The 57671-nt window shown below is 43.6% G+C and carries 59 protein-coding genes (2 of these 59 only partly in view); 20 read left to right on the top strand and 39 right to left on the bottom strand.

The genetic code is table 11. The features are described 5' to 3' along the window. Positions 1 to 838: the 3' portion of a glucose-6-phosphate isomerase gene (locus tag DP120_RS10780; protein ID WP_112223678.1), read on the top strand. 443 nt of this gene lie to the left of the window's left edge; only the last 838 of its 1281 coding nucleotides appear in the window; the start codon falls outside the window, past its left edge; the stop codon is at positions 836 to 838. Between the two features lie 478 nt (positions 839 to 1316). Here the strand turns inward: DP120_RS10780 and DP120_RS10775 are convergent, their stop codons facing one another. From DP120_RS10775 to DP120_RS10740, 8 genes are all read right to left on the bottom strand, one after another. After that, complete coding sequence (locus tag DP120_RS10775) at positions 1317 to 2933, bottom strand: alpha-glucosidase (RefSeq protein WP_112223677.1); 1617 nt, start codon at positions 2931 to 2933, stop codon at positions 1317 to 1319. A gap of 12 nt (positions 2934 to 2945) precedes the next feature. Then, complete coding sequence (locus DP120_RS10770) at positions 2946 to 3965, bottom strand: LacI family DNA-binding transcriptional regulator (RefSeq protein WP_112223676.1); 1020 nt, start codon at positions 3963 to 3965, stop codon at positions 2946 to 2948. A gap of 13 nt (positions 3966 to 3978) precedes the next feature. Next, positions 3979 to 4794 (bottom strand): carbohydrate ABC transporter permease, encoded by an 816-nt coding sequence (locus DP120_RS10765; RefSeq protein ID WP_112223675.1) that lies wholly within the window; start codon positions 4792 to 4794, stop codon positions 3979 to 3981. After that, positions 4794 to 5654 (bottom strand): carbohydrate ABC transporter permease, encoded by an 861-nt coding sequence (locus DP120_RS10760; protein WP_112223674.1) that lies wholly within the window; start codon positions 5652 to 5654, stop codon positions 4794 to 4796. Before DP120_RS10760 ends, DP120_RS10765 begins: the two co-directional genes overlap by 1 nt. Positions 5655 to 5752: 98 nt before the next feature. After that, a complete protein-coding gene (locus DP120_RS10755) occupies positions 5753 to 7054 on the bottom strand; it encodes an ABC transporter substrate-binding protein (RefSeq protein WP_112223673.1) in 1302 nt (433 codons plus the stop codon). 146 nt (positions 7055 to 7200) lie between these two features. Then, complete coding sequence (locus tag DP120_RS10750) at positions 7201 to 8274, bottom strand: ABC transporter ATP-binding protein (RefSeq protein ID WP_112223672.1); 1074 nt, start codon at positions 8272 to 8274, stop codon at positions 7201 to 7203. A 4-nt stretch (positions 8275 to 8278) separates the two neighbouring features. Beyond that, on the bottom strand, positions 8279 to 9154 hold the full coding sequence (locus DP120_RS10745; RefSeq protein WP_112223671.1) for an ROK family protein: 876 nt from the start codon (positions 9152 to 9154) through the stop codon (positions 8279 to 8281). A 58-nt stretch (positions 9155 to 9212) separates the two neighbouring features. Continuing rightward, positions 9213 to 10808, bottom strand: a complete 1596-nt coding sequence (locus DP120_RS10740) for a glycoside hydrolase family 13 protein (protein ID WP_112223670.1) — start codon at positions 10806 to 10808, stop codon at positions 9213 to 9215. Positions 10809 to 10986: 178 nt separating this feature from the next. On the opposite strand from DP120_RS10740, the gene DP120_RS10735 reads away from it, so the two are divergent. Then, positions 10987 to 11571, top strand: a complete 585-nt coding sequence (locus DP120_RS10735) for a biotin transporter BioY (RefSeq protein WP_112223669.1) — start codon at positions 10987 to 10989, stop codon at positions 11569 to 11571. Positions 11572 to 11650: 79 nt separating this feature from the next. Here DP120_RS10735 and DP120_RS10730 read toward each other — a convergent pair whose 3' ends face one another. Then, positions 11651 to 12112 (bottom strand): HEAT repeat domain-containing protein, encoded by a 462-nt coding sequence (locus DP120_RS10730; protein ID WP_112223668.1) that lies wholly within the window; start codon positions 12110 to 12112, stop codon positions 11651 to 11653. Between the two features lie 195 nt (positions 12113 to 12307). On the opposite strand from DP120_RS10730, the gene DP120_RS10725 reads away from it, so the two are divergent. Then, entirely contained in the window at positions 12308 to 13042 is a 735-nt protein-coding gene (locus tag DP120_RS10725; RefSeq protein ID WP_112223667.1) for a YqcI/YcgG family protein, read from the top strand. 53 nt (positions 13043 to 13095) lie between these two features. On the opposite strand, the gene DP120_RS10720 is transcribed toward DP120_RS10725, so the two are convergent. After that, positions 13096 to 14337, bottom strand: coding sequence for a cysteine desulfurase-like protein (locus DP120_RS10720; protein WP_233785940.1), 1242 nt, complete (start codon positions 14335 to 14337; stop codon positions 13096 to 13098). Between the two features lie 169 nt (positions 14338 to 14506). Here DP120_RS10720 and DP120_RS10715 point away from each other — a divergent pair, with 169 nt between their 5' ends. The 5 genes from DP120_RS10715 to DP120_RS10695 all read left to right on the top strand — a co-directional run bounded on the left by DP120_RS10715 (position 14507) and on the right by DP120_RS10695 (position 17312). Continuing rightward, complete coding sequence (locus tag DP120_RS10715) at positions 14507 to 15064, top strand: TVP38/TMEM64 family protein (RefSeq protein ID WP_112223665.1); 558 nt, start codon at positions 14507 to 14509, stop codon at positions 15062 to 15064. 81 nt (positions 15065 to 15145) lie between these two features. Further along, entirely contained in the window at positions 15146 to 15919 is a 774-nt protein-coding gene (locus tag DP120_RS10710; RefSeq protein WP_112223664.1) for an alpha/beta fold hydrolase, read from the top strand. Between the two features lie 206 nt (positions 15920 to 16125). Next, positions 16126 to 16632 carry an integrase gene (locus DP120_RS10705; protein WP_133257392.1) on the top strand — a complete coding sequence of 169 codons (507 nt, stop codon included), beginning with the start codon at positions 16126 to 16128 and terminating at the stop codon, positions 16630 to 16632. Positions 16633 to 16767: 135 nt separating this feature from the next. Continuing rightward, on the top strand, positions 16768 to 16971 hold the full coding sequence (locus tag DP120_RS10700; RefSeq protein ID WP_112223662.1) for a spore coat protein: 204 nt from the start codon (positions 16768 to 16770) through the stop codon (positions 16969 to 16971). 23 nt (positions 16972 to 16994) lie between these two features. Then, positions 16995 to 17312 (top strand): spore coat protein, encoded by a 318-nt coding sequence (locus DP120_RS10695; RefSeq protein WP_233785942.1) that lies wholly within the window; start codon positions 16995 to 16997, stop codon positions 17310 to 17312. Positions 17313 to 17381: 69 nt separating this feature from the next. Here DP120_RS10695 and DP120_RS10690 read toward each other — a convergent pair whose 3' ends face one another. Then, positions 17382 to 18158, bottom strand: coding sequence for a 3-hydroxybutyrate dehydrogenase (locus DP120_RS10690; protein WP_112223661.1), 777 nt, complete (start codon positions 18156 to 18158; stop codon positions 17382 to 17384). 46 nt (positions 18159 to 18204) lie between these two features. After that, the gene (locus tag DP120_RS10685; protein ID WP_112223660.1) at positions 18205 to 19530 is read right to left on the bottom strand and encodes a GntP family permease; all 1326 of its coding nucleotides are present in this window, start codon (positions 19528 to 19530) and stop codon (positions 18205 to 18207) included. Positions 19531 to 19742: 212 nt separating this feature from the next. Here DP120_RS10685 and DP120_RS10680 point away from each other — a divergent pair, with 212 nt between their 5' ends. Further along, complete coding sequence (locus DP120_RS10680) at positions 19743 to 20624, top strand: LysR family transcriptional regulator (protein ID WP_112223659.1); 882 nt, start codon at positions 19743 to 19745, stop codon at positions 20622 to 20624. 71 nt (positions 20625 to 20695) lie between these two features. On the opposite strand, the gene DP120_RS10675 is transcribed toward DP120_RS10680, so the two are convergent. The 12 genes from DP120_RS10675 to DP120_RS10625 all read right to left on the bottom strand — a co-directional run bounded on the left by DP120_RS10675 (position 20696) and on the right by DP120_RS10625 (position 32909). Further along, positions 20696 to 21628, bottom strand: a complete 933-nt coding sequence (locus tag DP120_RS10675; protein ID WP_112223658.1) for an aldo/keto reductase — start codon at positions 21626 to 21628, stop codon at positions 20696 to 20698. A gap of 26 nt (positions 21629 to 21654) precedes the next feature. Continuing rightward, positions 21655 to 22743: a threonine aldolase family protein gene (locus DP120_RS10670; RefSeq protein ID WP_112223657.1), complete on the bottom strand. Its 1089-nt coding sequence runs from the start codon at positions 22741 to 22743 to the stop codon at positions 21655 to 21657. 122 nt (positions 22744 to 22865) lie between these two features. Beyond that, the gene (locus tag DP120_RS10665; protein ID WP_165843780.1) at positions 22866 to 24968 is read right to left on the bottom strand and encodes a sensor domain-containing protein; all 2103 of its coding nucleotides are present in this window, start codon (positions 24966 to 24968) and stop codon (positions 22866 to 22868) included. Between the two features lie 328 nt (positions 24969 to 25296). Further along, on the bottom strand, positions 25297 to 25446 hold the full coding sequence (locus tag DP120_RS18490) for a sortase family protein (protein ID WP_165843779.1): 150 nt from the start codon (positions 25444 to 25446) through the stop codon (positions 25297 to 25299). Positions 25447 to 25581: 135 nt separating this feature from the next. Next, entirely contained in the window at positions 25582 to 26058 is a 477-nt protein-coding gene (locus DP120_RS10655) for a glutathione peroxidase (protein WP_112223655.1), read from the bottom strand. Between the two features lie 29 nt (positions 26059 to 26087). Then, the gene (locus DP120_RS10650; protein ID WP_240612006.1) at positions 26088 to 26453 is read right to left on the bottom strand and encodes a MarR family winged helix-turn-helix transcriptional regulator; all 366 of its coding nucleotides are present in this window, start codon (positions 26451 to 26453) and stop codon (positions 26088 to 26090) included. Positions 26454 to 26727: 274 nt separating this feature from the next. Next, positions 26728 to 27147: an organic hydroperoxide resistance protein gene (locus DP120_RS10645; RefSeq protein ID WP_112223653.1), complete on the bottom strand. Its 420-nt coding sequence runs from the start codon at positions 27145 to 27147 to the stop codon at positions 26728 to 26730. 176 nt (positions 27148 to 27323) lie between these two features. Beyond that, positions 27324 to 27980: a reverse transcriptase-like protein gene (locus tag DP120_RS10640; protein WP_112223652.1), complete on the bottom strand. Its 657-nt coding sequence runs from the start codon at positions 27978 to 27980 to the stop codon at positions 27324 to 27326. A gap of 120 nt (positions 27981 to 28100) precedes the next feature. Then, on the bottom strand, positions 28101 to 28262 hold the full coding sequence (locus DP120_RS18485; RefSeq protein ID WP_165843778.1) for a hypothetical protein: 162 nt from the start codon (positions 28260 to 28262) through the stop codon (positions 28101 to 28103). Between the two features lie 5 nt (positions 28263 to 28267). Beyond that, a complete protein-coding gene (locus tag DP120_RS10635) occupies positions 28268 to 29497 on the bottom strand; it encodes a helix-turn-helix domain-containing protein (RefSeq protein ID WP_112223651.1) in 1230 nt (409 codons plus the stop codon). Between the two features lie 89 nt (positions 29498 to 29586). Next, positions 29587 to 30849: a S8 family peptidase gene (locus tag DP120_RS10630; protein WP_112223650.1), complete on the bottom strand. Its 1263-nt coding sequence runs from the start codon at positions 30847 to 30849 to the stop codon at positions 29587 to 29589. A gap of 623 nt (positions 30850 to 31472) precedes the next feature. Next, positions 31473 to 32909 carry an amidase gene (locus DP120_RS10625; protein ID WP_112223649.1) on the bottom strand — a complete coding sequence of 479 codons (1437 nt, stop codon included), beginning with the start codon at positions 32907 to 32909 and terminating at the stop codon, positions 31473 to 31475. 293 nt (positions 32910 to 33202) lie between these two features. On the opposite strand from DP120_RS10625, the gene cysK reads away from it, so the two are divergent. Next, positions 33203 to 34120: a cysteine synthase A gene (gene cysK, locus DP120_RS10620; RefSeq protein ID WP_112223648.1), complete on the top strand. Its 918-nt coding sequence runs from the start codon at positions 33203 to 33205 to the stop codon at positions 34118 to 34120. A 138-nt stretch (positions 34121 to 34258) separates the two neighbouring features. On the opposite strand, the gene DP120_RS10615 is transcribed toward cysK, so the two are convergent. Then, entirely contained in the window at positions 34259 to 34540 is a 282-nt protein-coding gene (locus DP120_RS10615; protein ID WP_112223647.1) for a hypothetical protein, read from the bottom strand. Positions 34541 to 34960: 420 nt separating this feature from the next. Here DP120_RS10615 and DP120_RS10610 point away from each other — a divergent pair, with 420 nt between their 5' ends. Together DP120_RS10610 and DP120_RS10605 are read left to right on the top strand one after the other, a co-directional pair. Then, entirely contained in the window at positions 34961 to 36121 is a 1161-nt protein-coding gene (locus DP120_RS10610) for a CapA family protein (protein ID WP_240612005.1), read from the top strand. A 47-nt stretch (positions 36122 to 36168) separates the two neighbouring features. Continuing rightward, positions 36169 to 36798 carry a GyrI-like domain-containing protein gene (locus DP120_RS10605; RefSeq protein ID WP_112223645.1) on the top strand — a complete coding sequence of 210 codons (630 nt, stop codon included), beginning with the start codon at positions 36169 to 36171 and terminating at the stop codon, positions 36796 to 36798. A 379-nt stretch (positions 36799 to 37177) separates the two neighbouring features. Here the strand turns inward: DP120_RS10605 and DP120_RS10600 are convergent, their stop codons facing one another. After that, positions 37178 to 38044 carry a YitT family protein gene (locus DP120_RS10600; protein ID WP_112223644.1) on the bottom strand — a complete coding sequence of 289 codons (867 nt, stop codon included), beginning with the start codon at positions 38042 to 38044 and terminating at the stop codon, positions 37178 to 37180. Positions 38045 to 38452: 408 nt separating this feature from the next. On the opposite strand from DP120_RS10600, the gene DP120_RS10595 reads away from it, so the two are divergent. Next, entirely contained in the window at positions 38453 to 39670 is a 1218-nt protein-coding gene (locus DP120_RS10595; protein ID WP_112223643.1) for an EAL domain-containing protein, read from the top strand. 323 nt (positions 39671 to 39993) lie between these two features. Here DP120_RS10595 and DP120_RS10590 read toward each other — a convergent pair whose 3' ends face one another. From DP120_RS10590 to DP120_RS10580, 3 genes are all read right to left on the bottom strand, one after another. Continuing rightward, positions 39994 to 40884, bottom strand: coding sequence for a PPK2 family polyphosphate kinase (locus DP120_RS10590; RefSeq protein WP_112223642.1), 891 nt, complete (start codon positions 40882 to 40884; stop codon positions 39994 to 39996). A gap of 58 nt (positions 40885 to 40942) precedes the next feature. After that, positions 40943 to 41692, bottom strand: coding sequence for a phosphatase PAP2 family protein (locus DP120_RS10585; protein WP_112223641.1), 750 nt, complete (start codon positions 41690 to 41692; stop codon positions 40943 to 40945). 120 nt (positions 41693 to 41812) lie between these two features. After that, positions 41813 to 43009 carry a M14 family zinc carboxypeptidase gene (locus tag DP120_RS10580; protein WP_420812434.1) on the bottom strand — a complete coding sequence of 399 codons (1197 nt, stop codon included), beginning with the start codon at positions 43007 to 43009 and terminating at the stop codon, positions 41813 to 41815. 356 nt (positions 43010 to 43365) lie between these two features. On the opposite strand from DP120_RS10580, the gene DP120_RS10575 reads away from it, so the two are divergent. Further along, positions 43366 to 44211 (top strand): GNAT family N-acetyltransferase, encoded by an 846-nt coding sequence (locus DP120_RS10575; protein WP_233786253.1) that lies wholly within the window; start codon positions 43366 to 43368, stop codon positions 44209 to 44211. Positions 44212 to 44246: 35 nt separating this feature from the next. On the opposite strand, the gene DP120_RS10570 is transcribed toward DP120_RS10575, so the two are convergent. From DP120_RS10570 to DP120_RS10550, 5 genes are all read right to left on the bottom strand, one after another. Then, a complete protein-coding gene (locus DP120_RS10570; RefSeq protein WP_112223639.1) occupies positions 44247 to 45305 on the bottom strand; it encodes a Gfo/Idh/MocA family protein in 1059 nt (352 codons plus the stop codon). Between the two features lie 10 nt (positions 45306 to 45315). Beyond that, positions 45316 to 46290, bottom strand: a complete 975-nt coding sequence (locus tag DP120_RS10565; protein WP_233785944.1) for an ABC transporter permease — start codon at positions 46288 to 46290, stop codon at positions 45316 to 45318. Beyond that, the gene (locus tag DP120_RS10560) at positions 46283 to 47797 is read right to left on the bottom strand and encodes a sugar ABC transporter ATP-binding protein (protein WP_112223637.1); all 1515 of its coding nucleotides are present in this window, start codon (positions 47795 to 47797) and stop codon (positions 46283 to 46285) included. Before DP120_RS10560 ends, DP120_RS10565 begins: the two co-directional genes overlap by 8 nt. A 78-nt stretch (positions 47798 to 47875) precedes the next feature. Next, complete coding sequence (locus DP120_RS10555) at positions 47876 to 48847, bottom strand: substrate-binding domain-containing protein (protein ID WP_112223636.1); 972 nt, start codon at positions 48845 to 48847, stop codon at positions 47876 to 47878. Positions 48848 to 48962: 115 nt separating this feature from the next. After that, on the bottom strand, positions 48963 to 49952 hold the full coding sequence (locus DP120_RS10550; RefSeq protein WP_112223635.1) for a LacI family DNA-binding transcriptional regulator: 990 nt from the start codon (positions 49950 to 49952) through the stop codon (positions 48963 to 48965). Positions 49953 to 50148: 196 nt separating this feature from the next. On the opposite strand from DP120_RS10550, the gene DP120_RS10545 reads away from it, so the two are divergent. Continuing rightward, on the top strand, positions 50149 to 51117 hold the full coding sequence (locus DP120_RS10545; protein WP_112223634.1) for a sugar phosphate isomerase/epimerase family protein: 969 nt from the start codon (positions 50149 to 50151) through the stop codon (positions 51115 to 51117). 118 nt (positions 51118 to 51235) lie between these two features. On the opposite strand, the gene DP120_RS10540 is transcribed toward DP120_RS10545, so the two are convergent. The 5 genes from DP120_RS10540 to DP120_RS10520 all read right to left on the bottom strand — a co-directional run bounded on the left by DP120_RS10540 (position 51236) and on the right by DP120_RS10520 (position 53968). Beyond that, on the bottom strand, positions 51236 to 52036 hold the full coding sequence (locus tag DP120_RS10540) for an SDR family NAD(P)-dependent oxidoreductase (protein ID WP_112223633.1): 801 nt from the start codon (positions 52034 to 52036) through the stop codon (positions 51236 to 51238). Between the two features lie 229 nt (positions 52037 to 52265). Beyond that, complete coding sequence (locus DP120_RS10535; RefSeq protein ID WP_112223632.1) at positions 52266 to 52640, bottom strand: VOC family protein; 375 nt, start codon at positions 52638 to 52640, stop codon at positions 52266 to 52268. A gap of 32 nt (positions 52641 to 52672) precedes the next feature. Beyond that, complete coding sequence (locus DP120_RS10530) at positions 52673 to 53164, bottom strand: hypothetical protein (protein ID WP_112223631.1); 492 nt, start codon at positions 53162 to 53164, stop codon at positions 52673 to 52675. A gap of 108 nt (positions 53165 to 53272) precedes the next feature. Next, entirely contained in the window at positions 53273 to 53464 is a 192-nt protein-coding gene (locus DP120_RS10525) for a hypothetical protein (protein WP_112223630.1), read from the bottom strand. 24 nt (positions 53465 to 53488) lie between these two features. After that, a complete protein-coding gene (locus DP120_RS10520) occupies positions 53489 to 53968 on the bottom strand; it encodes an NUDIX hydrolase (RefSeq protein WP_112223629.1) in 480 nt (159 codons plus the stop codon). A gap of 223 nt (positions 53969 to 54191) precedes the next feature. On the opposite strand from DP120_RS10520, the gene DP120_RS10515 reads away from it, so the two are divergent. The 5 genes from DP120_RS10515 to msrB form a co-directional block, all read left to right on the top strand. Next, positions 54192 to 54929 carry a hypothetical protein gene (locus DP120_RS10515; protein WP_112223628.1) on the top strand — a complete coding sequence of 246 codons (738 nt, stop codon included), beginning with the start codon at positions 54192 to 54194 and terminating at the stop codon, positions 54927 to 54929. 74 nt (positions 54930 to 55003) lie between these two features. Next, positions 55004 to 55252: a hypothetical protein gene (locus DP120_RS10510; RefSeq protein WP_112223627.1), complete on the top strand. Its 249-nt coding sequence runs from the start codon at positions 55004 to 55006 to the stop codon at positions 55250 to 55252. 40 nt (positions 55253 to 55292) lie between these two features. Then, entirely contained in the window at positions 55293 to 55805 is a 513-nt protein-coding gene (locus DP120_RS10505; protein WP_165843777.1) for an NUDIX hydrolase, read from the top strand. Positions 55806 to 56020: 215 nt separating this feature from the next. Then, positions 56021 to 56545 carry a TlpA family protein disulfide reductase gene (locus tag DP120_RS10500; protein ID WP_112223625.1) on the top strand — a complete coding sequence of 175 codons (525 nt, stop codon included), beginning with the start codon at positions 56021 to 56023 and terminating at the stop codon, positions 56543 to 56545. Between the two features lie 16 nt (positions 56546 to 56561). Beyond that, positions 56562 to 57671, top strand: partial view of a peptide-methionine (R)-S-oxide reductase MsrB gene (gene msrB, locus DP120_RS10495; RefSeq protein ID WP_420812436.1) — the 5' portion only. It continues 42 nt past the right edge of the window; 1110 of the gene's 1152 nt are visible here — the first part of the coding sequence; it begins with the start codon at positions 56562 to 56564; its stop codon lies off the right edge, out of view.

Raw genomic sequence — 57671 nt, 5'->3', positions numbered from 1 at the left:
GAAAAAATATATGGAAGACCGTTACGGCGATGCAGCTGCTGAAAGAATCATCGTAACGACTGATGCCGAGAAAGGCGCACTGGTGAACCTGGCGATTGAAAATGGCTACGAACGCTTTGTTGTACCTGAAGATGTCGGCGGACGTTACTCGGTATTCACTGCTGTCGGCCTATTGCCGATTGCCGCTGCCGGATTTTCGGTGTCGCAGCTGATGGCCGGAGCAAAAGATGCCGAAGAGGCTTATCAGGCATTCGATCCTGAAACCAACACAGCAATCCGCTATGCCGCTGCCCGCCATTATCTGTATACAGAAGGCTATACAACTGAAGTGATGGCAACGTTTGAACCAAAATTGGCTTATGTCCAGGAATGGTGGAAGCAATTATTCGGCGAAAGTGAAGGGAAAGAAGGCAAAGGCATTTTCCCTGCTTCTGTATCATTCACTACTGACCTCCATTCAATGGGTCAGTACATCCAGGACGGCATCCGCAATCTTTTTGAAAGTTTCCTGCTGATTAAGGAAAGCAACGAAGATCTGACTGTATTCGAAGCGGAAAATGATGGAGACGAATTGAATTACCTCGCCGGCATCAGCCTGCAGGAATTTAACCATGTCGCCTATAAAGGAACTTCCTCCGCGCATTTGGACGGCGGTGTTCCGCAAATGAGCCTGACAATCGAGAAGATGGACGAATTCCATCTGGGCCATCTGTTTTATTTCTATATGATTTCCTGCGCATACAGCGCGTACTTGCTGGATATCAACCCATTCGACCAGCCGGGTGTTGAGGATTATAAAAACAACATCTTTAAATTATTGGAGAAGCCGGGGTATTAATTTCAGAAAAAAAGGCGGTTGAGTAAGTATCTGCTTCTTTAATCATTCCGCTCTAGGCGGAAGCTTTCCGCGGGGAGCGGCCTAAGCCTCCTCAGTCGCTCCGCTCCCTGCGGGGTCTCAGGACTCGCTCTGGTTCCCGCAGGAGTCACCGCCTACTGCTCCATTCTAAGTATGTTTAGAACTACGGTGCCTACTTCTATAGTTAGAACAATCATAAAAGGATATCCCTTATAGAAAGCAATCCGAGATATGGAGCAAAACAGCGAAGACTCCCAGGGGATCAGAATCACAGTTGGCTTTCCAACTGTGATTCGAGCGAAGTGCTGAGATCCACTCGGGCGAAGGGGACCGAGTCCGAGTTAGCTCAGTGCAAGCCCCCAGGAAAGCGAAGCTGTTTTGCGCAATATCGTTTTTAACTTTTTCTTTCTCGACAATCCAAAAAGGGCAGACCTATTCGGGTCCGCCCTTTTCTGTTCGCTTATTTAATTTGGTAAACTCTCGCTTCGTACGGGCGAATTTCTGCCGGATCAACGGATTCGTAATTCGACAGCAGCAGACCGCTGTTTTCAGGTTCATTCCAACGGTACCGGTTCGGCCCCAGATTTGAAACAACCAATACCTTCGAGTCTTCGTCTTCGCGCGTGTAGGCGTAAACGTCTTCGAAACCAAGTTCCTTCAATTCATATTTACCGTAAACGAGCACATTCATCTGTTTGCGAAGTGCGATCATTTGCTTGTAGAAGGAAAGCACAGAATGGGGATTGTGTTTTTGCGCTTCAACATTCAGCCACTCGTAGTTCGGATTTGTATAGATCCAAGGTTGGTTCGTGGAGAATCCAGCGTTTGGACTGCTGTCCCATTGCATCGGAGTCCGTGAGTGATCACGGCTTGTCGCTTTGATCAGCGTCATAACCGCATCGTGTTCCATGCCTTCCGCCAGATTATAGAAATACAGATTATGCGTCTGGACATCATCGTATTGTTCGATTTTTTCGAACGGCGCATTCGTCATACCGATTTCTTGCCCCTGATAGATGAAAGGAGTACCTTGCATAAAGAAATACATACACGCCATCGATGTGGCGCTTTCACGCCAGTAGATGCTGTCATTGCCCCAAGTTGAAACTGCACGTGGTCTGTCATGATTTTCAATGAATAAGGCGTTCCAGCCAATCCCTTCGACGCCATTTTGCCAGCGGGTTAAAACTTTTTTCAATTCCGGCACATTGACGCCTTTTCGCACTTCGTCATCCCAAAGGCCTAAATCTTCAAATTGAAAGACCATATTGAATTTGCCGTTTTCCTCACTGATCCATTCTTCGATGTCTTCAGCGGATACGCCATTCGCTTCGCCAACCGTCATGATATCGTATTTGGCGAAAGTTTCATCACGAAGTTCCGCGAGAAGCGGCTGGATGCCATCGACATTCATCATTTTTTCCCAGGCTGGCAGATAAGGCTTGCCTTCTTCTAGCGGCAAGTCAGTAAAATCTTTTTTGATGTGGCTGATGGCGTCCACCCGGAACCCATCGATGCCTTTGTCGAGCCACCAATTGACCATATCATATAAGGCTTTGCGTACTTCCGGGTTTTCCCAGTTCAAATCCGGCTGTTTCTTCGAGAAAATGTGCAAATAATATTGTCCTGTCTTTTCATCGTATTCCCATGCTGGTCCCCCGAAAATGCTTTTCCAGTTTGTCGGTTTATCACGCCATACATACCAGTCACGCTTCGGATTATCGAGTGACGAGCGGGATTCCTTGAACCAGGGGTGTTCATCACTGGTGTGGTTGATGACCAGATCGATAATCAGTTTCATTCCGCGTGCATGGATTTCTTCCAGAAGACGGTCAAAATCTTCCATCGTTCCAAGTTCATCCATAATATCCTGGTAATCACTGATATCGTAGCCGTTGTCATCGTTCGGCGATTTGTACATCGGACAGATCCAGATGACATCAATACCTAATTCTTTCAGATAATCGAGTTTGGCTGTAACTCCGTTAATATCTCCAATGCCGTCGCCGTTTGAATCCATAAAGCTTCTCGGATAAACTTCATATGCAACTGCTTCTTTCCACCATTTTTTGTTCATGTTCATTTCCTTTCAAAGACTTCGGCAAGAACCGCGTTCTATCAGCCGTGAAGGAACCGTAACTTCTCTCACCGGCGCCTCCCTGTCTTTAATTTTTTCAAGTACAAGTTCCGCTGCATGAAGACCAAGTTCATAAATTGAAATATCCACGGTGCTTAGCGGCGGTTTCAGATGTTCCGAAAGCGAGTGGTTATTGAAACTCAATACTGAAACATCGCCAGGAACATCGATTTTCATGTCCTGCAGATAACTGATCAGTTCATAGGCGATTAAATCGTCATGAGTAACGATTGCAGTCGGTGGCTGGTCCAGCTGCATTAATCTTCTGACTGACTGCTCTTCCAGTCCGGTGCTGATCGACTGATTGACGATCAATTCGGGGTCGTAGCTGATCGCCTCTTTTTCTATTGCTTTTCTATACCCCTTCAGACGGTCCAATGACACCACATATTCCAATCCGCCGCCTACGTAAGCAATCCGCTGATGGCCTAGGCCGATCAAGTAATTGACGACTTCATACGAATTGCCGACATTATCATTATCGACATAGGAAATCGATTCGGTATGGACATCCGGGCGGCCAACGACTGAAAATGGAATATTGCTATTGTATAGGTATTCCATGATTTTGTCGCCGATTCTGGAGTATAAAAGTATAATGCCATCGACCCTTTTTCCCTGGGTCATGGAAATGACTTCTTCATAGATTTCTTCGGTAGTCGCACCAGTCGACAAATACAGTCCGTACTGGCTTTCATGAGCGCGGCTCGAGATGCCGCGGAGCACTTCAGGAAAGAACGGATTCTGAAAAGCAAGGGTCGCCGAATCTGCCATGATGATGCCGATTGTCTGGGTTTTTTGGATAACCAGATTGCGCGCCTGGAAGTTCGGATAATACCCGAGATGTTTCATCGTTTCACGGACTTTCCGTTTTGTATCTTCACTGATTCGCGGATTATCTGCGATTACACGGGACACAGTTGCAGGTGATACCGCCGCCGCTTTCGCAACATCTTTGATCGTAACTGCCACTTTAATCTCCCCTTTACTTTATGGCACCATCCGATACGCCTTTGATGATCGACCGCTGTGCGAAGAAATAAAAGATGATGACCGGCAAAATTGCGAGGGTTAGCCCTGCAAGTGCCAGATGCCATTGTTTCGTATATTCCCCGAAGAAGAAAAACATCTTCAACGGAATAGTTTCGCTTCCGGTTTTATTAATAACCAAGGATGGCAGAAGATAATCGTTCCAAATCCAGATGATGTTCAAAATAGCGACCGTTACGGTTATCGGCTTCAGCATCGGGAAAATGATGTGCCAGAAAACCTGCCAGCGGTTGGCACCGTCAATACGCGCCGCTTCGTCCAATGATTTCGGAATATTGTTCAATGCACCGTGATACAGGAAAATCGACAGGCTGGCACCAAATCCGATGTACATGAAAATCAGGCCGCCGCGATTCAGCATTTCAAATTGGCCGAATACTGTAACAAGCGGAATCATGACCGATTGAAATGGAATCAGCATTGCCGCTACAAACACGAAGAACAGGATAGTGCTAATCCGGCTTTTCGCACGGGACAGCGCGTATGCCGCCATCGCTGAAGAGATAATAATCAGCAGGACACTTGAGACGGTGATGAGCAATGAATTGAATAGGGTCTGCAGAAAATCGAGTTCATGAAAAGCCGTGATGTAATTGTCAAAACTCCATTGCTCCGGAGGACTTGTCACATCCGTGAATATCTCTTTTTTCGTTTTGAACGAGTTGACGAACATCAGGTAAAAGGGCAATAGCCATAAAATGCCGAGAAGGATCCCGAGAATCTCCAATTTCCAATTCTTCTTTTTTCTCATTACATTTCAACCTCCCGGCGTTTATTCCAATAAACCTGAAATAACGCGACAATTGCAACAATCACAAAGAAAATGATCGCTTTTGCCTGCGCATATGCGAATGTATTCTGCACAAACGCTGTATTGAATATTTCCATGGCCACCATCTCAGTCGAATTATAGGGTCCGCCTCCTGTCAAAGACAGGTTTTGGTCATATAGTTTGAATGTATTCGACAAAGTCAGGAACATGCTGACAGTAAATGCCGGCGCAACCAATGGAAAGACGATATAGCGGAAACGCTGGAATGATGATGCTCCGTCAATTTCAGAAGCTTCGAGCAGTTCTTTTGGCAATCCCTGTAAATAAGCTATGTAAATTACCATGATATAACCGGCCATTTGCCAGCTCATTAAAATGACTAGCCCCCAGAAACCTGTTTCTGTCGTGGACAGCCACACCTGCAAGCTTTCCATGCCAACCATTTCTCCGACACTCGCAAATACTTTGATAAAGATAAATTGCCAGATGAATCCCAGGATCAAACCGCCGATCAGGTTCGGCATGAAGAAAGTCGTCCGGAGAAGATTACTGGATTTAATGCGCGATGTCACGATCAGCGCCAATGACAAACCAATAAAATTAATGAGGATTACTGAAACTACAGAGAATTTTGTCGTAAACCATAAAGAATCAAGGAATCTTTCATCTTTCAAAAGATTGATATAATTTTGGAAGCCGACATATTCACCTGTTGTGATACCGTTCCAGCTTGTAAAGGAATAGTAAACGCCAAGCAGCATCGGTACGACCACCACAAGGGTCAAAGCAATTAAGACCGGGGCCAGGAACAACCAGTAAGCAAAATCTTTCGTACGCATAATCTAAGCCCTTCCTTTCTGCAATAGAAGCGGAAAGACAAAACAAAGCAGCACAGAGGCTGCTTTGTTCTTGTCTCCAGCTTATTTATTTCACTGTTTTATTGTCTGCTTGATTCCCAAGCGGCTTTAGCCGAATCGACAACTTCTTCCCAAGTCGCTTCTTCGCTCAAGTATTTCTGGATATTCGAACCAAGTTCATCTTCGCCCCATCCAGTCGGATATCCCATGAATACCCATCCGATTGTTTCGCCAGCTTCTGAAGCATCATAAACCGCTTTTGATAAAGGATCTGAAATTTTCGAAGTGTCATAGCCTTCGTAGGCAGGGATGAATTTAAAATCTTCCACTACAGCTGTTTTACCAGCTTCTGAAGTGTAGAGCCAATCCATGAATTCTTTTGAAGCTTCAACCACTTCTTCATCAAGATTTTTGTTTACTGCCCAGTACATCGGCACTCCTACAGGAAGGCCGCCTTCTTCGTAGCCTTCAACCGGTATCGGCAGCATGCCGATGCCATTATCGGCAAATTCAGGATCGATTCCAGCGATTGAACCGTAAGCCCAGTTCCCTTGCTGGATCATAGCTACGCGTTCCAATGAAAACAATTCTTCAACCTGCTGCGAGTAATCAAGGCTGACTGTCGGCTGTTTCGAATATTCGTTTTGAAGATCAAGGATTTTCTTGAATGCATCTGAATACGTGAAGTCAATAGTTTTCGAATCGTATGCATCCAGAACATTATGGTCAAATTCCGGAGCGATGAACGTATTCGATAAATGCAATCCGGTTACCCATTTTTCTTTACCCGGCAAAGCGAATACCGACTCGATTTCAAGTTCTTCTTTTTTCGAATCCAACGTTTTCACGGCTTCTTCCAGGCTTGCGAAGTCTGTGATCGATGCTGGATCGATTCCAGCTTCTTCAAATAGGCGAATGTTGTAGATGAATCCGTAACCTTCCTGGTTATAAGGCAAACCCAGAACTTCCGAATCGACCGTAACGCCTTCCAGTGTTCCGTCAAGCGCGGCTTCTGCAGCAGCTGTGTCTGACAAAGGAGCCAGGCTGTCTTTCCAGTCAGCTACATCTTGTGGACCGCCGATATTGAAGATTGCCGGCTCGTTGCCTGAAGCGAATTTAGAACGTAATGCCGCGCCATAATCTTCTCCGCCGCCTACTGTTGTGATTTCAATATTTACATCCGGGTTTTCTTTTTCATACATTGCCACGACATTTTCAAATTGTTCCTTGAATTCCACTTTGAATTGGAAAATATCCACTGTTACTTTATCGCCTTCAGCGGCAGAACCTTCTTCATCTCCGCCGTTGCCGCAAGCAGCCAGCAAACTCGTTGTAACCAGTAATGACGCGAGCAATTCTTTTTTGAACTTAAACTCTTTCATGTTTATAATCCCCCTTTGAGTTTCGTGCAATCGTTTGCACAATGACGAAAATAAAAACGGAAACTTTTTTAAGAAAGCGTTTCCAACTTCCAATTATTTGTATCGTATCACAGTGAAAACGTTTGCACAATAACTATAAAAAAATTTTATTTTATTCTTTTTTCTGTTGTAGGATCGAAAAAGCGTGCTTTATCCATTTCAAAAGCCATCGGAAAAACAGTGCCGGCTGACAGATTGAGGTTGGCATCTACACGTCCGACAAAGGAGTGGCCTTCGAGTGTCGCATAAACCATATATTCAGAACCCATCAATTCCACTACATCTAAATTCACTTCAACAGTTGATTGGTCTTTTTCCGGTTTATGGGTAATATGCTCCGGACGCAAGCCGATGATTACTTCCTGATTGTCCAAACCTTCAGGCAAGGCAGAATCAGGGATAAGAAGTTTCGTCTGGCCCATAACAAAATAATTTCCTTCTATGCGGCCATTGAAGAAATTCATGGCTGGTGAACCGATGAACCCCGCTACGAATACGTTATCGGGTTGATCATAAACTTCTTTCGGAGTTCCCACCTGCTGAATCACGCCGTCTTTCATTATGACAATCCGTGTCGCCATCGTCATTGCCTCTGTCTGATCATGTGTTACATAAATTGTTGTAGTTTTTAAACGCTGGTGAAGTTTCGAAATTTCCGTCCGCATCTGTACACGCAATTTCGAATCGAGATTCGACAGCGGTTCATCCATCAAAAACAGTTTAGCGTCACGGACAATCGCACGTCCAAGTGCCACACGCTGACGCTGTCCACCGGACAAAGCTTTCGGCTTCCTGTTCAGGTAGTCCATCAATCCGAGTATCTCCGCCGCATTTCTGACCCGTTCCTTAATCTCCGCTTTCGGCATTCCTTTCAGTTTCAGGCTGAATGCCATATTTTCGTATACCGTCATATGCGGATACAAAGCATAATTCTGGAATACCATTGCGATATCGCGGTCTTTCGGTTCCACTTCATTCATCTTTTTCCCATCGATTGAAAAGGTACCTGACGAAATATCTTCCAGTCCTGCTATCATTCGAAGCGTGGTGGATTTCCCGCATCCTGAAGGTCCGACGAATACGATAAATTCCTCGTCTTCAACAGTGAGGTTGAAATTCTCCACCGCCATCGCTTTATTGTCGAAAGTCTTAGTCAATTGTTCCATAAGTAATTTTGCCACGATTTCACTTTCCTTCCAATACGAGTAATGCAGCGCCTAATACTCCGGCATCATTGCCGAATTTCGCTGTTTGAATATCCAATGGATTGAGCAGCAATGGTTTGAGCTGGCTCAGCAATTGCGGCCACCAGTATTCCGCTGATTCCGATACTCCGCCACCGATGACAACTGAGTCCATATCAAAGACCGCCTGCAGCGAACTGATGACGATTGCCAGGTCATATGTGAACGCTTCCAATAATTGCTGGGAATGTTCGTCTGTTGCTGCTTGTTGGAACATTTCGAGAGGAGTGATGTCCAGACCCGCTTCTCGAATACGGCGCTGGATTCCTGTACCGGAAACATATTGTTCATAGCATCCTTTGCGTCCGCACGCGCAATCAGCCCCGCCCGGATATAAAGTGATATGCCCGAGTTCTGCTGCGCCGCCGTGTGGACCGCCGCTCAATAATTTACCGTCCCAGATGATGCCTCCGCCAAGCCCCGTGCCAAGCGTCAGGCACACAACACGGTCCAGCCCTTTGGCTGCTCCGAATTTCGCTTCTGCCAGCGCCGCGCAATTGGCGTCATTTTCAACTTCCACACGTATGCCGGCGGCCGCTTCCAATTGTTCTTTCACTTTCGTGCCGCTCCATCCCGGCAAGGCATCTGTGGAAAAGAAGATGCGACCTTCTTTCGGATCGACAAAACCATGTGTGCCGATTCCGACAGCTGCCACTTCCGGATAATCCCCTAGAATACGAAGGACATTTTCCTCAAGATAAGGATACAGCGGAAATTGAGTCGGTATTTTTTCGTCATATAGAATCTTGCCGGCGGCATCAATTATGCCCAGGCGAATTTTCGTTCCCCCTATATCTACACCCATTACATTCACCATCGAGTTCCCCCTCCTGTTATGTGAAGTACTCTTATCATAACTTAAAATTTTTCGATTTCTAGATTTTTTTATGGAACACAATTGTTTCGTAAGGACGTAAAATTATTTTCCCCATGCTTTCGGGCTTCTCATAGTTATGGATTAAAAGCTCTCCCTGCGGTCTCGGGAACTCAAGCTGCTGTTCTGAAAAATTGCAGTAGACTGTCAACTGTTCTCCGGGAACTTCGCGGGTATAGGCGAAAACATTTTCATCCTCACGGTGGAGCAAAGTAAAATTGCCGTGCGTGATGATGTCCATCTTTTTACGTAATTCAACCAATTTTTTATAGAATTGATAAATGGATCCGCTGTCGTCTCTATCCAATGTATTGATGGTTGAATGATTCGGATTTGAAGCGATCCAGGGAGTCCCTATTGTAAAACCTCCATGCACTTCCGCATTCCATTGCATCGGTGTGCGGGCATTGTCCCGGCCTTTGGCATATATCGAATGCATGATTTTCTCGTGCGGTACGCCAAGACTTCTTTTTTCCTTATACATATTCAGTGTTTCAATATCCTTATATTCTTCAATCGAATCAAAACGGACATTTGTCATGCCAATTTCTTCGCCTTGATAGATATAAGGCGTTCCTTGCATGAAATGAAGGCAGGCCGCCAGCATTTTCGCTGACTCGACACGGTATTCCCCGTCATTGCCGAACCGCGACACGATTCTTGGCTGGTCATGATTATTCCAGTAAAGGCTGTTCCATCCCGAATTATGCAAGGCATGCTGCCAGTGCTCGAGGTTGTATTTCAAATCTGTCAGCTGAAGCGGCTTCAAATCCCATTTTTCTCCGCTTGCCTGGTCAAGCCCCATATGCTCGAACGTGAAAATCATATTCACTTCTTTGCGCTCTTCATCGGTGTATTTGATGGCATCCGAAATGGTTGCACCAGGCATTTCACCGACCGTCACAATATCGTATTTTGATAATACTTCCCTGTTCATTTCCTGAAGGTAATCGTGCACTTTCGGGCCATTCATATAAAATGCTCCGCCGTCGCCATCCGGTCCGTCCGGAAAATCCTGGTCCTTGGAAATCAAATTGATGACATCCATACGGAAACCATCGACTCCTTTATCCAGCCACCAGCGCATCATCCCATAAACCGCTTCACGCATCTCCGGGTTCTCCCAGTTCAAATCGGGCTGTTTCCTCGAAAACAGATGAAGAAAGTATTGCTCGCGCTGCTGATCGTATTCCCAGGCAGAGCCGCTGAAAAACGAACGCCAATTATTCGGCTCATCGCGCCATATGTAATATTCCGGTTTGCTGCTGAACCATTCATGCTCATCCGAAGTGTGATTGACGACCAAGTCCATCATCAGTTTCAATCCTCTTTTGTGCATTTGGCCAATCAATTCCTCGAAGTCTTCCATCGTGCCAAAATCATCCATGATTTTCTGGTAATCACGGATATCATAGCCATTGTCATCGTTGGGTGAATCGTAGACCGGTGACAGCCAGATAATATCCACACCGAGCTCCTCCAGGTAATCCAGTTTCTGAATAATCCCCCTTATATCCCCGATGCCGTCACCGTTTGAATCCATGAAACTTCTTGGGTAGATTTGATAGACTGTCGACTTTTTCCACCATTCCGCCATTTCAACACTCCTTTCACAAGTAAACATGGAATATTCTAACATGAAGATTGAGAGAAAGGGAATAATCATCCGGGGCTTTATGAGCTGCTTTCTTTTGTGTTAACTTAAAATAAAAATAGGTTGACTCATTTATATGGATTTATTATACTTTGATTAGCTTATAAATTGGAGGTCCCACATGACTACATACTCAAAAACCAGATCATCGAATCATGCCCGAACTTTAAAACTGGTACATATTGCAATGTTTTCGGCATTGATGGCAATCGGCGCCAACCTGACTTCATTTTTAATCATCGGCGGTGTGCCAATCACTTTACAGACGTTCTTCGCAATACTGGCCGGAATCCTGCTCGGCAGTAAATTGGGAGCAGCTTCAATGGTCGTCTATGCCTTTATCGGGCTTGCCGGTGTGCCCGTTTTCGCTAAATTCTCCGGCGGCATGGACACCATTATTTCACCGACTTTCGGCTTTATCGTCTCTTTCGTCCTGCTTGCCTATGCCGTCGGATTAATTGCTGAGAAATTTCCAACGCGCAAAGGTTTTGTCGCAGCGGCCCTTGTCGGGTTGGCCATCAATTACCTTTTCGGCACTAACTGGATGTACGCGGCTTATAAATTTTGGTTCGCTGCACCGGAAGGATTCACTTATCTGATGGCTTGGGCATGGATGGTGCCCCCGCTTCCGAAAGACTTGATCCTGGCTGTACTCGCCGGACTTTTCGGATTCAGATTAAAGCCGATTATCCGGAAATACATGTAGTTGAAGACTTCTTATAAAATAAATGCAAAAAAGACGGAGCAGGGAAATTCCCGCTCCGTCTTTTTTATTTGAAACTAAATTATTTTCTTCTTGTTCTCACTGGTGCCGCTTTCCACCGGGCTTCTAGCCAAGCTTCGAACTCATCGCCTTTTGCGCCTTTATACGTATCGTAGATATCGCTGCGCATTTTTTGCAGTTTTGCTTTAAAGTCTTCGTAGCTATGATCAGCAGGCAAACTTTTCTTGATGCGGACCAAAACTTTGTCTGTGTCTTTGATCAGCTCATTTTCATTGCGTTCCGGCATTTCGACATCCTCGCCGAAATTCTGCAGCATTTCATAAGCCGCTTCCTGAACCTGGTATACTGGATCGTTTTTCATACGGTTCGACAGGATGCTAATTGTCTGTTCCGTTTTCCATTTGCCCAATTCCTCAACAGCAGCCAAACGTTCTTTCCAATTGGCCATGCGGTTTGCAGATTTTTTCAACTCATCGTAATTCGGGGGCGTTTCTTCCTTGTACTTATATTGTGTCAATTTCATTCTCCTTTTATTCATTTCTCTTTGCGAAAAATGGAGGTATGCATTTCTTCTTCGAAATAACATCGCTCTATAGAGTGTACCATTTTATTCGCTCTCTATCACTTTATTCCGTTCAGGACTTAAAATGAAGAAGTTTAAAATTGCCGATATTAGGAAATAAAATAGAGGGCTATTAAACGCATCGGAGGAAATTGGATGGTTACAGCATATAAAGCTTTATTGACGAAAGAGGATTTTGAAACACGCGGGGATTTACCGGAATGGCTGCTGAAAGAATACGCGACGTTCCATAATACGGTTACAGACAAGACTTTCCCCTGCTATTTCGGGATGAGCGGCGAATTGAAGGGCGAATTGAGATATGGATACATAAGCAGGGACGATTGGTCATCCCTGCCGGTTATAGTCGAAGAATTCCTGTCGCTGTTCAATGATCCAAAACATAAACGCCATGGACTTTTTGTTTTTGTGGAGCCTGTTGGGACGGAAGGCAGCCTGGAACAATATCGTGATGAATTCTGGGCTATTCTTCAATACCTCCACAATATGGACGAAACGGAATGGCCTGCCGACAAACCAAAAGACCCTGACCATTATTTATGGGATTTTGTCTTCAAAGGCGAACCGATTTTCATCTTCGGCAATGCTCCGGCCTACAAACGGCGCAAGACCCGTGATCTCGGTAATGCTATGGTTCTCGGTTTCCAGCCCCGCCGTATATTTGAAGGTTTGACGGGTACTGAAAAAGGCGGCATCATGTCCCGCGAAAAAGTGCGCCAGCGTGTGGAGAAATGGGACCAGCTGCCGACACATCCGGACATCAGCCATTTCGGTGATCCGGAACATAACGAGTGGAAACAATTCTTCATCGGCGACGACAGTGAGCCGATTCAGGGGAAATGCCCATTCTCACATAAGAAAATTAAATAAAAACGAACAAAGGCTTCGCGGATGCGAAGCCTTTTACAATGGGATGAATTTTTTTACAAAGAAGCGATCGCGCTGATGAAGCGTTCCACTTCTTCTTCAGTATTATACGGGGCAAGGCCTGCGCGCACCCAGCCTCCGGTTTTATTGACATCAAGCACGTCACCCAGCGTTGAAGCGTAAAAATGGCCGGCAGCTGTGAAGATGCTGTGTTCTTCCGCTAAAAATACACAGACATCCGAAGGTTCATAGCCTGCCACTTTAAAAGCGATTGTCGGCGTTTTCGGCACATCGTCCGCAGCTTGCCAAAGAGTGACCTTTTCCAGTGTGCCCAAGCCTTCACGCAAACGGGCAGCTAATCGGTTTTCGTATTTCTCAATTTCATGGTAGCCGGAAAGAATCTTTTCGCGGCGCGTCTCCCCTTCACCCAGTGACGCAAAAAATTCAATTGCTGGACGGATGCCTGCAATCCCTTCATGGTTCTGTGTACCCGTTTCCAGCTTATCCGGGTAGTAGGACGGAGATGTCGTCAGTTTATAAGGTTCGAGATCCTTGAAGACATTTTCCCCGATAGCCGCGATTCCAATATGCGGTCCAAAGAATTTATAGACGGAGCACAGCAGAATATCTATGTCCTGCGCTTCACGGTCCATTGGCATATGAGGCGCTGCATGCACGGCGTCAGCTGCGACCAGTGCGCCGACTTCACGCGCCCGTTTGACGGCAGGGCCAAGATCGACGATGGTGCCGATGGCATTTGACGCCATGCCGAGCGCCACTAATTTCGTTTTTTCATTGATGAGTGTGTCGATATTTTGCATATCCAGCGTCAGCTTTTCTTTATCGACGGGAATCCAGCGCACTGTCAGTCCACGGTCTTCAGCCATCATCAACCAGGGATCGACGTTTGCCCGGTGGTCCATCTCGGTCACCACGATTTCGTCTCCTTCTTTGAATTGCTTGCCAAGGGCATTGGCGATTGCAATGGTCAACGTAGTCATATTCGCCCCGAAAGCCACTTCGTTTGGCTGCACATTCAGGAAATCAGCGACAGCTTCACGTGCTTCTGAAATTACCTGTTCTGTCTCCCAGCTTGAAGGAAAAGCGCCATGGAGATTTGCTCCGCCTCTTTGCATATAGCTGGCAATCGCAGTAATCGCCTGCAGCACGACCTGCGATCCTCCAGGACCATCAAAATAAGCGGCTTGCCTTTCTTTATATGTACGCTCGAGCGCCGGAAACTGTGCCCGCACTTTTTCAATCGGATAAATGGTTTCTGTTGATTTCACGTTAAACATCTCCCTTTTATGTTTTGCTATCCCCGTATTCAGTTTACCAAAATATTGTTCCCTCTATCCGGTTTTGCAAAACAAGCGGACCGCTGTTCCGGGCAAATAGCTTGCCATTAAAAATCATATGGCTTATCCTTCTTTATTGACATCATTACATCTTATAAAGGAGGCCGTTATGGACCAATTTGACAAGTCGGTTGAACTTTTCATAGAGAATGCAGGTTGGATGGCCCCTTTCTTCTTTCTGATTCTCCATCTGATCCGGCCATTCGTTTTTCTGCCTGTTGTAGCTGTTTGTATAGTTGGCGGCGTTGCCTTCGGTTTTGTCCAAGGGACTATTTTATCTTATATCGGCCTGATGCTGATGAGTGCAATCATCTATTTTCTTCTAAAGCGTTTGCCTAAGTTCCATCGGAAAATGACAAATTTAAAAGAACGGATTTTCCCTGACAGAACTCTAAGTGTCGGCCAGGTGATGCTTTTGCGCATCATGCCTTTCGTCCACTTCCAGCTTCTTTGCTTTTATTTGATGGATATGACAAAAAGCTTTAAGGAGTATATGTATTATTCCGCAATCGGTCTGACATTACCTGCTGTAGTCTATACCGCTTTCGGACAATCCATCACCGAGTTTCCATGGTATATGACTATCGCTTTCCTGTTCGTTCTGATTGCCCTGTTTCTGGTTATCGAAAAATACAATAAAGTGCGTACCGTGCATCAAGAAAACTGACCCGTATAACTATGCGGGTTATTTATTTTTGCGTGAAATGGGTATAGAGTAATACCATGATTAATCTAAAGGAGAATACATATGCCCTTTTTCGAAAATGAAGGAACACGATTATTTTATGAAGACACGGGCACAGGGAAACCGCTTGTGCTGTTGCACGGCCTGACCAGCAACCATCAGATGTTTTACCGTGAAATCGGCTATTTAAAAGATAAGTTCCGAATCATCGCTTTGGATTCGCGCGGTCACGGCGAATCTGACCGTCCGGCTGAATTCACATTGGATGATCATATTGCCGACACAATCGCTTTACTGGACCACCTTAAACTCGACTCTGTTTATGTGCTGGGAGTTTCGATGGGAAGTTATATCGCTCAGGGAGTTGCCATCAAACAGCCGGAACGCGTGGAAAAGCTGATACTTGCAGCTACCAAATCATACGGCGAGCAATCGTCGATGGCTGAGATGTTCGACCGCTATAAAGAACAGCTCGAAGGAATGAGTATTTCCGAGAAATTGGCGATTTCATCCCAATTGATTTTCCATGATCAGGAAGCCGTCAATGCCTGGCAGAAGCGGATTGCAAAAAACAGCCGCATGCTGAATGCCAGTGAACAGGGAGCTGCTTCTGCCGCTTTGCGGGATTTCGATTTCCGGGATGACTTGAAGCGGATAACTGCGGAAACGCTTGTCATCAGCGGAAAGCATGATGGATTGAACCCGCCTGAAAAAGGCCGGGAAACAGCTGTCCTGATTCCGAATGCCGATTATATGGAATTTCAGGACTCCGGCCATGCTCCGAATGTCGAGCAGGACAGGCTGTTTCTCGGTGTGGTCGAAAAGTTTCTTGGGTAACTGTCAATAAGACAGGGATTAGCCGAACATGTGCTAATCCCTGTCTTATTTTTGGACTTTTTTCTCCAAAATCATTTACTTGTGAATTTTTCGTTATTTTTATATAATTAATAAAAGAGATAAATTTTTATCATTGGGGGATTAAAAAAAGTAAGATGACAGACGGCAGAAATAGAAACAAGATTAAAGGCTGGATATACTCGATTATGGATTTAACAGATAACAAGCTGGAATTAGCAGAACACAGCAAGGGCATCAATATGAGTTATAATTTCATTCATGATCGTATTGGTGTAGACATCGCACGAATTCAAGAAGCAAGAAAAGAGCTGGCTTCTCCTGTATCCGTGAAAACCTATATTGAAGTAATGACTCTGCATGAGCTGGGCCATGCTGCTGACAGAGAAGCATTGCTTGAATCGATGCCTTGGACGATTGAAGTGTATAACCTAAAAAAATCCGTTCCTGAAGACAGCCATTACAGTGATCCCGAATTGTTGAAAATTATTCTGGATGAACAATTGATGAATATAGAATTCGAAAAAACTGCGTGGAGACATGCTGAAACAATGAACAATCTCCATCAAATTGCAGATGAAAAGACGTTTGATTTCATTCGGGAACACAGTATGGCAAGTTATGAGGAACCCTATAAACAAAACTTGCGCCTGTATGAGCGATTGATTGCAGATGTGGTTGAAATGACTGCATAACTACGCGCTAAAGGACTTCATTCAGAAGTTCTTTTTTTGGTGTAAAAAAATTGCTGCCAAAGGGATTATATTCCATTCTTTCGGGGTAAATTAAAGGTGTTGTTAAACACTAACTTTCTAAGGAGGCAACAGTAAATGGCATCTAAAGAGCTTGCAATGCACGAGAAATTAGAAGTTCATGAAATACTTACCTTCAAGACAGCCTGTGTAGCTAAAACCAAAATGTTCGTTGATTTAGTCAAAGACGATAAGCTGAAGAAAATTCTGGAAGAGGATTTGGAGCTGTCGACGCAGGCCATTAAGGATTTGCGCAAAATACTTAAGGATTCTTCCAACTAATTTTTCTGAAGGAGATGATCTCTATGGCAAAAAAAGGTGAAGAAACAAACGCTGAAGCAACAAAAGATGAAATGCCAATGGTTGATGACCTTGTTATTGCTACAGATTTTCTGGTGACTGCGAAAGCGGCAGTCCGCAACCTTGCCGTCGCTATCACTGAAACAGCAACACCCTCTGTAAAAAAAGTATTGCGCCGCGAACTGGATATCGCCATCGATACACACGACAAAATTGCACAGTATATGATAAAAAACGAGATGTATCATGCCTATGACATCAAAGAACAAATCGAACATGATTTGGAAAAAGCCGATATAGCATTAAAAATGGCGAAGAAATAAGATCTTTCATTCATAGTCTTTGAAATATAGAAGAACCCGATGTGAAAAATCTCACATCGGGTTCTTCTTTTATTGCGCTGTGTATCCGCCGTCCAGAACAACCGCCTGTCCGGTAACACCAGAAGCCTTATCACTGGCAAGAAACATCGTATAATCGGATATTTCCCGCACTGATAACAAGCGCTTTTGCGGGACGAGCGGATAAATAACTTCTTCCAGAACTTTTTCCAGGGTGACTTTGCGCGTTTCCGCCAAATCGCCCAATTGATTGCGTACGAGCGGTGTATCGACATACCCCGGGCACATTGCATTGACGGTGATGCCATGCTCTGCGCCTTCAAGGGCAGCCACTTTCGTTAAGCCGATGACGCCGTGCTTGGCGCTGTTGTATGCCGCTTTTCCGGCAAAGCCTACCAGCCCATTGATGGAAGCCATGTTGATGATACGGCCATATCCTTGCTTTTTCATGACAGGGAAAGCATGTTTTGTCGCAATGAACGGTGCCACGAGCATGATTTTGATCAACAACTCGTATTTTTCCGTTGGAAACTCTTCAACCGGTGAGATATATTGCATTCCCGCATTGTTAATCAGAATATCCAACGTTCCAAATGTCTTCACGGTCTGATTGATGGCCCCGATGATTTCGTCTTCATTGGTAACATCGCATTTGATGCCGATGCATTTATGGCCTTCTTCCACCATCGCTTCAGCGGCTTCTTTCACCGCTTCTTCATTGATATCCGTCAGGACGATCTTCGCGCCCGCTTCAGCAAAGTCACGGCTGATTTCGTAACCGATGCCACTGGCAGCACCGGTGATGAGTACAACTTTATCTTTAACCATAATGCCTGACCCCCATACTTTAAAGATTCTTTACATTTGAATCGGATTAATTGCCGATCCCCAAGCCCAACGAGAACAGTATGATTGCTATTGTCAAACCGAGCAATGGAACGATTACCGTTACAGCTCCAACAGCACCATATGCATCTTTATGTGATTCGCCGCAAATCCCGCGAATAGTTGTTACGACGTAACCGTTATGCGGCAATGAATCGAGCGCCCCGGATGAAATTGCAACCGTACGGTGAAGCGCCTCCGTGTTGACGCCCATATCGATATAATGCGGTGCCAATAAAGGCAGGGCGATGACCTGGCCGCCGGATGCAGATCCCGTCAAGCCGGCGATGACGCTGACAGCAAGTGCTCCGCCGATCAGCGGACTACCGGGAATGCTTGTCATGGCGTTAACTGCGACTTCAAAAGCGGGAACAGCTTTTGCCACGCCGCCAAATCCGACAACTGCCGCCGTGTTGCCGATAGCAATCAAAGCGCCGATTGTCCCATCAGAAATCGCTTTGCTGATATTCGAGAAATATTTTCGGTTGATTACATAAGTAGCAATAATCCCGCCTAGAAGGGCAAGAATCAACGCTGATGTCATCAACACATCATGAAGCACGAACGAAATAATGAGAACGACCAATAACGGGATAAGACCCATCACCGGGTTTGGCAATTCACGGTCTTTAATGACCGGATCCGTCTTGCGTGTTTCAAAACGCTCGCCTTTGCTGACTGCTTTGTTGATCATGCGCTTCAACCACCAGTAACCGAAAATCATCATGAATACAGCAACGATGATACTGACTTCCCACCCTGCATAAGGTGAAGTGCCAAGATATTCGATTGGAATCCAGTTCTGGATTTCAGGTGAGCCGGCAGATGTCATCGTAAACGTCACTGACCCGAATGCCAGTGCAGCCGGAATGAAACGGCGCGGAAGATCCGCTTGTTTGAACAGGCTCAAAGCCATAGGATATACCGAGAAAGCTACAACGAACAAGCTGACTCCGCCATATGTAAGAACCGCACAGGCAATAACGATTGCAAGAACCGCTTTTTTAATGCCGAATTTTCCTACCAGCCAGCGCGATACACTATCAGCCGCTCCACTGTCTTCCATTACTTTACCGAAAATTGCTCCAAGCAGGAACATTGGGAACCACGAAGTGATAAATCCAGAAAAACTGGTCATATAATTAGTTAAAAAATTCGATTCCCCTTCGCCCACTAATTGCGGAAACAACGGCATACCGCTGAAAAGTCCAACTACTAGCGCACATAACGGACCTGCAACCAAAAGGTTCCAGCCTCTCATCGTCAAGACGATGAGCAAAACCAGTCCCCCGACTAATCCGATCATACTTAACATATATTTTTCCCCCTTGACTAATTGAATGTAACCTACCTGAACTGGCGTCCCAGCTTTTTGCAAGCGCTTTCTTAGAATGATGTAAATAGTTATTTGTCACAATATTGTGTCGGAATACTTTTTTCAGTGTACAATGTCTGAAAGGATAGGTAAAATGAATAAAAATTATATTTACTATAACTAAAAGTTATAGATATAAAAAGGAGACAATAATGGATATTCGCCAGCTAACCTGTTTTGTGGAAGTTGCCAAGCACAAGAGTTTTACGAAAGCTTCCCAGACAATGCATGTCACTCAGCCAAGTTTGAGTAAAATGGTTAAAAATCTGGAAGAAGATCTGGATGTCATTTTATTCGATCGGTCTTCACGGAAAGTCCGGCTTACTGACGCAGGTGAAGTCGTTTTCCTGCAGGCGCAGAAAATCATCTACAGCCTTGATGACCTTTCAGCTTCCCTCTATGATGTGATGAATCTGAATAAAGGAAAAATAAAAATCGGTTTGCCGCCTGTCATCAGTACGCTGTTTTTCCCTACAATCATCGCTGAATTTCAAAAACAGTATCCGGACGTATCAATCATACTTGCGGAGGATGGTGCAAAAACTGTAGAAAAGAAAGTAGATGAAGGTGAAGTGGATCTTGGTTTCGTCATGCTTCCAGTAGATGAGGAAAAATTCGATGTCATGCCTTTTGTCGATCAGGAGATAAAGCTGCTGGTCCATGAATCCCACCCATTGGCTCACTTGGAAAAAGTGGATCTTATTGAATTTAAAGATGATCCTTTTTTGCTGCTGAGCAAAGAATTCACATTGAATGGACGGACAATAGACTTTTGCATTTCTGAAGGTTTTACACCTAAGATCGCTTATGAAAGTTCCCAGTGGGATTTTATCGTCGGCATGGTTGAAAAAAATCTTGGTGTCACCCTAATGCCCGAATTGATTTGTGAAAGAGTTAAAGGTGGTCCATTCAAAGTAATTTCATTGACCAACACTTTTCCATGGATGCTTGGTATTATCTCCGCGAAAAACCGTTACATGCCTTATGTATCAAAAGCCTTTATCTCCCTTGTGCAGGACTTGCCGAAAGTGTGAAAAGGCACCTTGTTTTGTTCGCATAGAAAAAAGAGGCTTTTCGCCATTAAAGCGAAAGCCTCTTTCATCTGTTATTTCTCTTGCAGAATATCATCTATTTCCCTTAAAAGCTCCTTATCCAGTTCCAAGTCAACCGCACGAAGATTGTCCAGCACCTGGTCGGCCTTTTTGCCGCCCGGAATTACTGAATCGACGCCAGGCTGAGCAAGAAGCCAGGCCAGCGCCAGCTTTGAGACATCAGTATCAAGGCGTTCAGCTATGCCTTTTAACTTATCGACAATGGCAAGATTTTTTTCAAACTCGCCCTCCTGAAAGAGAGGCACACTTTTACGCCAGTCCCCTTCTTCAAGCAGGAAATCCTCATCATATTTTCCGCCCAGAATACCGAAAGCGAGCGGTCCATAAGGCACCACAGTGATTCCGTTTTCCACACAATACGGCAGAATATCCCTTTCAATCGACCGGTCGAGCATGTGGTATTGCAGCTGGATTGCCGAGATTTCCCCTTCACTGTTTGCTTCTTTTAATTGCTCCAATGAAAAATTAGAAACACCGATCGCCTTTATCTTCCCTTCAGACTTCAGCCGGGAGAGTTCTTCGACTGCTTCTTTGACTGGGGTTTCATCGTCGGGCCAGTGGATATAGTAAAGATCGATGCTATCAAGCTGAAGCCGTTCCAGGCTGTCGCCAACTGCTTTCCGCAGATATTCAGGCGAGTTGTCGCGTGTGCCGTTGCGCCAGTCGCTGCCGCCTTTCGTGGCAATCACATACTGGCCGCGCGGGTATTCCTTCAAAACTTCGCCCACCAGTTCCTCAGAACGCCCCTTACCGTAGACATCCGCTGTATCGATAAAAGTGATGCCATTGTCCAGAGCGGCGCGTACTAGATTTTTGCCATCTTCCTCACTCAGATTTTCATACAGGTTATGGCCGCCTACTGCATTAGTGCCAAGTCCAATAGCTGATATTTTCAAATCCGTTTTCGGCAATAAAGAATACTTCATCCAAACATCCTCTCTTTTTATATTTACTAAGCTTTCAATTTTTCATCGAGCAGCCTGAAGGCAAACTCAACTTTATCCTGTGGCACGCCCGCATACGAATCGCCAAGGCTTACTTCGTAATAACAGCTGCCATCATTAATTTCACGGACGTAGCCAGTTAAGCCAATGCCGGACTCCTGCTGCACTTCCGCTAATATTTCTGCCGCCTGTTCTTTCGGTTTATCTATATGGACATGAAACATATTCGAGACAGGAACTTCCGGTAAAGTGGAGATTCCTTCACAAGAATTGTATTTTGCCGAGAGTTCTTTAGCTGCTTCGTAATAATCTGCCATATTATCTTTTCTCAGTTCAAAATAATAATCGGCTGTGAAAATGTAGGGGTAAAGAGAAATCAGGTCTCCGCCGTGGCGTTTTTTCCAAACTTTTGATTCTTTGATGAAATCATCATTCCCAGCTAAAATGGCACCGGCAATTCCACCGATTCCCTTATACATGGAAAGATAAACGCTGTCGAACAGACTGCAGATTTCCTCAATGGATTTTTTATAGAACGGCAAAGTTTCCAGAATCCTTGCACCATCGAGGTGAAGACGGATATCTTTTTCCCGGCAATACTCCGAAATGGCTGCCAGAGTTTCGTAATCAGGGAGCTGGCCGCCAATTTCACGCTGCGGCAGTTCGAGCAGAACGCAGGCCACGTCCCCGGACATCGTTTTAATATCTTCCAATTGAATGATACTGTTCCTGTCAGTCAGCAGCACAGTTTCAATGCCATGCAGCTTCTTCAAGCCACCTTCCTCATGAATCTCCAAGTGGGACAGCGGATGGTAAGCAACTTTAGCCAACTCTTTTTCATCACACCAAATGCGGAGTGCGATTTGCTGGGCCATGGTGCCGCTCGGGAAAAACACCGCTTTTTTCTTTCCAAGGAATGACGCCATTTTTTCCTCAAAATCGTTGATTGCAGCGCCTGTCCCGTAAATATCCGATTTTGTGTCTTCGTCTATTTCCTGAAACGCCTGTTTTAATACTTTTGCATTTCTTGGGCCGTGTCCAGAAAGCTGATAGCTTGTTTCATCAAATGCTTTTTTCAAAATTTCCATCTTATTCAAAACATCCTCCACCTTTATCTGAAAAGTCTTGCATCTGTCTCACTATACCATTCTTTCAAAAAAGAAAGAAAGCTGATTCACAGCATGGCATCTGTGGATCAGCTTTTTTATTTCAGTATCTTTTATTTTTTAATTTCTACAAAGAAATCATGATTATCTGCGGCTTGCGGACGGCAGAAATAATAACCCTGACCCTCATTGCACAGCTCTTTCACCAGGTAGGAAAGCTGCACGGAGTCTTCAATTCCTTCCGCAACAACTTCCATTCCAAGTTTATGCGCCAAAGTGATTATTGTAGAGGTGATGGCTTTGCCGTTCAGGTCGCTGTTAATATCCTGCACAAAGCTGCGGTCAATTTTGACACGGTCAAATGAGAACTGGCGCAGATAATTAAGCGAAGTGAAACCTGTACCAAAATCATCGATGGACATCGAAATTCCAAGCGCTTTCAGTTTGCGCAAACTTTCTTTCAGAATTTCAGTATCTTCCAGCAAAATGCTTTCAGTGACTTCCAGTTCAAGCCACTTGGCGTCCAGCCCCGTCTCTTCCAAAACGCTTTTTACTAATTGGACAAAATTCGGATGCTGCAGCTGAATTGTGGAGATGTTGACGCAGATTCGAAAAGGCGCATACCCTTGGTTCTGCCATTTCTTTGTTTGTGAACATGCGGTAAAAAGAACCCACTTTCCGATCGCTATAATCTGCCCGCTCTCTTCCGATACAGGGATGAAACGGTCAGGTGGAACCATGCCAAGTTCTGGGTGATTCCATCTGATTAACGCTTCCATTGCACTGGGCTTTCCTGAGCTCAGATCAATGATGGGCTGGTAATGGATAAGAAACTCATCATTTCGGACGGCTGATTTCAATTCCCGTTCAATTGTCAATCTATCAGCAGTTTCTTTGTTTAACTCATGCGAAAATAAGGAACAGCTGTTTTTGCTGTATTTTTTCGTGTAAAGCATTGCCGCCTCAGCCTGTTTAATCAAGCTTTCCTGGGATTTGTCCGAACAGGCGACACCGATGCTTGCTGTCAGTGACAATTGCTGGCCCATTACTTCAATCGGTTCAGCCAGCACACTGTTCAGGCGGCTTGCACATTCAATTGCTGCCTCCGGCGTCGAGTCCGGCAGCAGGATTGCAAACTCATCTCCTGCAAACCGGCCAACCGTCGCTGATTCTGACACACATTCCACCATACGCACCGCTGCCTGCTTCAGGAAAACATCGCCGTGTTCATAACCCAGTAAGTCATTGATGTATTTAAAACGGTCCAAATTCAAAAACAAGACAGCCGGAACAGCACTTGAATCATTAGCGATTTTTACTGCCTGTTCCAAACGGTCTTCGAATAACTTCCGGTTTGGCAACTTTGTTAAATGATCGAAGAAAGCCATTTCTTCGACCATGCGTTTATGCTCGTTCCGGCTGGTGACATCTTTTCCTATGCCGTAAACTCCCGTAATCTGGCCAGCCTGCTGCATTGGGAAATTCGTTACTTCAAGATTGATAAGTTCTCCATTTTTTCCAAAAAGATTAATTTCATAACGATTAGTATGGCCTTTTATTGCTTCTGAAAAATAAAAAAGTGCTTTTTCCAGATGTTCGGGAACAATCATGGGCATAAACGACATTTTTAAAAGTTCGTGATAGGCATATCCTGACAGTGTTACAGCACCAGGATTAACGTCAATAAAATTCCCTTCCAGATCGAAGGAAAAAATGGCATCCGGATTCTCAAAGAAAAGCGAGTTGTAGCGTTCCTCACTGTCTTTCAAGCGGTTCCGTGTCAGAACTTCTTCTGTAATGTCTGTAACACTTCCCAGAAAAACATCTTCACCCTCCAGTTCTGATATTGTCGAATGGATCTCTGCGTGAAGCAGACTGCCATCTTTCTTTATGACCCTTACACGATAACGTGCTTTTTTCGTGGTTCTGTCTGTAAGATTGGAAATCCGATTCATCACTTTCGGCAAATCTTCAGGGTGTACAATATCCTTCAACCGGAGTTTTCCTGAAAGAAAATCTTCTTCCGGGTAATCCAGCAGTTCACACAGGCAATCATTCACATATGTAAATTTGTTTCGAGATATAATATACAAACTCACAGGCACCTTTTGGACGATGTGTTCAAATAGTGATTCTTCAAAATGAAATTGGCTTTCATTACTTAAAAGCGACGTTTCAGGCATATTTTTCGTCCTAGGACGATATTTATCGTTCATTAAGTTGTATCCTCCCAAAGGTGATGAAATGGCGGCGAAATATGTCGAAAACCGCAAAAAAATATCTATTGGTATTGATAATACCAAATTTTTAGACATTAAAAAAGCATTATAGTAAAAAAGTTTCTGCATTATAAATATTTCCCAATAAATAATTTTTATATATAAATTTCCAATATATATATGTATTGCATTCGTCTCCAAAAAAAAAAAGCGTTTTCCCATTTCGGAAAACGCTGAATCTTTCATTCTTCGACTAACTCTGTATAAACAATCAGTCTTTCTTCACGAGTCCCCCGGTTGTAGTCATAATCACCTGAACAGGTGATTAGAATAAGTTCCGGTGAAGAACGGTTCCAAATACTGCACGGACATCTGCCAGCTCCAATTCGACTGACTCCATCGCAAAAACTCTGAAAACCAAATCCTTGCCTTCACCTTTTACAATTATCTCATCGCCTGCTTCAAGTTTAGCCAAATCCCAAAAGATAGCCGGCCCGTTGATGCCGTCATTTTGATTATTGCAACAATAAACTATAGAAATTCTGAATATTAATATTTTTATTTTCCGTAAAATAAATACCCTGAAGCATTTTTGCTTCAGGGTCCAACTTCAGTTCGTTAAGTATTGTTTAATTTCTTCTTCAAATTTTTCAGGCTTATCTTTTGGCGAAAACCGTGCAACCAGCTTTCCTTCTTTGTCAATGAGAAATTTGGTGAAATTCCACTTGATGCTGCTGCCAAGGACTCCCTTGCTGTTTTCAGTTAGATATTTAAAGAGAGGATCGGCATTTTTTCCGTTAACTTTGACCAGGTCATGCATTGGGAACGAAACTCCGTAAGTCATCCGGCAGGATTCCTCCGCTTCTTTCGCCCCATCAAGTTCCTGTCCGAATTGATCGGAAGGAAAGCCAAGGACGACAAGTCCGTCATTTTCATATTTCTGGTACAACTTCTCCAGTCCATCGAATTGATCACGCAAACCACATTTTGTAGCAGTATTGACGATCAACATCGTTTTCCCTTCGTATTCACTTAACGGATAAATGCTGCCATCGGACTTTCTGGCCGAAAATTCATAAATACTCATATCATTTTCTCTCCTTAGCCATTGGGATTTTAAAGGTTCATTTCTTCGAAAAATGCATTCAGCTGCTTTAAATGCTTCATCAAAGTCAGAGCATTGACATCAAGAAAGTTGCAGCTCACCAGCTTGTCGTACACAGCCTGGCTGATGGGTGCATGTTCTTTCTCAGCTTTTTCCGTCAGGGAAATAATCCATGCCCGTTTATCATCCGGTGACTGCCGTTTTGTTAAACGGCCCTGCTCGATCATGCGGTTGATAATGGGATTCAAGGTGCCGGTGCCATGTCCTATACGCGCTCCGATATCTTTCATCACCAAATGGTTTTCTTCCCAAAGAACCAGGAGAACCAGGTATTGGGGAAAGGTCAGATTAAAAGGTTCAAGTACTCTTGCATACATTTTCGTAAAATTACTTGAAGCTTTATAAACTTCAAAACATAATTGTTGTTCTAACTTTAAACCAAGTTCCATTACTTCACGCCCATCTTTTTAGTGTCCACGTCCTGCGGGCAGCGCTTGTCGTGGCTAAACGGGTACTTACGCTTTTCTTTATTGTCCAGACTCCAGCACCCAGCCCCTCGAGTCGCTTCGGATTTGTCCTTCATGGCTAAAAACGCCATTACGGCCTAATCCTCCAGCGCTTTTCGGGGCTAAACGGGTGCTTCAGCTTTTCTTAGTTAATGATAATCTCTACATCCACCGAATCTTTGATCGCTTTTGAATACGGGCAGTATTGGTGAGCTTTGTCCACATACTCCTGCTTTTTCTCTTCGTCGATGCCTTCGATGGTGACTTCCAATTTAGCAGCCAATTTCACACCGCCATTTTCTTTGTCACCCAGCAGGGAGATTGTCGCTCTTACTTCACTTTTATCTACATTCACTTTATCGCGTTCAAGAACCAGTTCCAACGCACTGTTGAAGCAGGCACTATAGCCGGCTGCGAATAATTGTTCAGGATTAGTGGCAGTTGTGGATTCGCCGCCGAGTGCTGCCGGTTTTGCAACATCCAGATTGAAAATATTATCTTCCGAATATACTTCTCCTTGTCTGCCGCCTGTATTGATGATTGTTGTTTCATAAAGTGCTTTCATGATTAAATTCCTCCATTCGATTTGTTCTTTCATAACCCACTATAATTTATATCGTGCACGATGTAAATTATTAAGCTCATTCAAATCTATAATATAGGAAATGCCAAAACAAAAAAGCGGTTAAGTCTTGTAAATATCCAAGATTCTACCGCTATTTTCTTTATAATTTTTCTTTTTCATATACTGCTCGTTCCGGTAATTTCAATTCCTTTCAATGCTTGTGTCGCAAGTCTGTCCGCTTCAAAATTTTCTTTTCGGGGGATTAGTTCATAATCTGTCTGGATTCCCATTCGGCTGATCTTTTCTTCGATGCGGTCAGCCCAGCGGACCAGCTCAGTTTCGATGACCGGCCATTCTCCACTCATGCCGTTTATCACAATTTTTGAATCTCCACTGAAACGCACCGGTATATTCCGGACTTCCATAAACTCAAGTTCCTGCACACAAAGGTGAAGTGCTGCAAATTCTGCTTCATTGTTCGAAACTAGCCCGTCAAGTTGCGCATTTTGCCTGAGCCGGTAGGATTTTCCGTTTTGGCTATAGTAAATTACACAGCCTAAACCTGTCTTTCTATTTCCGACGTCAAATCCACCGTCAAAATAAACCGTTATATCATGAGGTTCCGTTTCGATGCTTTTTAAATATGCCTTCATCTCTTTCATCGTCCAGACACTGTCATCATAACTATCGATGAACAGCAGTTCCTTTACCCGCTTAGTCCGTTCAATGTCTTCAGCAATCTGGACGCCTTGAGCTGCAGCCATTTCATCTGAGCGGAAAACTGTTTCCACTCCTTTTGAGGATCGATATTTCCATTCCAGCCTGACTTTCACCAGCATCCCCTCCTCATGCGTCCTGTTACTACATTATTGCCGATTCCCTGTCAGCTAAACAAATTCTGCACAAAAAAGCTCCCGGGGCCTAGACCGGGAGCTTTGGAACAATTCGCTATTTTACAGGGGAGGTAAAATAGTCGGGATCGAGTTTTCCTGCACGCCGCCGGAAGCGACGACTGCATCTGAATGATCCACCTGTGAAGCTGTTGGAGCCCAAGCTCCCATAACCATCATGGCCGCAGCCAATCCAGTCAATAAAATCAGTTTCCCTTTTTTCATAAAAATCATCCTCCGTTTCTATCATAATAGGATTGATAATACATCGCCTTTTCCCATTGCTTCACCCGTTTAAAATGTTCAGCCAATTCCAAGGCGATTTTTTTACTTTCTCTAATATAACCATGTTTTCTGAAAAATGGGAACATTTTTTCCTCTGAATAAGCCGAAAGGTCTGGTTGGGAAAAATTTCGTTTCTCGAAGTAGTTTAAGTATAATAAGAAATATTCGTCTTCCGGTCCCTCTGCCAAATCCCGCAGTTCACGTACGTACTGCCAGGCGTCCGCTCCAACTTCCACTGCAGTTTCAATGAGGCTCACAAGCACCGCTTTATAAAAATATGTATCTTTGGACAGAATTCCATGCAATTCAGTCAATAAATCAAAGGCCTGGTTATGATCGTGACGTGTTTTCAGCAATTCCGCAAAATTATACAAAGTCTGATTGTATAATTCCTTTTGGTCTGTCAGTCGTGTATTGCGTTTCAGCACTTCGAAAATGCCAGCTGCCTGAACCAGGAGGTTGCGCCGCATATAATTGATTGCGAGCAGCAATTGGGCATGCAGCAGACGGATGTAATTATAGTTTAACTTGAAATACTGGACCGATAATTCAGCGAAATGAGCTGACAATTCATATTGCTCATGCATAATCAGCAAACGCGCTTTCTGATAATAGAATTCTCCTTCAAATTTTTGCGGAATGCTCTGGATTCCTCCATCCAGAGAGTTCACGTATTCCATTGCAAGCTCTTTTTTGTTTGCCATCGTATAATACAGCGACAGAAAAAGCTGGTGCATCCATGCCTCAGCATCCGTAAAGGAATTCTTCATTCGTTCCAGCATGGCTTTTTGCCTGTCAGCCCGGCCCTGATCTTTTATGTATAAATAATAACGGAATTTATATAACTCATATTGATTCACCAGGTCTGTCGACTGGATATAATCATTGTCCAACTGGAGTTTCTCGTACTGATTTTCCATTTCAACCAGGTCATAGTGCAAAGAACATGTTACGAAATCGTTCAATTGGCGTTCAAGCCTGCTTCTTTTTGCTATTTCCTTCTTCCATTGAACCCCCATTTTAAGGAGCAGTGCTTCAATCGTCGATTCGTGCGGCGTGTAGGTATTCGATTCAATTTTACTGAGATGGGAAATAGAGCAGATGCCATCAGCCAATTGGGATTGCGTCATATTGTTTTTGGAGCGGTAATACTTAATCACAGAACCAATATTCATAGCTTCACCCTTCTTTCAGATTAATTAAATAATACCATATAAAAACAGTCCCGGCGTAAAGCCGGAACTGTCCTTGCTATTGGAATCCCTTATTGAACAGTGGCAAATCCGAACCCAGAAGCATAATCGTCTCCATATCCTGCACCATAACCGGAAAGGATGTCGTTTTCATAACCACGGTATTGCAATTCGCCGCGTACATCCACATTTGAAGCAGAAGGATATTGTGCCCAAATTTTTGCTGCAAGTCCGGCAGCATGTGGTGAAGCCATTGAAGTTCCGCTGATGGTAGCATAACCGCCATCATACCAAGTGGAATAGATCGCCGCTCCAGGAGCTGAAATTTCAACATCGCCTTTTTGGATTACATAATCTCCGTCAGTACGGCTATAGCCGCGTGAAGAGAAATCCGCTACACGATATGTGCCGTTTTGCACAGTATTTTCAAGTGCCGCTACCGCTACTGCGTTAACCAATGCACCAGGATATCCGATTGAACCTTGGTAAGGACCTGAGTTTCCTGCTGCAGCAATCACAAGTACGCCTTTATTGTATGCGTAGTTTACAGCATTCGTAATCAGGCTGCTTTCACCTGAAGAACCCAGAGACATATTGATGACAACTTTTGTTCCTAGAGCTGTAGCCTGATCGCCTGCATGGCGAATCGCTGCTGCGATATCATCTGCGTAGCCCGAACCATCATCACCCAATACTTTATAAGCCCATAGGTCAGCATCCGGTGCTACACCGTAAACTCCGCTGCCCGTACCGCCGTCAGCCAATGCTGATCCGGCAACGTGAGTGCCGTGTCCTTGGCGGTCTGTACAGCTGTTATTCGTATAAGTTGTACCTACAGTGAAATCTTTGCATTGTTCCACATTATTGCGCAGATCCGAGTGGCTCGTATTGACTCCAGTATCAAGTACGGCAATATTGATGCCTGCACCGCCGCTTGTTTTGGTAATACTGCTATTATTATAAATTGCTTTAATTCCCCACGGAGTCGACTGCGAAGCTGCCATTGCGGCATATTTCGCTTCCGGCTGAAGGGTTGCAGTTGCGATTTCCAATTCAGGAACTTTTTCTACTGTAATATTTTTGTTCTTTTGCAAAGCGTTAAATTGCTTTTCATTCATGTCAGTAGTAAAACCTTCACTTGCAAAGTCCCACTGGACACCGTATTGCTCTTTTACGTTATTCAGGTTTTTCTGATCGGCTGAGTCAACCAGTACCCGGAATTTTTCGTTGCCGTTAGCTTCTGCCTTTCCTTCGTTAGCACTTACTCCCATTACTGGCATCATCAAAGTAACTGCCAACATGGCTGTTGTGAAAATCTTTCCTGATCTCTTCATACATCAATCTCCTTATCCCAAATGTTTTTATGGCAATCAAACCGGTGATGCGGCGTCCCGCAGTCTCCCTGCCACACATACAACGTTAGCAGAAGAAGACAATATGCGTAATTGGGAAAAAAATTGTCGAATCCTGGCTCTTTTTTCATATCGGGACTATTTTATAGGTATATCAAACTAAACTGCTTTTGAAGTATCCATCAATAAAAAAATCCCTTTCCTGTTGAAAATGTGAGTTATTCGAAATCTATTGAGAATTTTGTTACAGTAATAAAGTTATCTAATCTACCCTAAGACATAAATTACATAGAAATATCGTAATTTCCTATTCGACAAAACACTGGAGGCTAATTTTGAAAAACGCTTTAATTATTTACATGATTGGTGCATTTATTATTGTCAGCATTGCGATATACGCATTGGTGCAATTTGTAGCCGCATAGATTATGCTCATCGGCTTTAAGTTGCGAGCACTTATAACGGCTTGCCTGGAATCACTCACAGAAAATTTTCTGTGAGTGATTTTTTTATTTTTGCTTGAAATATAATGAAAGTATTATGTGATTTTTAAGAAAGAAGAAAACCTGCACCCAATGAAAAAGGGTGCAGGTTTTCAGTTTCTTCTATAGAATTGCGCGTTTATACGTCCTGAAATTCAGTTCCAACCATTCACCCAGTTGGAACAATGCTTCTTCATTGCCGTTGCTGCTGATCAATTGGATGCCGATCGGCAACCCTTTTTCATCGGAACCCAGCGGCAGCGTTAAAGAAGGCAAGCCCCATGTGTTGGCATAAGCTACATATGGCAAGTATTGGCGGAAAGACTTACGTATAGAGAATATTTCCCTATAGACTACCCCATGTTTGGGAGCTGTTTTATGGTAGATAGGCATAATGAGGATCCGTTCTCTCAGATAATGCTCTAAAATATGATCGCCATGCTGCAGGAACTCACGGATTTTATCCAGCCGTTTGTCGGAAGGTTTGAACAGTGAAGCTCCGATCAAAGCCCATGACAGATATCGATGAACTTCGGACTTGCCTGTCAGCCGTTCTTTAAGATAAGAGTTATAAAGGTTTCGCGGATTGTCACCGTAAGCTTCTCTTCTCGCATCTGCAGAACCATTTATCGACATGATTTCCTGCCATACCGTTGCTGAATCTCCAAAATAAGGCGGCATTTCCCTTTCAACTTCAAATTCTGAAGAGACTTTTTGAAAAATAGCGTCAAGCAATCTTCGGGTATGATCAGCCATGGGATAATTTGAATCAGGGAGAACATTCATGACAAAGTTATCAAACTCTCTATTAGCCGCTGGATTTTTGGCGACAATATTGTACAGCAGCCTGGCATCTTTTACACTTTTGGTAATAGGCCCGATTCCCAGCATCCGTTCCTGCAGCTCTTGTGTCACTTCCGGAAAACTGCCTTCCTGTGAAACCTGGCCTTTACCTGATTTAAAACCGACCACTCCATTGAAATGGCTTGGAAAACGGATAGACCCGCCGATGTCAGAGCCAAGTCCTGCTGCCGCACCGCCAACAGCAATCAGCGCTGCTTCGCCTCCGCTCGATCCTCCTGCAGTCCGCTTGATATCCCATGGATTGTTTGTCCGTCCATATAATTTGTTGTCGGTTTCCTGGCAAAAACACAGTTCCGGTGTATTGCTTTTCCCCAGGATAACAGCACCCTCCATTCGGAGTTTCCGAACCACTTCAGCATCTTTTTCCATCGTCTTTTCTTTTCTCCCGAGCAAGCCGCCGGTTGTTTTCATGCCACTGACATGAAAAGCCTCTTTCATACTGATCGGAACACCCCATAATGCCCCTTCGGCTGTGCCTTCAGCAAGCACGCGATCAGCATAATCTGCCTCCTGCAAAGCTTCTTCAAAGCGATTTTCAACAAGGCAATTTATGGACGGATTGATATTATTCAGGTGCTTTATATAGATTTCAACAGCTTTGCGGGAAGAAATTTTATTTTCTTTTATTAACTGCGCCAACTCTGCGGCATCCAAGTCCAGAACCAAAGAATCCACCAACTCAGGGGTATTAAGCATCCTAAACGCCTCCGATTCAATTATTATAATTAGTATACTATTAATTAACAAATAAAGGTATATTAATTAATCAAAAGTCACGAATTTTAATTTTTGTATAGGTCTAATTTCTTTATCTAGCAGTTATTACCCTCTTTTAATGCTTATAAGCTTTCGCCTCATTTGTAAAGTTATGTTGCTGACAAAGTTTGAAAAGCATAGTAAGCCATAGAATTTGTCGGGGTTAGACAGGATATACTACAATTAAAAGTGACATCAGTACCCAGATATACAGGAAAGGTTGTTTTATAGATATGAAACCAGTCGACAATATTACAGATTTGATTGGCGAAACGCCAGTCGTGAAATTGAACCGGATCGTCCCGGAAGGCGCTGCAGATGTTTACGTGAAATTGGAAATGTTCAATCCTTCCAAAAGCGTCAAGGACCGGGCAGCATATAATATGATCAAAAATGCCGAAGAACAGGGCATCATTGGAGAAGGTGCCACGATCATTGAACCCACCAGCGGCAATACTGGCATCGGACTCGCCATGGTGGCAGCTGCGAAAGGCTACCGTGCGATCCTTGTCCTTCCTGATAATGCCACCAAAGAGCGCATCAACCTGCTGAAAGCATTCGGGGCTGAAGTTGTTCTGACACCGGACCACGAAAAAATGCCGGGTGCCATAAAGAAAGCTCTGCAATTAAAAGAGGAGATTCCAAACAGCTTTATTCCCCAGCAATTTGAAAACCAGGCCAACCCTGACATTCACCGTACAACGACTGCACTTGAAATCATGCAGCAAATGGATGGTAAGTTGGATGCTTTCGTCGCTTCCGCCGGAACAGGCGGGACTATTACCGGAACGGGCGAAGCGCTGAAAGAACAACTTCCGGATCTTTATGTGGCTGTAGTGGAACCTAAAGGTTCACCAGTTTTGTCAGGAGGCAAACCCGGCAAGCATAAATTGGTGGGTACCAGTCCCGGCTTCATACCGGACATTCTCAATACAAAGATTTACGATGAGATCTTTGCAATTGAAGATGAAGATGCTATAGATATTTTCCGGAGGGTTGCGCGCGAAGAAGGCATTTTTGTAGGGCCTTCCGCTGGTGCTACCATTTACGCAGCTATCGAGATTGCGAAACGGTTGGGTGCTGGAAAGAAAGTATTGTGCATAGCTCCTGATACAGGTGAACGCTACCTGAGCATGAATCTATTCGAATAATCATCAGTCGAAATCTTTAAGTTCCTACTATATATAGAAGAAACAAATAAAAAATGCCGAAACCTCGCAGGGGTTTCGGCATTTTTTCGGGTTGGTTCTCCTGCATTAATATTCTTAGCAACGGCAAATCAAGAACTTCTAAGGTAAGGTGATAAATTTCACGTGTTCATAAGTCAACAGCTTTTTGAACTTAGCTTTTTCATCGTCATCTTTAATAAGCTTTTCGACGTTATTGGGCAGTCCTAAGTAACGCGTAATTTTACGGTTGTTCCAGATGAGGTGGTTATAGCGGAAATCATCCTCCAATTCAGCAAACCACTGGTCTTTCTTCAAGAGACGGATATTCTTCTCCAAACGTTTTTTCGGCGTAAAAAAATACGATGATATCTCTATCGCGATCTCCATTATAAATTCCACCATTTGCCTCACCTCTTCGTCCACTTATTTCATCTTCCTCAAAACCATTGATAATTAATTCCAGTATACTCTATTTTCTAAAAAATGGAATAGATTCTCCTAAATTCTATCTTTTTTAAGAGTCTTATACATGTTTTATAACATTGTCTCCATTGAACCACTATCTTTCCCCATATATTTTCCCTTCTCATTATAGTTTTAAAAGATATTTATAATTTCTTTTTCAAAAGCTAAGTATTATTGTCTATAAATTCCATACAAAATTAATATAATTGAATAAAAAGAACTAGCAAACATTGTACTTATGTTGTAGGATATTATTAAACATCTATCGAATTTATTCATTTTTATTAATATTTCATGTTTAATCTACAGCTTCATAATTTAGCAGATAATTACTACGTGCCTTAATAACTATATCCAGTGATTTGGAGAGTGATTCTGATGGATGCCGTCCGCTATTCAATCTTTATTGCTATATTACTAAGCATGTTTATGCTCGCAGGATGCCTTGTCACAAAAATCCCGGCTGCCCCTGTTTCTGCTGACCCTGTTTTCGAAACAAGGAAAACTACGCCTGCGATACCCGGTTTTTCACGGACACGCACAGTTTCTTTATCAGCAGTTGGTGATATTCTTATCCACGGCACAGTATATGATTCAGCAAAAACTCCTGAAGGATATAATTTTAGTCCCATGTTCGAGAAAGTGAAACCATATCTCGAGCAGTCAGACATTACTGTAGCCAATTCGGAAAGCATAATTGGCGGATCCGATATCGGTCTGTCCAGCTACCCTTCCTTTAACAGCCCGTTTGAGGTCGGCGATGCTTTGAAGGATGCTGGAGTAGATGTTATCGCCATGGCAAATAACCACACACTGGACCGGGGCACCGCGGCAATTGAAAATGCCATTAATTACTGGGATCAGATCGGCATGCAGCGGACGGGTTCTTATTTATCTGAAGAAGAACGGGATCAGATAACCGTGAGAACAGTAAACGGCATCACCTTTTCTTTTCTGTCCTATACGTATGGCACCAATGGTATACCCACTCCTGTCGGCAAAGAGTACCTCGTGAACCGCATCGATAAGGAGCTGATCAGTAAAGACCTTCAGCACGCCAAAGAACATTCCGAAGTTGCTGTGCTGAGTTTGCATTTTGGTGATGAATACCAGCCGCTTCCAAATGAGTACCAGATTGACATCGCCCGCTTTGCAGCGGAAAACGGCGCGGATATTATACTTGGCCACCATCCACATGTGCTTCAGCCACCGGAATGGATTGAAACTTCTGACGGCCGGAAAGTTTTCGTTATTTATTCGCTGGGCAATTTTTTGTCAGGCCAAAATGAAATCCCACGGCAAATCGGAACCATTTTAACGATTGATGTGGAAAAGAAAACGGGGCCTGATTCAACTGAAATAAGCATCCAAAATCCTTCTTTCACCAACACGTTTGTTAAAAATAAAGATTACAGCTGGTTTGAAATTGACTTACTGAAAAATGTGCATCCGGATTTAAACGAACAAGTCAAATCCCATTTATCAACCTGGGTCAGTGATTTGGAATTCATTGAATGAATAAATTGTTTCCCGGCTGAATTCCCAGTAGAAGACAGGAGGATTATATGAAACATGAATGGCGAAAAGCTGAAAAGGGATTGTATGTGCCGCAAGCCTCCCCGGTTTTAATTCATATTCCGAAGCAGCGATTTTTCGTAATTCATGGAAAAGGCAATCCGAACGGAGAAGAATTCGCCAAACGTGTGGAAGTTCTCTATTCGCTCGCTTATGCCATTCGCATGATGCCGAAAAACGGATTTGTTCCTCCCGGGTATTATGAATATACAGTTTATCCACTGGAAGCTGTATGGAGCCTTACCCGAAAAGGGAGATTGCTTTCTGCACTTGATAAAAATGAGTTTCTTTACAAATTAATGATTCGACAGCCGGATTTTGTCGATAATGGCACTATCCTGAAGGCATTTGAAATCGCAAACCGCAAAAAGCCGAATGACTTATTGAATGAAGTGACGTTTGAAGAGATTGAGGAAGGCATGGCCGTACAGATTTTACATGTAGGACCATATGATGCAGAACCGGCTTCTTTTGAAAAAATCGATCGGTTTCTCGAGGAAAATGACTTGCTGCGACGAAGTAAAAAACACCGTGAAATCTATTTGAATGATTTCCGAAAAACGGTTCCCGCCAAACTAAAAACTGTTCTCAGGTGCCAGGTTGAAAAAGACATGTCCTAAAAAGCCAAGTCCGGCGACTTGGCTTTTCTGTTTTGTATGGTTTTTATATATGTTGAACTAGTAGTTTTTTGTAATCGATATTCCGCAAAACAGCTGCGCTTGCCGGGGGCTCGCGCTGAACTAACTCGGGCTAAATGCCCGAGTGGATTTCAGCACTTCGCTCAGTCCCCAAGGCGTCTTCGCTGTTTTGCTCCATATCTCTAGAGATTTCTCTCAGCAAAGGTGCGGCTCCGGACTGGCCGGAGCAATAAGACGAGTGGTCTTCTCGGCTTATTGCGGGAGGCTTGTCCATAGCGCCGAAGCGGTATTTATTCTATTTCTTAAGTTCAACTTATATAGTTTGCAGCTGAATCAGGCAAAAAAAAAACCGCTGCTGCAATTAAGCAGAGCGGCTTTCCCCGGTTATGCCGGGGGTTTTTTTGAAGTTATCATCTTTTCGGAAATTACCCATGACTTCCATCGTTTCATTGATGCTGACAAACGCGTGAGGGTCGATCGATTTGATCAGCGGACGCACAAATGCCAATTCATAACGGGAAATAACCGTATAGAGAACTTTGACTTTATTGCCCGAATAGGCACCTTCACCGTCCGTTACTGTGATACCGCGGTAAAGGCTTTCAAGCAACTTGGTCTTGACTTCTTCGCCTTTTCCGGTAACAACCATCAGGCTCAGTTTGATGTGGCGTGTATGGATCCGGTCAACGACAAGGCCAGTGATGTAGATCGAGGCCATCGTATACATAGCCAGTTCCCAGGAAAAAATGAATCCTGAAATGAACACGACCATACTGTTCAGTGAAAATACCATAAATCCAAGCGGAATATCACGTTTCATCGTCAACAGCAGTCCGACAACGTCAAAGCCTCCGGTCGAACCATAAAAGCGGATGATGGAACCGACCCCGATACCGACAAGCACACCGCCGAATACGGAAGATAACAAAGCATCTTCCGTCACTTTCATGACTGGAATATAAAGCATAGAAATCGAAGTGACCGCTACTGAATAGATGCTGTTGGCGATGAACAGTTTACCAAGCTTCATCCATCCAAGAACCAGTATCGGGATGTTCAGAATGATCAACCATATCCCCGCATTAACAGGTGTCATCAAACTGAAAATCATTGCTACCCCCGTAATTCCGCCCGATAGGATTTCATGCGGCAATAAAAACATATTGAATGCAAATCCGAGTAACACGGATCCAAAAAAAATAACCAGTGCGCTATAAACTTTATCCATACAAATTCCTCGTTCCTTTTATAAACTCATTGTCTGTGAAAGCCAACAAAAAAAAGCCGCGAAGATGCATGCAGACTTTTTGAAAGAGCGTAACCTTCATCACTTTCCTGACACAATGTTTCAAATTATAGGCAAAGGTTTGGTGCTTTGCAAGCTTTACAGTTCAGAATTTCAAAGCTTTTTTCAGTGCCTGGATTTACAAGGTAAATAGCCTTAAGGAGTTTCCATTTAACAGGCTCAAAACAGAAATCTGCAGGATTTGAACGCTTCAGTACAGAATAGGACATATATGCACCAATTTTTATATTCGATTGGTTTAGCTCTGGTTATGGTGCATTAAATGATTGATATTGAATATAACTTCCCTGTTCCGGAGTTATCCGTTCATAGCTAAAGGAGGCGAATAATATGGACCCATTACTGGTTCTTGAGAATCTTCATAATGTAAAACCGGTATTCCAGCCAATCGTCAGTGCAGTGAAACACACGATTATCGGCTACGAAGTGCGTGGGAGGTTCAAGCACAATGATGAATGGCGAAGCCTCGGTGAATTTTTCCAGAACCCGGATGTGCCGGATGATTTTAAAATTGAAGTCGACACACACTTGCTGAAACTGGCCATGAAGGAAATGCTGGATAACGGCAATGGCTGCAAGTTATTCCTCTATCGCGACGCCAAGCAATTGCTGCTCACTGGCGGCGAAGAGTTTATCACTACCCTGCAGGAATTTGAAGCAAAAGGATTTTCCCTCAAAAGGATTGTGCTGGAGATAACGGAACATGCTTTTGAAGAAGATTTTGAATCCTTGAATCATCTTCTTATGTACTATAAAACTTATGGCATTCAAATTGCTGTGGACCATGTAGGCGCTAAAAGTTCCAACATCGACCGGATCCGTCAATTGAAGCCGGATATCCTTAAAATCGACACAACTGTCATCAGGACCAACAGACCGGATGTTTTTCAAGATATTGTTTATTCCCTGTCCTTGCTTGCCCGCCGTATCGGCGCTAAATTATCCTATGAACATATAGAAGATGATTACCAGCTCCAATTTGCCTGGAAACATGGAGGACATTATTATCAGGGTTATTATTTGGCTAAACCCTCCTTTAACCTGCTGTCCAATGATTCGCTGCAAGTGAATGTCGGGGAAAGTATACAGGGATTCATCAACATGGAAAAAACAGTGATATCAAAATGTCTCGCCTTCTCAAATTCCTGTGAAGACATCCTGAAGAAGATAGCCTTCAGATGGGCAGGCCCTGATCAGGCAGATGAATTTCTGCAATTATTGGGAGACTCCTTTAACCGGGAAAGCTTCCGGATGTATATATGTAATGCCAATGGAGAACAAATTTCTTCAAACTATCAAAAAAGGGATGACACCTGGAATATTGAATCAGAACATTACGGTTCTCATTGGGCTTTCCGTCCCTTTTTCCTTGAAAATATTATTCGCATGAAAAAATGGTCACGCGGTATCCTTTCTGATACTTACTCAGATATCGAAACCGGGGATATTGTCCGTACTTTCAGCTACCCGCTGTCAGATGACAGCTTTCTATTCATCGATATCAGCAGTGACTTCCTGTTTGATAACGATTACCTGCTGCGCCGATGAGCCCATGGTTTACATCCCCCTCCGAAAAGGGTAAAGGGACTTATCATCCAAGAAGGTGGGATCATTATGCGCATATCATGTATGGGGAGTTTACTCATCTCGATTGTCCTGTCCATTATACTGACTATCTTACTGAACCTTCTGTTCTTCTAGAACTCTGAAAATCCATTATCAGGATATATGATTCGGCGGCTGGTGAAAAAAGCGGAATTGGTGTCTATTATTCCGATCCTGCGATCAGGAATCCCACTGCCAAAATAGACAAAAAGCTGTTCGGGACTATTCCCGGACAGCTTTTTAAACCTGAAATTCAACTATCATACTTACTGGCCAGCATCCCCCTGCTTCTCCCCTCCTTCTGCCTCAAGCTTTTTGATATACTCATCAAGTTTTTCACGCTCTTCATCACTGATTACAGGAAATTGGGGATTGAGTTCAGTTAATAGCTCATTCATGACTATGGTAATAATATAACGGGAATATTCTTCATTGTCTGCTGGCAATACATACCATGGCGCACATTCTGTCGATGTATTACCCAGCATATCTTCAAAGATTTTCTGGTAATCATCCCAATGTTCGCGCTCTTCAACATCACTGAACGAGAACTCCCAATTTTTCTGAGGATCTTTCATTCGCTTCAGTAAACGCTTGCGTTGTTCTTCTTTTGATACATTAAAGAAAAATTTCACTACAGGAAAACCGTTTTCGCTCAAATATCGTTCAAAGTCATTTATTTGGCGAAAACGGGTCTCCCATATTTTTTCATCAATGAGTTCATCCGGCAAAGGTTCGCCCTTCAGGATTTCATGGACTCTTGGAGCAATGACTTCTTCATAATGAGAACGATTTAAAATCGCGATTTCCCCTCTGGCCGGCAGGCCATCATGGATACGCCAAAGATAATCATGGCTCAACTCCTGTTCAGTAGGTTTGCCGAGGGTAAGAGTTTTCAAGCCCTGTGCATTTAAATTCGAAAAAATATAGGAAATCGCTTCATCTTTGCCTGCCGCATCCATTGCCTGCAATACCACTAAAATCCCTTTTTCTTCCTCGGCATTCAGCTTTAAATGCAATTCCTGCAATTTCTGAACTGCCTCTGGAATCATCTTTTTCTGAAGCTCCTCTTGGCTGTATTCATCGTTTTCAGATGTGCTGAAAGTGGTCAGCATGATCTTTTCATCGGGTTTAACCCGGTACTTATCGGTATTCATCGGGATTGTCTCCTTCCTGATTATTGCTCATGCTGAAACCCCAATTTGTTTATTTTTGCTACACTTTCGTCCTATTCGTTTTTTCTTTTGCCAAGCGCAGGCCGGATTGCAGCATTTTCCGCAAACCTTTGACGGGTCTGATGCGGCTGCCGCTTTGCCAGATGATCCATTCCAGGGCAGTCAAACAAAGAAGAAGCCATATGATTCCGGCAATATATCCTGCCGCGACGTCACTTGGAAAATGGGCCCCCAAATAGATGCGGCTGGTGCCTATCAACATCACCAGCACCACAAGGCTGATGGATACAGTCCATTTCACCCATTCTTTTTGTCTTCCTCGAACAATGAGAAAAATGACAAATCCATAGAATATAAGGGATCCCATGGAGTGGCCGCTTGGAAAACTGAAACCTACAGCATCAATTTCTTCATTGATTGACGGCCGCTCCCTGGCATACAGATGCTTCAGCAAGGTAGTCAATAAACCGCCGCCGCCAACTGCTATGATAAAAAACAGCACACCCCATTTATCCCTGCCTTTAAACCACAAAACCAGGATCACAACAATGGATAAAGTTCCAAGAAACCATACAGACCCAAGTTCAGTAATAAAAACCATGAGAGCATCCATGGTCGGGCTTTGGTTGACCAGGATCAGTTTGATGATGAAGCTGTCAAAAATTCCGAATTCCTGGCTCATCACTTCTTCTGCCAGCTCAGTAAACAGCACGATGAACAAGCCCGCGATTGCTAATCCACTCAGCAGCAGGAGAAGCGTGATGCCGATTTTTGTATTTTCTTTTACCACTTAACCGCTCCTCACTTCTTTTTTATATCTTTTTATACCCGCATCACCGGCTTCTTAGTCTCGAATTTGCCGGAAACAGAAAAAGCTGCCGATAATTTCGGCAGCTTTTTCTTTGGATATTCAGTTAGTCGGGCGGTAAGCCGTTAATGGGATATCTTCATAATCTTCAGGATCCAATTCAGCCACTGAACCATCAGCAACCCCTTCAATGATTGCTGACAGACCTCGTTCAACCGATTTTGATAGTTGGCCTTTTTCCTTTTGGCCCATCATTTGCGTTTGCCCTCTGACTTCAAACAGAACCGTACCACTGCCATTAAGCGCATAGGAGCCAAGCGCAGTACCTGGAAGATCAAGCCCTTGGGAGTAAAGCGAGATATTCGTGAATTTCGATTCGCCGTAAGACTGCAATTCGTTATAAGCGAGCAGATTTAATTGGCGTGAAAAATCGTAATCATAAGTGTCTGCATACTCAGCGTATTGTGCACCTTCAGGCGTGTTCGGATCTGGTACGAATTGAGCTGATAACGACAATGTCACCGGATCAGGAGTGCCATCGACATAATAGAGTCCCTGGTGATGAAGGTCAACAAATACATCGACAATGCCGAATTCATCCTGCAGGGATTTGTACACATCACGGGAGGTTTGGGACTCCGGAGTGATGAACCAGCCCGGCTGATTCGAAGCACCAGGGAAATCCGATGCTTCCGGAACGTAATCCAGATCAGGGTTGAAATCCCGGTTTACATCAAATCCTGGGTTAGCTGCATAATCATAACTTTGGCTAACGCCGCGGTCGTAATAATTCCATGATGGCGATGCTCCCGATAATTGCGGATATGCATCCACCACATCAGACCAGGTCATACTGTTGCGGCGTTTGTCCGCTTCAGAAGCATCCGGGTTCATCATGGGCATGAACACGATTGTCACTTCCTCAAGTAGCTCTTTTGCCTGTTTGGAATTATTGGATAAGCTCTTCAGCAAATTTAGAATTGCGACTGTCCCGGTTTTTTCATTGCCATGGATTTCACTTTGGATTAACAGTACCTTATCGCCAGTACCGACTCTTGCCGTGTAGATGTCGAGGCCATTAAATGATTGGCCCGCCACATCCACCTGCACAGTCCCCTTGCTTTTCGCTTCCAGCTGCAGCAAAGTTTTGGTCAGTTCTGCATGATCAATGAACCCTGAAATCCCGTAATCATGATGATGCGTTTCCGGTTTCGCTTCATTTTCTACCGCATAAGCAGGCATTGCCAACGCTGTGCATAATCCCAACACTCCCAAAGTACTCGCCCAATTCTTTTTCAATAAAATCCGCTCCTTTTTCTGGTTAAATTAGTTTTTACTGCAACAAGCTTATTTGTTTTCCTCCTTCTAATGTGACTTAAATTTAAATCAGCATAGCAAACAGAAATTTAATTGTAAATGTATTTTGAATTTTCAATTCTTTAGTAATAGAAATTTCATTTCTGCTATATTTTTGCAGGACTATAGTACAGGGTCCCTCTAATTAATTCGACTGCCTAAATACTTGTTTCGTAGGTCGAAGTAATTAAACGGGTAGAATGACTCCTTTCTGCGTTCTTAGTAAATGCGATTTCAGCAACAAGCGTTTATAATTGGAAGAAATATTGTGCAGCAGGGAGTGTCTGTTAGTGGAAAAGATGATCCGCCCTTTAACGAAAGAAGATCTGCCGAAATTGAAAGCAATGGAAACAGGAATCGAAGATGATTATGTCATTCGCGTATTTGACCGCATTTCCAGTGGAAATAATAAGCTTTTCGGCCTTTTTACAAACGACCAATTAGTCAGTGTCGGTGGTTTGACCGTTTTCGCCAAACATTACGCGATGCTCGGGCGCATGCGCAGTGATTTGCGTTACCGCGGCAATGATTTGTCAACCAGCTTAATGTCTCAGGTACTTGAAGAAGCTTTTAAACTTCCCGACATTAAATGGGTCGGCGCAAATACACAGGAAGAAAATATTCCAGCTCAGCGAGTACTGAAAAAAATCGGTCTTGCCGAACGGCATATAAGCTACGGGGCCTCCGCTTTGGATGTTTCATCACTCGAAAACGGCGGAACACCTTGGAAAAGAGAAGAGGATATCTCAAACAAAAGACAATGGCTCCGGAAATTATTCATCGATTCCGCTGCTGTTTTTCCGTATGAATGCTATTATCCATTTCCTGCTTCGGAGGAAATGTTCGATGATAAACAAATTGCGGGATGGAATTTTTTCGTAAATCCGCAAGGAGATCGTTTATTGATCACCAAAAAGGATTTTAAGAAATACAATTACCTGCAGGCAGTTTTTCCTTTTGAAGACGTGCTGGATCAGCCTGGCCTTTGGGAAACGATTGCGCTCGCCCACCAGCAGCTGGCTTCAGAACTCAGGAAAGAAACCCATATATGGATGGATTTAACGAAACAGCAAGCCTCTGCACTTCCTGAGAACCACCCATTTAATCTGCCTTCTCCGTGGATGCTTTTTGGGAAAGGAAAATAACCGCCGCTCCCTGCCAGGGAAGCTGCGGTTATTTTTCAGGAATTTATAAGTGTTTCTTTTTCGATTTCCACCACTGTATCGGTTTCAGCCGCTTTCATGATCCCAAGAATCACTTTCAATGACAAGAGTGCATCGTCGCCCGTGACAAGCGGCGGCTGATTGAGCCTGATACTTTCGATGAATGCATCTATGACGCCGCTATTGGTCTGGTTGTCGTTTGTTTGGATACTTTCCAATTGATAATTGACTTTAACACCGTCTTTTGTGAGCACTTCAATCTGATAGTCTTCGTTATTATAGATTTTCAGAATTCCCTTTTCACAATAAATGATTGTACTGTTATCCTCTTCACCGTAATGGGTCCATGAGAAACTTGCAGTTCCCAGCCGCCCTTTTTTGGTTTTCAGACTGCAAACGATGTTATCGCAGACTTCGATGGGGTTTCCATTCTCATCAAGTTTATCCAGTGAGCCTTGAAAAGCACTTACCTGTTCGATTTCATCGTCCAGCAAATAATGGACCAAATCGATTTTATGGATTCCCAGATCTCCAGCTACCCCGAATCCTGACCGCTCTTTTTTGAAGAACCAGGTGGAATTGGTTTTATTGATGCCCCATTGTTCCGGTCCTGAATGCCCGAATGTCGTCCTGAAAGTCAGCACTTTTCCAAGTTCACCATTTTCTATGATTTCCTTCGCTTTTTGATGGGCTCGCGTGAATCGCTGATTATGGTCCACCATCAGTTTCTTGCCTGACTCCTTCTGGGCGGCGACGATTTCTTTCGCATGTTCAACGGTCAATGAAATCGGCTTTTCGCATAACACATGCTTTCCACTCAATAAAGCCTTTGTTGAAAAGAGGTGATGGTTTTCATTTGACGAGCAGTCACTGATCGCAACAATATCCGGATCTTCGAACAATTCCTCTACCGTGTGGACGATACTACCGCCGAACAGCTCCACCAATGCTTCCGAACGGTCGATATTCCTGTCATAAAAAACAATTTCATCCACATATGGATTTTCTGTATATTCCGGTGCATGGCGTAATTTAGTGATTGATCCGCAACCTATGATTCCGACTTTCATGCCCATTCAATCCCTCCTATTCTCTCTTTTGGAAGACAACTGCAATTATAATGATTAAACCTTTGACGAATCCCTGCAGATAAGGAGATACATTCATCAAGTTCATCATATTATTTAAAATCCCCAGAATCAGCACACCAAAAAGTGTCCCAATGATTTTGCCTCGCCCACCTGTCATTCTGGTGCCGCCTATAATAACTGCCGCGATCGCATCCAGTTCATATTGAGCTCCGGAACTCGACGAAGATATCGAATTCAAGCGGGACGTTTCAATGACTGCAGCTATCCCGACCAATGAACCGATCAATGTATAGACGCCGATTTTTATGCGGTCTACACGTATCGCTGATAACAAAGCTGCTTTTTCATTGCTGCCAAGAGCATAGACATACCGGCCGAAACGAGTTTTATGCATAATTACAAAGACTGCGGCTGTCATTGCCAGGAATATGATTACAGGCACGTCGAATATCCAGAGGTCACTGTTCGAAATAGCTGTAAAGCCGGCGACTTCACCGGATACACTGCCTCCGTCTGCGATATACAACGCAATCGACCGGGCCCCGGCCATCATTCCCAGTGTCGCAATAAAGGAGGCGATCCTGCCTTTTGCCACCATCAACCCGTTTAGAAAACCTGCAAAAGAGCCAACCAATAAAGCAGTAAAAATTCCGACAAGAATACTGCCTGAAGCATTCAATGCCAAGACAGATATGACACCAGCTAAAGCCAGAACTGATCCGACTGACAGATCAATGCCGCCCGATAGCATAACGACAGTCATACCCATTGCGATGATTCCGATAATGGAAACCTGCATCAGAATGTTCAGTTGATTGTTCAAATCCATAAATCGCGGGTTTAAAATTGCTGATGCAATGAAAATAACGATAAATGCAATGATTACACTGTATTCGGACCATAGCCATGAGAGGCGACTTTTTGTTGTTGAAGGTTTTGTACTGTATTCTTTTGCATCGATATTAGCCAATTTTTTTCGCCTCCCTTTTTGAGCCAGTTGCATATTGCATAATTTCTTCTTCATTCGCGGACTTCCCATCAAAACGGGCAGTAATTTCACCTTGATACATAACGTTTATTGAATGACAGATTTTGATTATTTCAGGTGCTTCTGAAGACAGGACGATAACCGCTTTCCCTTGTTCAGACAGTGTTACGATTTCCTGATAGATTTCCTGTTTTGCTCCCACATCAATCCCCTGGGTCGGATTATCGAAAATCAGTATATCCGTGTTCGCCTCCAGCCATTTTGCTATTACCACTTTCTGCTGATTGCCTCCACTCAATTTATCGATGGTGATCTGAGGATTATGAACTTTAATATTTAAGGCATCTTTATAATACTGGAATCGCTCTTTTTCTAAATTGTCCCTTAGAAAACCGGAGCTTTCGAAATTCCCCATAGATGACAAACTCATGTTATGGATTACACTTAAATCTTTTATGATGGCATTTTCTTTCCTATTTTTCGGCACAAAACCAATTCCCGCTTTTAAGGCTTTTCGGGGATGATCGATTTTTACAAGCTCGCCGTTGATTCTGACCTCTCCCGAATATTTTTTGCGATACCCGAAAAGACTCTCAAACAGCTCTGTTCTGCCATCCCCGGCCAGTCCTGTAAAGCCTAATATTTCCCCTTGTTGCAATGTGAAGTTGATATCATTAAAAAGCCCTTCACTTGTCAGGTTTTTTACTTCCATTATTACCGGACCAAATGGGTTTTCGTGAACATAACGCTCCTGAGAAATGGCTTTTCCAACCATAAGCTTGGTGATTGTCTCAGGATTTTCTCTTTCCATGCTTCCGGTGCCGACTAACTCCCCGTCTCGCAATACAGTGTAACTGTCGCATACTGTTTTAATTTCCTTCAGTTTATGGGAAATATAAATAATTGATACGCCTGACTGTTTTAAACTCCTCATCAATTCAAATAATCGATTTACTTCATGCTCCGCCAAAGAGGTCGTTGGTTCATCCATGATGATCAGCCTGGATTTACGAAGCAATGCTTTTGCAATTTCGATTAATTGTTTATATGACGTGTCCAAATTTCTGACATATTCCTTCGGATCGATGTCGACGCCCAAAGTAGCCATTACATCGTGGGTTTCCCGGCACATCTCTTCGACTTTCAAAAAACCGACTTTATTGCGGATCTCAGACCCAAGAAACATATTTTCATACACCTTTAAATCTGCCACTACATTCAGTTCCTGATGGATAAAACTTATTCCCTGTTCCTGTGAAATCCTGGGATTCAGCATTTTGACTTGTTCTCCGTCTATGTAAACAGATCCATTGTCCGGAAGATGGACACCGCCAAGAATATTCATCAATGTGGATTTACCGGCACCATTTTCACCCAATAATGCATGGATCTCACCTTTTTCAACTTTAAGACTTACATTTTTTAATACAGGAACGCCATTAAACGACTTATCAATGTTCTTCATCGTCATAAAAGGATTGTCGGTCATTGCTGCTATCCCTCCTTATATAGGAAAAGAGGAAATACAAGTACTTTTTTAAAAGTATTGTATTTCCCATAGGTCATTTTAAAATTTTGATTCCGGATCGTAATATTCATCAACATTTTCTTCTGTCACTTGGGTAGCTTCCTTAATGACCATTGTTTCTTCCGGTTCATTGCCCTGAGCAAGTTCCCCTGCAATTTTCACTGCATCTCTCACCATTGTTGGTGAATAAAGGAAAGTTGCTGACATTAAACCATCATTCTGGATATCTTCAAATACCTGTTTCGCTCCGCCGGCACCAGTAACAAACTGAATATCAGTACGGCCTGCTTCTTTAATTGCCTGGAGCACTCCAAGTGCCATACCATCATCCTGTGTAAATACCGCATCAATTTCAGGGTTTGCCTGCAAAATATTTTCCATTACTTCCAACGACTTTTCAGTTGAGAAATCCCCACTTTGCGAGGCAATGATTTCCATCCCATCCTGTCCGTCAATCGCTTCTTTAAAACCGGATCCGCGCTGTTCAGTCACAGAACTCGGTGGTCCACTGATTTCAACAATTTTGCCTTGTCCATTTAATTGTTCGATAAAATATTCACCAGCGTTGATGCCGATTCCCTCATTGTCACCTTTGACAACGACTGTAGCCGCATCGTTTTCAAGCTCTCTATCCACTATGACCAAAGGAATTCCTGCATCTTTAACTTTTTGTCCGACTGGCGTCAAAGCAGCTGACTCGATTGGCAGCATGACAATTACGTCCACTCCCTGAGCGATCAAATCGTCCACGTCATTGGCTTGTTTGTTCGGGTCGGCCGCATTGGTCATTACATATTCAATTCCTTCACTTTCCTGAAGTTCTTTTGCCTGCTGTTCCGCATTGTCGATCAATGCTCCCATCCATCCGTGAGTAGCTGATGGCAATGAAATGCCGATTGTCAACGTATCGTCATCTCCACTTCCACCTTCTGCTGTCCCGCCATCCTCACCGCAAGCGGCCAATACCATTGCTGCAGCCAAAGCCAACATTAAGATAATAAACTTCTTCAAAACGATTCCCCCTTTGTTTTTGATAAGAGCTCCCTAAAATGTAATCGATTACATTTACATCTAAGGCCAGCGCTCCGACATTAATATTTTAATAGCAGAGCGCTGGCCTCATTGCTTAACCGGCCGTCGATTCACGAATTACAAGTTCGAAATCCAATATGACACTGTCGACTTTATTGCCCTGGATTTTCTCAATCAGCATTTTAGCTGCCGTTGTGCCCATTTTGTACATAGGCTGTGCGACCGTCGTCAATGTTGGATTTGTCATGTTGGAAAAGTCGATTTTATCAAAGCCAACGACCGCCATATCCCGCGGCACATTCAATCCGGAGGCGTTGATTTCTTTTAATGCTCCTATTGCCAAGAGATCAGATACTGCAAATACAGCAGTAGGCCGTTCTTTAAGCTTCAATATTTTCTTCATCGCCTGCTGGCCATTTTCAAATCCTAAATCCTTTGTATAGAAAATATAGTTGTTGTTCATTTCGATGCCATGTTCTCTAAGAGCACGCTCGTAGCCCATTTTTCTTTCTCTTGCGTAAAGGAATTTTTCGTCTGTATTCATCAAAGCAATTTTTGTATGGCCGATTTGGAGCAGGTGTTTTACTGCACGGTAAGATGCCTCTTCGTTATCAATAGTGACATAAGGAATTCCAATCCCGCCCCCGTATTCACTGCACTGGATGATTGCATACTTTTCCGCCAATTGCTTCAAGGTCTCGACGTTTACAGCAGGATCCATTGAAATAATCCCATCCGCCATCTTTTTCCTCACCAAGTCAAAATAGATATTCTCCTTTTCCGGATCCGAATCCGTTTCACACAATAGAATATTATAATTGTGGCTTATTGCGACATTTTCAATTCCTTTAATGATTTCCAGATAAAAAGGATTGGAGATAGTGGGGATTAAAATAAGAACAATCCTGCTTTCCGAATTCCGAAGATTTCGGCCCAGCATGCTTGGTTCGTAATTTAACTCCTTAATCGCCTCCTCAACTTTCAGTTTAGTCTTGCTGGAAACTGTATTTTGGCCATTCAATACTCTTGATACTGTCGCCACAGAAACTCCTGCGTGTTTTGCCACCTGTTGAATATTTGCCATGTCTATCCTACTTTCCGGAATTCCTTGCATCTAAAATGAAATCGTTTACATTTTCATACTAATATGTTCGGAATTATCTGTCAATGAATTTTTTATCTGAATAATAACTATTGATTTAACTGGCCTAATTATATATGGTAATTATGTAACGGATTACATTACTGTATTTTCTGAAATTTTAAAGGAGGTCATTTTATTGAAAATAGGTGTATTTACCGTCTTGTTCTCCGATAAGAATTTTGAAGACATGTTAAGCCATGTATCGTCAAAAGGAATAGAAGCGATTGAACTTGGTACTGGGGGCTTCCCCGGCGATGCCCATTGTAAATTGGATGAATTACTGGGAAATCTGGACAAGCAACTAAGCTTCAAAGAAAAAATCACCGAATATGGGTTAACCATCAGCGCTTTAAGCTGTCATGCGAATCCGCTTCACCCTCAGAAAGAAATTTCTGATGCGGCAGATGAAGTACTGGTTAAAACTTTACGGCTCGCTTCAGAACTTGGTGTGCCGGTTGTCAATACTTTTTCCGGATGTCCTGGCGACCATGAAAATGCCCTCTACCCTAACTGGCCGGTGGCTGCCTGGCCAAATGATTTCCAGGAAATTTTAAAATGGCAATGGGAACAAAAATTGATTCCTTATTGGAAAGAAAAAAATGATCTTGCAGAGTCATTGAATGTGAAAATCGGACTGGAACTTCACGGCGGTTTTTCTGTACATACTCCCGCTACTTTACTGAAGCTGCGGAAAGCATGTGGCACCGCAATAGGGGCCAATCTGGATCCGAGCCATATGTGGTGGCAGGGAATTGACCCGGTTGAAGCGATAAAAATACTGGGCCGTGAAGATGCAATCCATCATTTCCACGCAAAAGACACCATCCTTGACCAGGAAAACATGAACCGCAATGGATTGACTGATATGACCGATTATTCCTTGATGCGTGACCGGGCCTGGTATTTCCGTACTGTCGGCTTCGGCCATGACCAGAAAACATGGGCTGACATCATCAGTACGCTGCGCCTTTATGGTTATGATTATGTTGTAAGCATTGAACACGAAGATGGATTGATGTCCATAGACGAAGGATTTACCAAAGCCGTTGAAAATTTAAAACCCATAATGGTGAAGGAATCCGTCGGAGAGATGTGGTGGACTTAAACTACTGTATAGAAAATAAGCCGCTTGCCCGGAAGTACGAGGGCAAGCGGCTTATTTTGGGAGTAAAGTGTTTACTTTAGTCAGACTACGCCTTAATTGAAATCACGAAAAGTTGATATTACCGCATCACACTGCCGCCAGAAATCTTCACTGACTCTCCCACAATATTCGCCGCAGCATCAGTCAGCAGGAACGCTATCGTGTTCGCCACTTCCCGGGGTGTGGAAATGCGCCCAGATGGAATACTGCTTGCCGCTTCCTCCATACCCTCTTCGAAAGTAATGCCTTTACGCTCGGCTTTTCTGCGTATGCTGTTCCTCGCCATTTCCGTATCAACGTATCCAGGACAAACTGCATTCACCCTGATACCGTGTTCAATCGCTTCGAGCGCCATTGACTGTGTCCAGCCGACCACTGCAAATTTACTCGCCGCATACGCAGTATTGCCATGTGTTCCGCGCAAACCGGAAAGACTTGCAAGGTTGACGATATCCCCTTCTTTCCGCTCCATCATTTTTTTGTAAATCTCCTGGGTTAACAGGAATGTGCATTTATAATTAACGTTCATGAGTTTCTCAATGAAATCTTCGTCAAGCTCTTCTACCGTCCTGCCCCCGGCTGCACCGGCCGAATTGACAAGTCCATTTATAAAACCATGCGCTTTTTCAGCATTGGCGATAAGGTTTAACCTGTCTTCTTTTTTCGTCAGATCTGCAGGCAGAACGGAAATATTTTCTTTAGCTGTTATTCTTTCCAGTTCATCGGCAAGCCCTTCTAATTTCTCTTCATTTCTTCCGGTAATCGTCACTTTCGCTCCCATACCGGCAACCACTTTCGCTGTTTCATAGCCGATTCCTCCTGTAGCCCCCGTAATCAGAATATGTTTATGCGCCAATGCGTCTTTTGCGAATAAAGACATCCCGCATTCTCCTCTCAATTTGTTTTTATGCCTCTTTTCCCTTGTAAAAACAAGGCAAACCTGGAGTTGGAGGAATTTGTTTGCGCTAAATCCGGTTTGTTTGCTTAGAATTAAAATTCACGACCCTTAATCGTTTAATTGGAAAAACAAAAAAGATGCTCCCATGGAACATCTTCTTACTGAATTCTTATCCACACCTGCAAACCTGTACTTTTTCTTCCTTCTACCATCATTTCTCTATCAATTGCAGCATTTCCCCGTTTAATCCTTCAAAAAGAATCATCTGCCCTTCTGCTCCCGGCTTTATATCAGGTGCAATATTTAAAGAGCTGTGCTCATTGATGAAATCTATCGCTTTTTGCAGATCTTCTACACGGAACGCCAAATGATTTACAACCCCTGCCGTGCTGTAGGAACGAATCGGGTCAATGTCCTGAATCAATTCAATTTCAAATTGCGGTGCATTTTTCAGAAATAGGAAAACCATTTCCCGGTCGCTCCGCTTTTTTCTGAACCGCACTTCAAAGCCGAATACCTGCTCATAAAACTTGATGGATTCGTCCATATTTTTAACCATTATGGCCACATGTTCAAATGAAAACATTTACCTTCCTCCTTTTCCCCTTCATCATCGAGCTACTCAAGCAAACTCTTCAATTCCGGATTCCGATTCAATTGGCCTTCCGTCAAAATTTCAACTTCCCAGTTATTCAAATCGACAATATCCCGCTGGCCGTCGTGATGGACGATTACATAGCCCTCGTATGGTGCAGGTTCGATATCATCCACAATCATATTTTTCTTGGTATAGAAATCCATGATTCTGTTTCGTGTTTCCAGTGGAACATTATGCTCTTCTGCTTGGCGCAAAACGGCTCTTCTTTCTTTTTCCACATCTTCAACCGGCCGTTCAGGTTCACGCTGATTAAATAAACCCTGCATCAGTTTGATCACTTCGCCAAATCCAATCAAGAGCATTCCGAAAATGACGCCTTGCAGGAAGACGTCAAATGCCGCTCCGCCGCCAAATTCACCGATTAATGCTAATGCCCGGAAAGCATAAACGGCAATGAGTGTTCCACCCACTATTTGCAGCGTCATTGCAATCACATTATTTTTGCTCGTCATTACTCATCCCCCTCTTCCAATTTCATTCGACAAAGCCCCTGTCAACACCTTCCATTTTTTCACAATAAAAAGCCGGCTCACAAAAGGAGCCGGCCGTAAATCATATTCTTAACTTCTTACTCTTTTTTTCTTCCTGTCCGTCTCTATGCGATAAACCAGATATCCCACCCCCAAAACACCGATGACGCCAAAAACAAGGGAAGCAGCATCATAACGGCCGCTGAAAAAACTGACCGCCAGACTTCCAAATACCAGTATCAATAATAACCAATGGCTGTATTTAGCTAAAAACTGTAACATTATAGATCACTGCCTCTCTAAATTTCACCTCACCGGCCAAAGTCGATTTGAATGGAATTTCTCCAAATATTCGTCTATGATACGGCGATGGCTTTTTACTATGCGTTCAGGCAATTCGTCGGGATAGAAAAATTCAAAGCTGATTGATTCCAGTTCATCCACTGTCAATTCGCCTTCATGTGTTTCGGCAAAGTAGGCGGTTGTGACAACGAAATACTCATCTCCGTTTTCCGCTTTGACAAAATGGTTCGGTCCTGAGTAGACATTGATGAGTTTCAAGTCATTTACCACCAGGCCCGTTTCTTCAAACACTTCCCTCTTTGCGACATCCTCTGTCGACTCACCGAGTTCCATCAATCCCCCCGCCAATCCCCACGCGCCTTTCGGAAATCTTCTTTCCTCAAGCAGCAGGCGGCCAAGTTCATCTGTGATCACCGCAACCGCGCCGACTAATATCAACGGTCTATGGCCGACCACTTCCCTTAACTCTTCGATGTAACCCATCTTTCTATCCCCAATACAATATACTTGCAAACGTTTACGTACCCAAATAGTATATCCAATAAATCCCGAAAATACTCTAACTTTTTTCCATATACAGGCACAAAAAAACTTCATCTTTGCAACAATGCTGTATCAAGTTATAAATTACAGCCTGCTGGACGTATACAACCCAAAATGGGGTATAGAAAAACATTATGGCCGTTTTAGGAAGGAGAATAACGTTATGTTCTGGCTTAGCCTTTTCATCATAATTGGTTTTGTGATTATCCATATCTTTACGAACTATATAAAATTCCTCAGCCGAAAGCCGAGAAACCGCTTGATGTCTCTTGTCTCCGGTGGCTCCATTGCATACGTCTTCCTTCACCTTGTTCCTGAGCTGACACATTACCAGGAAGTGGCTGAAAAAGCTGAGCTCCCACAGTGGATGGAAAATATCGAATACATCACTTATCTTGCCACATTGGCTGGACTTGCTCTTTTTTATGCCATCAACCAGTCGAGTGAAAAATCACAGGAGCATAATAAACGGAGAAAGAATATGACACGTCCAAGCAAAGATATATTCATTATGGAAATCTCAGCTTTTGCCATGTATAACATGCTGATTGGTTACCTTCTCGTGGAATTGAGCGGTGAACACGTTCTGGATTATATTATTTATTTCATCGTGTTCTCATTTCATTTTATAGCAAATAACCGCATCCTCCACCTCACCCACGAAGATTTATATACAAAAGCAGGCCGCTATATTTTAGCGGTATCCGTGTTCATTGGATGGCTCATTTACCAGCTGACCCCAACCAGCGATCTGGTCATTGCATTTTTCTCAGCTTTTCTTACCGGCGGGGTTGTATTGAACATTTTGAATGACGAATTGCCGGATGAGAAAAACAATAGTTTCCCTTCATTTATTGCAGGTATAATTTTCATTACAGTTTTACTGCAATTGATTCTCTGATATATATACAACTTCTTACCAGGAACTAAACTCCTTGTTCTTCGTTCTATAAAGCAAAGGATGGGGGAATGAAAATGGCATATGCAATCTATCGGGTGTTCCACCTCTTATGGACCGGTTTCCTTGCGTTCCTCACATCTATCCCTATTTTGGAGCGTGGCAGTTTGGGTCGTGTGGTGTGGGATGAAACATTTTTCCTGACGATTTGGCTGTTGGGGGCTTCTTTACTGTTTACTAAACGCTTTAATGTTTACGGCATGATTTTCACACTTGCCCCACTCGTATTTACTGCGCCGATATTTATCTTCATGCTTTCCATTTAGCTTCCATTTTTATATACTTCATCTAATGGGAGTAAAGCATATGGAATTATGGGATCTGGTAGACGGCAACAGGAATAAGCTTGGTAAGACACATCAACGCGGCGCCGATTTGAAATCGGGTGAATATCATGTTGTAGTTGAAATAATTACAATCAGCGCGGATGGCAAGATTTTATTGACACAACGGGACCCTGTTAAAACTTATCCGTTATTATGGGAAATTACAGGTGGCTCGATTACTGCCGGTGAATCGAGTATTGAAGGTGCAGTGCGTGAACTGCAAGAAGAAACTGGGCTGTGTGCGGCGCCGGAGCAGTTAACGAAAATCGGCGAAATGAAATACGGCCACTACTTCCGGGACAGCTATCTTTGGAAGTCGGCCGAAATGATTCAACCTTCTAAAATGAACCTGCAGCCGGGTGAAGTTTGTGATGCAAAACTTGTCACTTTTGATGAACTTCGGAGAATGGATGAACAGGGCTTGACTGTACCGAGTGTAATCGAACGGTGTCAGCTATATTTTGAAGATCTTCAAAAAATGATGATTGGCTGAGAGGTCGCTTCCATGCCGGAAGCGTCTTTTTTATTTATATTCTCTTTGTAGAACATTCCGTTTCAATTGGCCTAATTGCCCTTCCGCTGAGACTGTTCAATATCTTTATCCCCCCTTTCGCTATATGATGTGAGTATAAACAGAACTTGGATTTTCTATTTTTTTAGAATGAAAATAAAGCGTTTACATCAATAAATTTTAAAGGATGATTCCTTATGAAACGATTGCTGGCTCTGTCAATTTCCATCTGGCTTCTATTGTTACTTTCTGCCTGTTCGAGTGGACAGACAACTTCCAGTGCCGAACAATTAAATGACGGAAAACCAGCTCCGGATTTTAAACTCGTCGACTTAGAGGGTGAGACACACCAGCTGTCCGAATATGCAGGTCAAAAAGTATATATTAAGTTTTGGGCATCCTGGTGTTCAATCTGCCTTTCGGGCATGAACGAATTGAATACACTGGCCGGCGAAGAACCGGATTTTGAGGTATTAACCATTGTTTCTCCTGGTTCAAATGCCGAAAAAAGCAGCGACTCATTTGCCAAGTGGTTTGAAGGTGTCGATAATACTTCCAATATCCAGGTTTTACTGGATGAAGGCGGCCCTGCTTTCGATGAATACGGCGTTATCGGCTACCCGACATCCGTTTATATCGGCTCTGACGGCGTCATGGTGAAAAGCCAGACCGGACATGTGAGCAATGAACAGATTTATGAAACGTTTGAAAGCATACAATAAGGAAAGGCGGTCGACAATAATGAAGTTCAAATTCCCTTTGCTTCTCCTGCTTATTCTATTGTTTTTAGCTGCCTGTTCAATTCCAGGTGCCTCAGGAACTCCCGAATCGTCCGCGTCCTCCGGAACCACTGGCAATGCCACGGCAAATTCAACAGAAAGCACTTCCCGTTTCCCCGATAACCCGAATAAGGATTTGGAATTTGATACGGATAAGCTGGAAGATATCTGGTTTGCCGGCGGTTGTTTCTGGGGCGTAGAAGCTTACATGGCCCGTGTCTACGGTGTCTATGATGTTACTTCCGGCTACGCCAACGGGACGACTGAAAATCCTACTTACCAGGAAGTCCTCTATGAAAACACTGGTCACGCCGAAACGGTTCACGTCCGGTACGATCCTGAACGAATCGATCTGGAAAGTCTGGTGTCGCAGTTCTTCATGATCATTGACCCGACTTTGCTGAATCAGCAGGGCAACGACAAAGGAACTCAATACCGCACAGCTGTCTATTATGAAAATGAAGAAGACCGGGCTGTTATCGATAAAATAGCATCAGCTGAAGCTGAACGCTACGATAAACCGATTGTTACTGAAATCGAGCCTTTGGAACATTATTACCTTGCAGAGGAATACCACCAGGACTATCTTGAAAAGAATCCGGACGGCTACTGCCACATTGAATTTGATTCACTCGAAGATCAGGAAATCCCTTCCTTGATCGATCCTGCAGCTTATCCAAAACCGAGTGATGAAGAACTGAAAGAGAAATTGACTGAAATCCAATATAACGTCACACAGAATGATGATACTGAAACTGCCTACTCCAATGAATACTGGGACAACTATGAACCTGGCCTTTATGTGGATGTGACAACTGGTGAGCCGTTATTTTCTTCCGCCGAAAAATACGATTCGGAAACTGGCTGGCCCAGCTTCACTAAACCGATTGACCCGGCAGTCATAACCGAACACAGTGATACCAGCGGATTTTTCAAACGCACAGAGGTCCGCAGCCGAGCAGGCGACAGCCACCTTGGCCACGTATTTACTGATGGGCCCAAAGATAAAGGTGGATTGCGCTATTGTCTTAACAGCGCTGCTCTTTTGTTTATCCCGGCTGACGAAATG

The sequence above is a fragment of the Planococcus halotolerans genome (assembly GCF_003289955.1).
Lineage (GTDB): Bacteria > Bacillota > Bacilli > Bacillales_A > Planococcaceae > Planococcus > Planococcus halotolerans.
The sequence above is the reverse complement of the archived record's forward strand: the minus strand, read 5'-3'. Positions and strand labels throughout refer to the sequence as shown.

Excerpts from the sequence above, each read along its gene's own strand:
- DP120_RS10515 (WP_112223628.1), top strand. The coding sequence starts at position 54,192 with ATGTTCTGGCTTAGCCTTTTCATCATAATTGGTTTTGTGATTATCCAT.
- DP120_RS10720 (WP_233785940.1), bottom strand. The coding sequence starts at position 14,337 with ATGTTTAACGTGAAATCAACAGAAACCATTTATCCGATTGAAAAAGTG.
- DP120_RS10645 (WP_112223653.1), bottom strand. The coding sequence starts at position 27,147 with ATGAAAGCACTTTATGAAACAACAATCATCAATACAGGCGGCAGACAA.
- DP120_RS10510 (WP_112223627.1), top strand. The coding sequence starts at position 55,004 with ATGGCATATGCAATCTATCGGGTGTTCCACCTCTTATGGACCGGTTTC.
- DP120_RS10590 (WP_112223642.1), bottom strand. The coding sequence starts at position 40,884 with ATGAATACCGATAAGTACCGGGTTAAACCCGATGAAAAGATCATGCTG.
- DP120_RS10520 (WP_112223629.1), bottom strand. The coding sequence starts at position 53,968 with ATGGGTTACATCGAAGAGTTAAGGGAAGTGGTCGGCCATAGACCGTTG.
- DP120_RS10740 (WP_112223670.1), bottom strand. The coding sequence starts at position 10,808 with ATGGCGGAATGGTGGAAAAAGTCGACAGTCTATCAAATCTACCCAAGA.
- DP120_RS10500 (WP_112223625.1), top strand. The coding sequence starts at position 56,021 with ATGAAACGATTGCTGGCTCTGTCAATTTCCATCTGGCTTCTATTGTTA.
- DP120_RS10730 (WP_112223668.1), bottom strand. The coding sequence starts at position 12,112 with ATGAAATTGACACAATATAAGTACAAGGAAGAAACGCCCCCGAATTAC.
- DP120_RS10560 (WP_112223637.1), bottom strand. The coding sequence starts at position 47,797 with ATGACCGACAATCCTTTTATGACGATGAAGAACATTGATAAGTCGTTT.
- DP120_RS10615 (WP_112223647.1), bottom strand. The coding sequence starts at position 34,540 with ATGGTGGAATTTATAATGGAGATCGCGATAGAGATATCATCGTATTTT.
- DP120_RS10625 (WP_112223649.1), bottom strand. The coding sequence starts at position 32,909 with ATGCTTAATACCCCTGAGTTGGTGGATTCTTTGGTTCTGGACTTGGAT.
- DP120_RS10690 (WP_112223661.1), bottom strand. The coding sequence starts at position 18,158 with ATGGTTAAAGATAAAGTTGTACTCATCACCGGTGCTGCCAGTGGCATC.
- DP120_RS10710 (WP_112223664.1), top strand. The coding sequence starts at position 15,146 with ATGCCCTTTTTCGAAAATGAAGGAACACGATTATTTTATGAAGACACG.
- DP120_RS10745 (WP_112223671.1), bottom strand. The coding sequence starts at position 9,154 with ATGGTGAATGTAATGGGTGTAGATATAGGGGGAACGAAAATTCGCCTG.
- DP120_RS10685 (WP_112223660.1), bottom strand. The coding sequence starts at position 19,530 with ATGTTAAGTATGATCGGATTAGTCGGGGGACTGGTTTTGCTCATCGTC.
- DP120_RS10680 (WP_112223659.1), top strand. The coding sequence starts at position 19,743 with ATGGATATTCGCCAGCTAACCTGTTTTGTGGAAGTTGCCAAGCACAAG.
- DP120_RS10505 (WP_165843777.1), top strand. The coding sequence starts at position 55,293 with ATGGAATTATGGGATCTGGTAGACGGCAACAGGAATAAGCTTGGTAAG.
- DP120_RS10535 (WP_112223632.1), bottom strand. The coding sequence starts at position 52,640 with ATGTTTTCATTTGAACATGTGGCCATAATGGTTAAAAATATGGACGAA.
- DP120_RS10700 (WP_112223662.1), top strand. The coding sequence starts at position 16,768 with ATGGCATCTAAAGAGCTTGCAATGCACGAGAAATTAGAAGTTCATGAA.
- DP120_RS10775 (WP_112223677.1), bottom strand. The coding sequence starts at position 2,933 with ATGAACAAAAAATGGTGGAAAGAAGCAGTTGCATATGAAGTTTATCCG.
- DP120_RS10635 (WP_112223651.1), bottom strand. The coding sequence starts at position 29,497 with ATGAATATTGGTTCTGTGATTAAGTATTACCGCTCCAAAAACAATATG.
- DP120_RS10705 (WP_133257392.1), top strand. The coding sequence starts at position 16,126 with ATGGATTTAACAGATAACAAGCTGGAATTAGCAGAACACAGCAAGGGC.
- DP120_RS10595 (WP_112223643.1), top strand. The coding sequence starts at position 38,453 with ATGGACCCATTACTGGTTCTTGAGAATCTTCATAATGTAAAACCGGTA.
- DP120_RS10760 (WP_112223674.1), bottom strand. The coding sequence starts at position 5,654 with ATGCGTACGAAAGATTTTGCTTACTGGTTGTTCCTGGCCCCGGTCTTA.
- DP120_RS10605 (WP_112223645.1), top strand. The coding sequence starts at position 36,169 with ATGAAACATGAATGGCGAAAAGCTGAAAAGGGATTGTATGTGCCGCAA.
- DP120_RS10630 (WP_112223650.1), bottom strand. The coding sequence starts at position 30,849 with ATGAAGAGATCAGGAAAGATTTTCACAACAGCCATGTTGGCAGTTACT.
- DP120_RS10735 (WP_112223669.1), top strand. The coding sequence starts at position 10,987 with ATGACTACATACTCAAAAACCAGATCATCGAATCATGCCCGAACTTTA.
- DP120_RS10655 (WP_112223655.1), bottom strand. The coding sequence starts at position 26,058 with ATGAGTATTTATGAATTTTCGGCCAGAAAGTCCGATGGCAGCATTTAT.
- DP120_RS10575 (WP_233786253.1), top strand. The coding sequence starts at position 43,366 with ATGATCCGCCCTTTAACGAAAGAAGATCTGCCGAAATTGAAAGCAATG.
- DP120_RS10550 (WP_112223635.1), bottom strand. The coding sequence starts at position 49,952 with ATGGCAAATATTCAACAGGTGGCAAAACACGCAGGAGTTTCTGTGGCG.
- DP120_RS10600 (WP_112223644.1), bottom strand. The coding sequence starts at position 38,044 with ATGGATAAAGTTTATAGCGCACTGGTTATTTTTTTTGGATCCGTGTTA.
- DP120_RS18485 (WP_165843778.1), bottom strand. The coding sequence starts at position 28,262 with ATGAAAAAAGGGAAACTGATTTTATTGACTGGATTGGCTGCGGCCATG.
- DP120_RS10695 (WP_233785942.1), top strand. The coding sequence starts at position 16,995 with ATGGCAAAAAAAGGTGAAGAAACAAACGCTGAAGCAACAAAAGATGAA.
- DP120_RS10525 (WP_112223630.1), bottom strand. The coding sequence starts at position 53,464 with ATGTTACAGTTTTTAGCTAAATACAGCCATTGGTTATTATTGATACTG.
- cysK (WP_112223648.1), top strand. The coding sequence starts at position 33,203 with ATGAAACCAGTCGACAATATTACAGATTTGATTGGCGAAACGCCAGTC.
- DP120_RS10650 (WP_240612006.1), bottom strand. The coding sequence starts at position 26,453 with ATGTATGCAAGAGTACTTGAACCTTTTAATCTGACCTTTCCCCAATAC.
- DP120_RS10725 (WP_112223667.1), top strand. The coding sequence starts at position 12,308 with ATGGTTACAGCATATAAAGCTTTATTGACGAAAGAGGATTTTGAAACA.
- DP120_RS10540 (WP_112223633.1), bottom strand. The coding sequence starts at position 52,036 with ATGTCTTTATTCGCAAAAGACGCATTGGCGCATAAACATATTCTGATT.
- DP120_RS10665 (WP_165843780.1), bottom strand. The coding sequence starts at position 24,968 with ATGAACGATAAATATCGTCCTAGGACGAAAAATATGCCTGAAACGTCG.
- DP120_RS10765 (WP_112223675.1), bottom strand. The coding sequence starts at position 4,794 with ATGAGAAAAAAGAAGAATTGGAAATTGGAGATTCTCGGGATCCTTCTC.
- DP120_RS10570 (WP_112223639.1), bottom strand. The coding sequence starts at position 45,305 with ATGGGCATGAAAGTCGGAATCATAGGTTGCGGATCAATCACTAAATTA.
- DP120_RS10755 (WP_112223673.1), bottom strand. The coding sequence starts at position 7,054 with ATGAAAGAGTTTAAGTTCAAAAAAGAATTGCTCGCGTCATTACTGGTT.
- DP120_RS10715 (WP_112223665.1), top strand. The coding sequence starts at position 14,507 with ATGGACCAATTTGACAAGTCGGTTGAACTTTTCATAGAGAATGCAGGT.
- DP120_RS10530 (WP_112223631.1), bottom strand. The coding sequence starts at position 53,164 with ATGACGAGCAAAAATAATGTGATTGCAATGACGCTGCAAATAGTGGGT.
- DP120_RS10675 (WP_112223658.1), bottom strand. The coding sequence starts at position 21,628 with ATGAAGTATTCTTTATTGCCGAAAACGGATTTGAAAATATCAGCTATT.